Genomic DNA, 41,443 nt, shown 5'->3' with positions numbered 1-41,443 from the left:
GCGGCGGGCCGGGGCGCGGCGCGGGGGCAGGGGTGGCAGGGCGTCGCGCGATTCGGTGTCGTGGTCGGCGGCCAGGGCCGGTTCCCAGGGGAAGCGCGGCAGGGTGCGCACGGCGTTTTCCAGCTTGCGCGACCAGGTGTCGTGGATCTCGGCGTACAGCGGGGTGTCGGCTTCCAGGCGCATGCGCTCGGTCACGCGCAGGTCGTTGCGACGGATCAGCGCCACGTCGATCGGCATGCCCACCGACAGGTTGGAGCGGATCGTCGAGTCCAGCGAGACCAGCGCGGTGCGCGCGGCGTCTTCCAGTTGCATCTCCGAGCGGATGATGCGGTCCAGGATCGGCTTGCCGTACTTGGATTCGCCGATCTGCAGGTAGGGCGTCTCCGGCGAGGTGGCGATGGCGTTGCCGAGCGGATAGATCATGTACAGCCCGGGCCGTTCGCCGGCGATCTGCCCGCCCAGGATCAGCGTCGACTGCACGTTGATGCCGCTGTGCTGCGATTGCTCGGAGAGCTTGATCTGGCTGGACGCCAGCACGTCGCCGACGTACTCGGCGACCTCGAACAGGTGTCGGAAGGTGCGCAGGCTGCGCGGCGCGTCGGGATCGTCGGCGTCGCGCTGCAGGCGCGAAAGGGTCAGCTGCGTGGTCGCCAGGTTGCCGGCCGACATCAGCGCGAACACCGCCTGGCCCGGATACTCGAACACGTGCAGCTTGCGGTGGGCGCGGACGTCGTCCAGCGAGGCGTTGGTACGCGTGTCAGCGGCGAAGACCAGGCCTTCGTCCACTTCGATGCCGACGCAATAAGTCATGGCGATGCCGAAACCGGGTGCATTCGGATTCTATGCGGGGCGGCTCGCGCTTGGCTAGCCGTTGACGCTCGCGGCCGCGGCATGCGCGAATAGCGCATGACCACCGTGCTTCTGAGCCTGGGCAGCAATCTGCGCCCGCATCATCACCTGGCCGCGGCGATCGCGGCGCTGCGCCGGGAGTTCGGCGCGATCGCCGTGTCGCCGACCTATCGCACCGCGGCGGTGGGGTTCGACGGGCCGGCGTTCCTGAACAACGCGGTGGCGCTGCAGACCGACCGGGAGCTGGCGCCGCTGGATGCCTGGCTGCATGCGCTGGAGGACGCGCACGGACGCGACCGCAGCGGCCCACGGTTCAGCGACCGCACCCTGGACATCGACGTGGTGTTCTACGGCGACCGCATCGTCGAAGGGCCTGGCCACCTGCGCATCCCGCGCCCCGAGCTGCGCCACGCCTTCGTGCTCAAGCCGCTGGCCGACATCGCTGCCGATTTCGTCGACCCGGTCAGCGGCCAGCGCCTGGACGCGCTGTGGCAGGCGCATGCGGAGCATGGCAAGGCGTTCGAGGTGGTGGAGTTGGATGAGTAGCGGGGATTGGGGAGTCGGGATTGGGGATTCGCTGTGAAGCAGGGATTCGGGATGCAGGGATTGGGGATTCGCTTCAGGCAGCAGCAACAGCGAGACCTCATCGGGTAAGCGCAACGACATTCAAGCGGGCGCTATCGGGCCGCTGCAATTCGCTTTTGCGAATCCCCAATCCCGACTCCCCAATCCCCGCCTCACATCAGCCCGCGCCCGCCATCCAGCCGCAGGGTCTGACCGGTGACGAAGCCGGCATCGTCGAGCAGCCAGCGCACGGCCTCGGCGATCTCCTCGACCTGGCCGGTGCGCGCCAGCGGGGTGCGTGCCAGCAGGGCCTGCTGCGCGGCGGCGTCCTTGCCGGCGTCGGGCCACAGGATCGCACCAGGAGCGATGGCGTTGACCCGCACCTGCGGTGCCAGTTCCAGTGCCAGCGAGCGGGTCAGCATCGCCAGGGCGGCCTTGGCCGCGCTGTACAGCGGGTGCGCGCGCAGTGGCGTTTCCGCGTGCACGTCGGTGATGTTGACGATTGCGCCGCCGTGCAGGCGCAGGTGTGTGGCCGCGGCCTGCGCCAGGAACAGCGGCGCGCGTGCGTTGACCGCGAACAGGTCGTCCCACTGCGCCGGCGTGGCCTCGTGCAGCGGCGTGGGATAGAAGTTGGAGGCGTTGTTGACCAGCGCATCGAGCCGGCCGAAGCGCGCCACGCACTGCGCCACCAGGTCGGGTAACTGCGCGGTGTCGCGCAGGTCGGCGTGCAGGGTCAGCGTGCTGCCGGCGCGCACGGCGTCCAGTTCCTGCGCCAGCGCGTGCAACTCGGCTTGCGAGGTATGCGCATGCAAGGCGACGTCGTAGCCGGCCGCGTGCAGGCGCCGGGCGATGCCGGCGCCGATGCGCCGCGCGCTGCCGGTGATCAGGGCGACTTTGGTCTGGGTCATGTACGGGTTCCATGCTCGGCTATGCTGTGCATTGTCCACGCAATCGCGCACCGCATGCCCACCGACCTTCCTTTGCCCGATGCCACCGCATTGGCCCACAGCGAGCGCCTGGCCGCGCACGTGCGCGCCGAGATCGCCGCCGCCGGCGGGGCCATTCCGTTCTCGCGCTTCATGGAGCTGGCGCTGTACGCGCCCGGCCTGGGCTACTACAGCGCCGGCAGCAGCAAGTTCGGCGAAGAGGGCGATTTCGTCACCGCGCCGGAACTGGGGCCGCTGTTCGCCGCCACCGTGTCCAATGCGCTGGCGCCGGTGTTGCAACACCTGGGGCCGCAGGCGCGCATGCTGGAAGTGGGCGGCGGCAGCGGCGCCTTCGCCGAGGTCATGCTCAAGCGCCTGCTGGCGCTGGATGCGCTGCCCGAGCGCTATGCGATCCTGGAACCCAGCGCCGATCTGCGCGAACGCCAGCGCGAGCGCCTGGCAAGGACGCTGATCCCGCCGGTATTCGAGTTGGTGGAATGGCTGGACCGGCCGTTCGACGACGACTGGAACGGCGTGCTGTTCGCCAACGAGGTGATCGACGCCTTGCCGACGCCGCGCTTCGCGCTGCGCGACGGCGAGGTGTTCGAAGAGACCGTGACCCTGGACGGCGAGGGCCGTTTCCGTCGCGGCGAACAGCCGGCCGATCCGCTGCTGGCGGCCGCAGTGCGGCACATCGAGCGCTATCTGCAGGCGCCGTTCGCCGATGGCTACCGCTCCGAGTTGCTGCCGCAGTTGCCGTACTGGATCCAGGCGGTGGCCGGCGGCCTGCGCAGTGGTGCGATGCTGTTCGTGGACTACGGCTATCCGCGCCGCGAGTTCTATCTGCCCGAACGCGACGACGGCACCTTGCGCGCGTTCTACCGGCACCGCACGCATGCCGATCCGTATCGCTGGCCGGGCCTGCAGGACCTGACCGCGTCGGTGGATTTCACTGCGCTGGCCGAGGCCGGCACCGGGGCGGGCTTCGACCTGGCCGGTTACTGCAACCAGGCCAGTTTCCTGCTTGGCAACGGCCTGGACGCGCTGTTGGCCGAGGCCGAGGCGCGCAGCGACGCCGCCGCGCAACTGCGCCTGCGCCAGCAGGTGAAGCAACTGACCCTGCCCAGCGAGATGGGCGAGCGCTTCCAGGTGATGGGCTTCGAGCGCGACGTGTCGCTGGCGCCGGCGTTCCTGTCCGGCGACCTGACCTGGCGGCTGTGATGCGGGCAGTGCGCGCCTTCCGTTGGCCCTGGTTGTGGCTGGGGCTGTGGTGGCTGGGTATCGCGGTGCTGATCTACGTGTGCATGATGCCGCACCCGCCGCAGCTGTCGGACCTGCCCGACAGTGACAAGGCCGAGCACTTCATCGCCTACCTGCTGCTGGCCGCCGCCGCGGTGCAGGTCTATGCCGGTCCGCGCGCCTGGACATGGGCCGCGCTGGGCCTGCTGGCGCTGGGCGTGGGCATCGAATTCGCGCAAGGCGCCTGGACCGCCACGCGCTCGGCCGATCCACTGGATGCGCTGGCCGATGCCTTGGGCGTGGCGGCCGGCATGGCCACCGCGGCCACGCCGTGGCGCGATCTGCTGTGGCGGCTGGAGCGCGGCAGACACCGCTGAGCCACGTGACGGCGCGGTCTACGGCGTCGGCCAAGTTGTGGAATTCCCGGCCGCGCGCAAGGCGCGGCGGGCGCACCGCGTCCTAGAGTGCCGGCGCCGGGCAGGCTGCCCGGTCGCCGCGCGGCGATTCCGCGCGCCTGTGCAGGAGAACACGCATGCAAGCACGCCACTCCCCCCGTGCCGCGCGCGGCGCCGGCCTGTTCGCCGCGCTGTGCCTGGCCGCCAGCGCCGCACCCGCCAGCGCCGCCTGGAGCGATGTCTGCAGCGGCACCGCCACCTACACCAGCTCCGGCTATTCCGGTGGCGCGCTGCTGCTGGATCCCATCGACCCGACCGCGACGATCACCGCGTTGAATCCGACGCAGCTCAACGACGGCGGAATCCAGGCGGCGCTGGCCGGCGCCTACCTGCAGGTGCAGGGACCGCGCGGCACGGTCACCGTGTACGTCACCGACCTGTATCCGGACGGCGCCGACTGCGGGCTGGATCTGTCGCCCAACGCCTTCGCCGCGATCGGCGACACCAGTGCCGGGCGCATCCCGATCCGCTGGCAGGTGGTGGCCGCGCCGGTCACCGGCAACGTGGTGTACCGGATCAAGGAGGGCAGCTCGCAATACTGGGCGGCGATCCAGGTGCGCAACCACCGCTATCCGGTGGTGAAGTTCGAATACAAGAAGAACGGCGACTGGGTGAGCCTGCCCAAGACCGCGTACAACCATTTCGTCGGCGAGCAGATGGGCGCGCAACTGCTGGAGATTCGCCTGACCGACATTCGCGGCCAGGTGGTCACCGACACCCTCGGCGCGTTGCCCAGCCAGGGCGACAAGGGCGTGTACTTCGCCGACGGACACGTGCAGTTCCCGAAGTGAGGCGCGTTCGTGCACGCGCCGGCGGTTGGCGCGCCGGCGCTGCCGATGCCCGTGTGCGCGCGCACCTGCACTACGGCGTTGGCTCCGCAGCGCAAGCACGCCGCGCACTCAGAACTTGAAGTGCACCGTCGCCATGTAGCGGCTGCCGTTGTGGTAGCGCCCGGCCGGGTGGTCCTTGTCGCCCAGGTACTGCAGGTATTCCTCGTCCAGCAGGTTCTGCGCATCGATCTGCAGCGACCACTGCGCATTGATCGCGTAGCCCACGCTGGCGCCCAGGTCGGTGTAGTCGTCGACGCTGGCCGGCGCGGCACCGGCGACATAGCCACCGGCCAGGTAGCTGTCGCGCCAGTTCAGGCTGATCCGCGCGTTCCACGGCCCCTTCTCGTAGTACGGGCTGAAGGCGACGCTGTTGCGCGACTGGTAGGGCAGCGGGTTGCCGCTGTTGTTCTCGCCGCTGGCATAGGTGTAGTTGGCCGACAGGCCGAAGCCGCTCTCGCCGAACGGCTGCTGGTAGGCCAGGGTGAAGCCCTTGACCTTGCCGTTGCCGGCGTTGCGCGGGCGCTGGATGCTGTAGTCGCAATAGCCGTCGGCGGTGCAACCGTTGCTGCCGAGCATCTGCGCCCAGGTCTGCGGCGAGGTGTCGCGGATCGCGTTGTACTGGCGCTCGATCGTGGCCGAGGTGTCGATGTAGTTGTCGATCTTCTTGTAGAAGATGGACCACGCCACCACCGCCTGCGGCGCGAAGTAGTACTCGGCCGAGAGATTGAAGTTCCACGATTCGTAGGGCGAGAGCTCGGCATTGCCGCCGCTGCCGGTCAGCGTGGTGTCGTTGAGGAAGGTGTTGTTGACCATCTGGTTGTACGGCGCCCAGGCGATCACCTTGCCGGCGCCGAAGCGGAACACCCAGTCGTTGTCGGTGTCGTAGGCCAGATTCAGTGATGGCAGCAGGAAGTGCTCGGTCTTCGTGCGGGTCTGCCACTTGCTGTCCAGGTCCTGCAGGGTCGGCGTGCCACTGTAGACGAAGCCGCTGCCTTCGGTCTTGGAATCGACGTAGCGCAGACCCAGGTTGCCGCGCAGGCCGGCGTTGGAGAAGTTCAGCTGCACGTAGGCGGCGTTGTTGGTCTGCTGCAGCGCCCAAGTGTTGTTGAGGTAGCTGGACGGGTCCGGATTGGCGTAGTCGACCGGGCTGTTGCGGATCCAGTCGATCACGTTGCCGCGCCCGGCCTGCACGTGCTGTCCGTGGTCGGGATAGAACCCGCGGATGTCGGTCAGGCCGGTGGTGCCGATGTCGGCCAGCGTGCCCGGGGTGACGCCGCCGTACACGTTGAGCGCGAAGTCCTCGTCGTGCTTGCCCTGGCGCACGCCGACCAGCAACTGGTTGAACACGCCGTCGAACTGCAGGTCCAGATCGAGCTGGCCGTAGCGGTCCTTGCTCTGGGTGGAGAACACGCCGTTGTTGCCGATCCAGCCGCCGGCCGAGCCCCAGTTGGCCGGATTGCGCGCGGCGGCCGGATCGTCGAAGCGGATGCCGCGGTCCAGGTCCCAGCGGAAGCCGCCGTTGTAGAACGGCTCGATGAAGTACTGCGCCAGGTGGTCGTTGTCGGACTTGCTCTGGCCGAGCTGGCCGCGCAGGGTCCAGCGTTCGCCGCGGTAGGCGCCGCGCAGATCCAGGCCCTTGGTGGTCACCTGCGACTGGCGCACGTTGTTGTCGTAGATCACCGTGCCGCCGCCGGCACTGGCATTTGCGCTGGAATGGCCGCTGTTGACCACGCCGTTGCGCACGTCGCCCAGCGCGTCGACCGCGGCGACGGTGCCCGGGTTCCAGGTCAGGAAGCTGTACATCGACTGGTTGTAGTTGTCGAAGTCTTCCTTGATGTACAGGCCGCTGAGGTTGAACTCCAGCGCGTCGCTGGGCTTGAGCTGCAGGTTGAGTACCGCGCTGTCGCGCTTGCGGTCCTGCTGGAACCAGGCGGCGTTGATCGAGTTGGGCACGTCGGCATCGGCGGGCACGCCGCTGGCGTTGGCGAAGGTGCCGGCCTTGGCGTAGCCGAACACCTCCAGGCCCTGGCGGTCGACGCGTTCCTCGTAGTGCTGCGCGGACACCGCGACGCCGAAGGTCTCCTGCGGATTCTTCCAGCTGTACAGCAGCGAGGCGTTGGGCTTGCCCTCGCTGGCCTGCTGGCTGTAGCTGTAGCCGACCGAGCCGGCGATCTCGTTGGCCTTCAGGTCCAGCGGCTGGCGGCTGTGCATCAGCACGGTGCCGCCGAGGCTGCCTTCGGTCAGCCGCGCCTCGGTGGACTTGACGATCTCCGCGCGGCCCAGGATCTGCGGCGACAGCAGGGTGTAGTCGAAGCCGCGGTTGGGCTGCTCACCGTACAGCCAGATCGCCTGCGCCACCGGGTGGCCGTCCAGGAACGACAGGTTGAGGCTGGGATCGGTGCCGTCGATGCTGACCCGCTCGCCCTGGCCGAAGCGGCGGTCGATGGTGACGCCGGGAATCTGCGCGAACGCTTCGGCGACGTTGGTGCTGGGGAACTTGCCGATGTCCTCGGCGGTGATCGCCTCGGACACGGTGACGTTGTTGCGCTTGGTGTCCAGCGACTTCTCCAGGCTGGCGCGGATGCCGACCACCTGGACCGCGTCCAGGTCGGTGGCGGCGGAGTCGGCCCGCTGCGCCTGCGCGGCGAAGGCGAGGACGCTGGCGGCAATGGCGGCCGACAGGACGGACGGGCGGTGGCGCATGATGTCTCTCCTCATCATTCATGGATGGGCGCGACCGGCGGAGCCGGTGGCGCGAAGCGGAGTTGCGTGCTGCCTGGCGGCGCGGACCGGTGCCGATCCCCGGGGTCCGCGGACGCCGTGTTTGTGCCGAATTCGTTGCGAAGCGTGCGGAACCTTTACGGTCCGGTGACAACGATGTCAACGCGAGGTCGGCGCCGGGAGGCCCGGTCGCGTGGCAAAACCGCGGCGTCGTGCCCGGCATCGCCCCGCGACGTGTCGCGTCGCGTCCCGGCTTTCACGTCGATGACTTGGGCCGATTTCCCGGGATTTCCTGCGATCCGGGCGATCGCCGGGGCGGTGGTTCAGACCTCTGCCAGGCATCACCGCGATTGGTCTTGTGCCTTGTAGACAAATTCGCGCTCGGTGGTGACAACGATGCGGTTTGCGGCGCTGCACCCAAGCTTGCCGAATGACCGGCCCCGGCACACGAGCCAGCAGTGTCGGCCGTGACGGCGCTTGGGCATGGGCGCCAGTGCAGGCGGGAATTCGCTGCCCGCAGTGCGCAGGGCGTTCCGGAGGGCAGGGGAGCGGGGCGGGCTCGCCGCGGCGAATCCCATGGTGACGCGCCGCTGCGCTCGTGCCGTGGTCGGGCGACGCTGTCGATCCCGGCCTGCCCGGCGTGCTGTGGAGCAACGTGCACGACCCTCTGATTGGTACTATATTGGACATAATGAATCCATGCGGACTGGAGAGCGCGCCATGACCAAGCCCAAGCCGCAGGCCGATCCGCGCCTGCATGCGCTGGCCGTGGACCCGGACGCGCCCACGCCGCTGTACCTGCAACTGGCCAGCAAGCTGGTGGAGGCGATCAAGGGCGGGCAGTGGAAGCCGGGCGAGGCACTGCCGGCCGAACGGCAGCTGTGCGAGTACCTGCAGGTATCGCGGGTGACCCTGCGCCAGGCCGTGGACGCCTTGGTCGAACAAGGCCTGGTGTCGCGCCGGCAGGGCGCCGGCACCTTCGTCACCTCACACATCCAGCACCAGCTCAGCGGCCTGGCCAGCTTCAGCGAGACCCTGCGCATGAAGGGGCTGGAGCCGGGCACGCGCTGGCTGGAGCGGCGCACGCGCCCGGCGCACGGCGAGGAGATCCTGCGCCTGGGCCTGTCGCCGGACACCGTGGTCGCGGCGCTGACTCGACTGCGCAGCGCCGATGGCCGGGTGATGGCCTACGAGAAGGCGGTGCTGCCGCAGCACGTGGTGCCCGATCCGCACGCCATCGCCGATTCGCTCTACACCTATCTGGACGAGCGCGGCACCCCGGTGGTGGGGGCGCTGCAGTACTTCCGCGCCATCAACCTGCCGGCGCGGCTGGCCGGCCACCTGGGCATGAAGGAAGGCGAGGCGATCCTGCACGTGGTGCGGGTCGGCTACACCCGCGACGGCAGCGCGATCGAACTGACCGACACCTATTGCCACAACGACTACTACGACTTCGTCGCCGAGCTGCGACGCTGATCGCCGATCCCCGCGCCCTCCCGGAGCACGCCCGCCCATGACCACCGCACGGCCCGCCAGTCCCTACGCCTCCATCGCCATCGTCGGCCTGTTGTTCTTCATCATGGGGTTCTTCACCTGGATCAACGGGCCGTTGATCCTGTTCGCCAAGGTCGCCTTCAATGTCAGCGACACGTTCGCGTTCCTCATCCCGAGCGCGTTCTATATTTCCTACTTCTGCCTGGCATTGCCTTCGTCGTTCATCCTGAAGCTGACCGGGATGAAAAAAGGCCTGGCGCTGAGCCTGCTGATCATGGCGATCGGCGCTGCGATCTTCGGCCAGTTCACCAATGCCCGTTCCTACGTGGGCGCGGTGAGCGGCATCTTCATCATCGGCGGCGGTTTGGCCTTGCTGCAGACCGCGGTCAATCCGTACATCAGCATTCTCGGGCCGATCGACGGCGCGGCGCGTCGTATTGCGCTGATGGGCATCTGCAACAAGGTGGCCGGAGCGCTGGCCACCTATGGACTGGCGAAAGTGGTCCTGCACGGCATGGAGGATTTTTCGACCCAGATCGAACAGGTGCTGCCGGCGCAGAAGGAACTGCTGTTGCAGGAGTTCGCTGGCCGCATCCACGGCCCCTACATGGCGATCGCCGGCGTCCTGGCCGTGCTGTCCGTGGCCATCCTGTTTTCGCCCTTGCCCGAGATCAGCGCCGAGAAGGCGAACGCGTCGGCCTCCGACGAGCGTAGCCGCGACAGCATCTTTGCGTTTCCGCACGTGTGGCTGGGCGCGCTGTGCATCTTCGTGTACGTCGGCGCCGAGGTGATGGCCGGCGATGCGATCGGCATCTATGGCAATAGCCTCGGCCTCTCGCTCGACTATGCAAAGTATTTCACCATCGGCACGCTGGCCTGCATGCTGGCGGGTTATCTGGTCGGCCTGGTGTTGATCCCGAAGTACATCTCCCAGGAAAAGTACCTGTCCATTTCGGCATGCCTTGGCATCGTCTTTTCGCTGTGTGCGATGTTGACCGGCGGCTATGTCTCGGTGGCATTCGTCGCGGCGCTCGGATTCGCCAACGCCATCATGTGGCCGGCCATCTTCCCCCTGGCCATCAAGGGGCTTGGCAAGTTCACCGAGAAGGGCGCGGCGTTGTTGATCATGGGCATCGTGGGCGGCGCCGCGGTTCCGCAGCTGTTCGCCCATCTGAAGGAGTTCTTCGATTTCCAGCTGGTCTTCGCCGGCTTGATGATCGCTTGCTACCTGTACATCTTGTTCTTCGCGCTGCGCGGTCACCGCGTCGGCCAGGGCGCGCGGTGAGCTGACGCCCTTCTCTCCAACTCGGCAAACCTATCCAATGCGCAGACCCACCATCAAAGACGTCGCCGAACGGGCGCGGGTGTCGCTGAAGACCGTCTCGCGGGTCATCAACAACGAACCGTCGGTGATGCAGGCCACGCGCTCGCGCGTGCTGCATGCCATCGCCGAACTGGACTACGAGCCGGATCCGTCGGCGCGCAACCTGCGCAGCGGCACCCCGTTCGTGATCGGGCTGGTGTACGACAACCCCAACCCGTACCACATCATCGGCGTGCAGAACGGCGTGCTCGCCGCCTGCCGCGAGACCGGCTTCGGCCTGCAGATCCATCCCTGCGATTCCACCGCGCCGATGCTCGCCGAGGAACTGGCCGAGTGGACCCAGCGCTCGCGCCTGGCCGGGCTGGTGCTGACCGCGCCGATGTCCGAGCGCGCCGACCTGGTCGCGGCGCTGGCCGCGCGCGGGATCAAGACCGTGCGCATCATCGCCGCCACCGAGGATCCGCAGGACGGGCCGTGCGTCTACGTCGACGACCGTGATGCCGCCTACGAGATCACCGAGCATCTGATCCAGCTCGGCCACCAGCGCATCGGCTTCCTGTGGGGCGGCACCTCGCACCGCTCCAGCGGCGAGCGCTATGCCGGCTACGAGGCGGCGCTGAAGGACTACGGCATCACCCTGGACAAGCACCTGGTGATCCCCGGCGACTACACCTTCGACGACGGCTTCCGTGGCGCGCGGCGCTTGCTGGCCCTGCGCGAACCGCCGACCGCGATCTTCGGCTCCAACGACGAGATCGCCGCCGGCGTGCTGGCCGCGGCCAAGTCGGCGGGCATGAACGTGCCCTACGACCTGTCCATCGCCGGCTTCGAGGACAGCCCGTTCTCGCGCCAGTCGTGGCCGCCGCTGACCACCGCCAAGCAGGCCACCGAGGACATCGCCCGCCACGCCGCGCGGTTGCTGATCAGCCAGCTGCGCAGCGATGCCTACGAAGACCATCCGGCGCCGGTGCACAACCAGGGCTTCGTGCCGCAACTGGTGGTGCGCGGCTCGACCGCGCCCATGCAGCCGCATTCCCGCCGTTCCTCCTCCTCCTCCTCCGACCCCACATGACCCTGCCCATGGCGCTGCCCTCCGAAACCGAAACCCTGATGTTCCGCGAGGCCGCGGAATCCGCCGCGGTCGTCGCCGCCCAGTTCGAACGCAACCACGCCACGGTGGCCGCACTCGCCGCATCGCTGCGCGCCGATCCGCCGCCGTTCGTGGTGACCTGCGCGCGTGGCAGTTCCGACCACGCCGCCACCTATGCCAAGTACCTGTTCGAGACCCAGCTCGGCGTGGTCACCGCCTCGGCCTCGCCGTCGGTGGGTTCGGTGTACGAGGCGCCGCTGCAGTTGCGCGGGGCGCTGTATCTGGTGATCTCGCAATCGGGCAAGAGCCCGGACCTGCTGCGCAACGCGCAGGCGGCCAAGGACGCCGGCGCGCGCGTGGTGGCCCTGGTCAACGTGGAGGATTCGCCGCTGGCGCACCTGGCCGACACGGTGATCCCGCTCGGCGCCGGCCCGGAGAAGAGCGTGGCCGCGACCAAGAGCTATCTGGCCTCGCTGGCGGCGATCCTGCAACTCGGCGCGCACTGGAAGAACGACCCGGCGCTGCTGGGGGCGCTGCAGGAACTGCCGCAGGCGCTGCGCGCGGCCTGGCAGGCCGACTGGCGCTCGCTCACCGACGGCCTGGTCGAGGCCCACAACCTGTTCGTGCTCGACCGTGGCCTGGGCCTGGCGGCCGCGCAGGAAGCGGCACTGAAGTTCAAGGAAACCTGCGGCCTGCACGCCGAGGCCTACAGCTCGGCGGAAGTGAAGCACGGGCCGATGGCCCTGGTCGGCCCGGGCTTCCCGGTGCTGGCGTTCGACCAGCCGGACGAAGCCGGCGAGGGCACCAGGCGCCTGGCCGAGGAGTTCCGCGGCCGCGGCGCGCAGGTGTGGCTGGCCAGCGCCGGCGGCGACCTGCCGCTGGTCGCCGCGCCGCATCCTGCCTGTGCGCCGTTGCTGGCGATCCAGAGTTTCTACCGCGCGATCAACGCGCTGGCGCTGCGCCGCGGCTACAACCCGGACCTGCCGCCGCATCTGAACAAAGTGACGGAGACCGTCTGATGACCACGGTGGCGCTGCGCAACGCGCGCGTGCTCGGCGAGGACGGGTTTCTCGACGGCGTCAGCGTGCTGCTGGAGGGCGGGCGCATCCTCGCCCTGCTCGACGACGCCGACCCGCGCGTGGCGGCAGCGCCGGTGCAGCACGACCTGGGCGGCGGCAGCCTGCTGCCGGGCTTCATCGACCTGCAGGTCAACGGCGGCGGCGGCGTGCTGTTCAACAACCGCACCGACGTCGAGGCGCTGCGCCGCATCGGCCAGGGTCATCGCCGCTACGGCACCACCGGCTACCTGCCGACGCTGATCAGCGACGACTTGGAGGTGATGCGCGCGGCGATCGCCGCGACCCGCCAGGCCATCGCCGACGGCGTGCCGGGCGTGCTCGGCATCCACCTGGAAGGGCCGTACCTGGCGCCGGCGCGCAAGGGCACCCACAACGCCGACAAGTTCCGCGTGCCCGACGCCGAGGAACTGGCCCTGGCCACCTCGCTGGACAACGGCGTCACCCTGATCACCCTGGCGCCGGAACGCGTGCCGGCGGCCAGCATCCGCACCCTGGCCGCGGCCGGCGCGCGCGTGTTCGCCGGCCACACCGCCGCCAGCTACGAAGAGACCCGCGCCGGGCTGGACGCCGGCATCTGCGGCTTCACCCATCTGTACAACGCCATGACCCCGTTGCAGGGGCGCGATCCCGGCGTGGTCGGCGCGGCGCTGGAAGACCGCAACGCCTGGTGCGGGGTGATCGTCGACGGCGTGCACGTGCATCCGGCCAGCCTGCGCGTGGCGCTGGCGGCCAAGCCGCGCGGCACCGTGTTCCTGGTTACCGACGCGATGCCGATGGTCGGCGCCGACAGCCCTGCCTTCGATCTGTATGGCGAAACCATCACCGCCATCGACGGCGTGGTGCGCAATGCCGCCGGCGCCCTGGCCGGCTCGGCGCTGGACATGGCCAGCGCGGTGCGCAACAGCGTGCAATGGCTGGATGTGCCGCTGGAAGAGGCCGCGCGCATGGCCTCGCTGTACCCGGCGCAGTGCGTGGGCCTGGACCACCGCTACGGCCACATCGCGCCCGGCTACCAGGCCGACCTGGTGTTGCTGGACGACGCATTGCAGGTCCGTCATACCTGGATCGCCGGCGCGATGGAGTAAGCGGTCGCGGGCACCGCCCGGCGGTGCCCTGCACGGGGCGTTGTGTGGCCGGCCATGGTCTGTTCTGCTGTGGCCTGGCGCGCGCATGGGCGATGCGGCGCCCCGCTGCGCGCAGGCGCCGGATCCGCCCCGCCTCCACAAGGAACGTTCGGTGATCTACGAGATTCAACCCTATGCCGCGGTGCGCGGATTCCGTTTCGGCCACAGCCAGGCCCAGATCGCCAAGGCGCACGGCGCGCCGTTCACCACGGTGATCGACAACATCCAGAAGATCGTGACCGAGACGCGCGAAGGTTGCGAACTGGTCTACGAACGCAAGGCGCTGCGCTACGTGACCCTCAATCGGCACGTGACGCCGATGGTCGAAGGCATCGACATCTACGCCCAGGACGCGCTGGCGCGGCTGATGGCGCACGATCCGGATCATGCGATCGGGCCGCGTTATGCGCTGTTTCGCCGCCTCGGCATCTGCGTCGGTGGCCTCGGCGCCAAACGCATTCCCGAGGGCAGGCTGGTCAGTGCCTTCGCCGAGGACAAGCGCGACTTCTTCGAATTTTTTGTCGCAGAGGACTGAGGCGCGCTCGCACGACGAGTGGGCAGCGCGTGGGTCTGCGTATCCACGTTAGTCATTTGCCAGCGTAGTTGGTCTGAGAGGAAATGCCGGCAACGCTGTGCCGAGCCGCTGCGCCATTCCCGCGGGTCATGCCCGTTGAGCAGAAGATTAAAAGTCTTCTGTCTCTCCGCACGCGGTGTTGTCACCCGCATGCATTAGGATCGCGGATGATCGCCACAGGGGGAGATCATCATGCGCATCGTACGGACGGTGCCGCGTTCTTGCGGCAGCGATGAAGGGTGGTTCGCCGGAATGTCGCGCGTCGTCGTGGCTTGCCGCACGCAACGGAATGGCGGCGGCGATGCGCCGCGTCGTGCGACTGAGCGGCCGCTGGTGCTCAGGCCGAAGCTGCTCGGCACTGGCAGCCTGCGTGCAGGGGCGGTCCTGCTGCTGTGGGCCACCGCCTGGCCTGGCTGGGCGGCGACGGCACCGGTCGCGTGCCGGCGGCCGGCATTGCCGGTGGCCTGCGCGGGCCCGACCGCGGTCGGGCGCTTCATCGCCCGCAACGGCGGCCCCTGGCAGCCCTATGCGTTCGCCACGCCACTCGATGTGCCAGCGGGGCAGACCCTGGCCATCGCGATCTGCGGACAGGCCAACCAGGCTGTGCAGGATGCGCAGTGGCAGGCGCAGCCGTCGTTGCTGCCGACCCTGGTCCACCGGGTCGGTGCGGACGCCACGCTGGCGATCCTGGTGCAGGACAGCGCCAACGTGGCGTTGGCCGGGCGCCTGACCCTGGGCGAGGACACGCTTGCCGCCGACGGCACGCTGCATGCACCGACGGCTCCGGTGCAGGCTGCGCTGATCGGCACGCTGGTCGATGGCCCCATCAACGCTGGCGCACGCATCGACCTGCATCTGCGCGACTCGGCCAACGTCAGCCTGCAGACCGCGCAGAGCCATCTGCACCTGGGCGGCGGCAGCCTGAGCGAACGACTGATCGCGCCAGACGATGCCGCGGTCGCGGCCGCCGATGGTGTCTGTCTCGAGGTCGGCGTGGAGCGTAGCGATCGAGTGCGAGGTGCCCAGGGCAGGCTGACGATCGGCGGTGGCCGCCTGCAGGGCGCGCTGATCGCACATCCGCTGCGTGGCAGCCGCGTCGTCGTGCAGGTGGACGAGGTGGCCACTGTGGCGGCGGACGAGGTCCGCCTGTTCGCCGGCCAGTTGCTGAACGAGGTACTGCAAGCCGGGCCGTGGCTCGGTGGCCAGATCGCGATCACGCTGGGCAACACCGCCAATGTCGATGCGCGCGCGCTGGACATCCAGGATGCGGTGCTGGTCGACGAACTGGTCGATGCCGCGCACGTGCAGAACGCAGCGATCGATCTGCACCTGGCCGATACCGGCAACGCCAGCGTCGAGAGCACACTGCGCATTCGCGATGGCGGCCTGATCGACGAGCCGCTGGATGCCGCCGATCTGCTCGCGTCCCATGTCGCGGTGACGCTGCTGCGCAGCGGCAATGCCATCGCGGACGATGCGCGGATCGTGGACGGAGAGTTGATCGACGAAGCCATCGATGTCAGTGCGGTGCAGGATGCGGCCTTGGCGGTGCGCTTCGAGGACGCCGGCAATCTGCATGCGCTGGTGGCACGGATCGAGGAGGGCGAGCTGATCGACGAGGCGATCGATGCCGCCTCCTTCGACGGCGGCACGCTCGACGTCGCATTCGCGGACAGCGGCAACGTCACCGGCGATGCCTTGGCCATCTCGCACGGCGAACTGATCGACGAGGCGGTCGACCTGCGGGGCACGTTCGCGCGTACGCAGCTGCGCCTGGACATGGCCGATGCCGGCAATGCCCGGGTCGAGGCGCTGGACATCGTCGAAGGCGAACTCGTCGATGAACTGCTGGACCTGGTCGATGCGCACGATGCCAGCGCCGAACTGCATGTGCGCCGCAGCGCGAATGCCGGCGGTGCGCTGACGGCATCGGGCCAGCGTGTGTCGATCGTGCATGGCGAATTGATGGATGAGGTGATCGATGCGGCGGGTACGCTGAACGGATTCGCCGGCGTCGTCGAGCTTGGCGATGTCGCCAACGCGCGCGCTGCACGCATCGCATTGCAGGGCGCGCAACTGCTCGACGGCGTGGTGGACGTGGCGGCGCTGCGCGTCAGCGAGCTCGGCGTGCAACTGGCCGACGTGGCCAACGCACGCTATCGGGAGGCCCTGGAGATGCAGGAAAACAGCACGCTGCTGGGAACGCTGGCCGACGTGGACAGCCGCGATGCCGCATCGCAGATCGCCACGGTGGTCTTGGCCAGCGGGGAAGCGATCCAGGTGCCGTAGCGGTCTTGCTGGACGGACGACGATCGTGACGGCAATGCCACCGCCGCCGCGCATGTCAGCGGATGCCTCGATCGTGTGGATGCGCGGTGTCGGGTGCGATGGCGGTGATGGTCCGCGGGGCGCGGCGCAATGGCGCTTCCACTGCGGCAAGCGATTGTGGGAACGGCTTCGGCCGCGACGGGTGTTCCCGGTAAAACCCGGTCGCGGCTGAAGCCGCTCCTACAGCAATCGCAACGCGCGTGGCATCCGAGGAGTCTTCCAATGCCTGTCCCGATCTGCGATCACGCCTGCGGTGCGCGATGCAGCGAAACAGGGCAGTACGCTGACCAGTGCGTGTCAGCCCACGGCGACCCGTGTAGGAGCGGCTTCAGCCGCGACCGGTTTCTACCGGGAACGCCATCGCGGCTGAAGCCGCTCCTGCAGCACCACGGCGTGTCCGCCTCAGGCGCAGCGAAAGCGCGTCATTGGGACGCCTCTGAAGCCGCTCGAGCATCGTGCAGGTGCAAGCCCTGCCTTGCAGCGATCAGCGTGCGTCAGCCGGTAGGTCCCGCCGCGCCGCGGCGATCGCGACGATCCGCGCCTTGGCCAGTGCCTCGCCGATCTGCGGGCCGCTCAGGCCCTGCGCGGCCAGGTCGCGGGCGTTGATCGCCAGGGCCGCCGTATGCAGGTGCTGCAACATGCGGCCCTGCGGATAATCGGCGTCCTCGCTGCCGAGGCGGCCACGCTTGTCGGCCTCGCATACACGCGCCAGCTGCGCGATGCGCTCGGGCTTGCGGAAGCCGTCGCAGCGCTGCAGCAGTTCGTGCACGGTGCGGTCGCGCAACTCGGCCAGGCGATGCACGTTCAGATGTTCGCGGCAGGCGATTTCGGCCAGTTGCCGATGCTCCTGCGGCACCTTCAGGCGTTCGCACAGCGCACGCAGCGGCGCCAGGCCGCGTTGCTCGTGCATCAGGTGGCGTGGCCATTCCTCCGGCGGCGTCAGCGCCTTGCCCAGGTCGTGGGTCAGCGCGGCGAAGCCGATCAGCGCATCGCCCGGCGCCAGCCGCGCGGCCATGTCGCTGACCAGTTCCTGGTGGCGGCCGGTGTCGATCTCGGGGTGGTACTCGGCGCGCTGCGGCACCCCGTACAGCGCGTCCAGCTCCGGCAGGACCCAGCGCAGCGCCTCGGCCTCGCGCAGCGTGCGCAGGAACGCCGACGGCTGCGCCGAGGCCAGGCTGCGCCGCAGCTCCTGCCACACGCGTTCGGGCACCAGCGTTTCCAGTTCGCCACCGGCGGCCATCGCGCGCATCAGGTCCATGGTCTCGGGCGCGACGACGAACCCCAGCGGCGCCAGCCGCGCCATGAACCGCGCCGCACGCAGCACGCGCAGCGGATCCTCGGCGAAGGCCGGGCCGACATGGCGCAGCACGCGCTGTTCGAGATCGCGCACGCCGCCGTAGGGATCGACCAGACGCCCGTCGGCCTCGTCGCGGGCGATGGCGTTGATGGTGAAGTCGCGCCGCTGCAGGTCCTCCTCCAGCGTCACCGACGGGTCGGCCTGCACCACGAAGCCGTGGTAGCCGCGCCCGGCCTTGCGCTCGGTACGCGCCAGGGCGTATTCCTCACCGCTGCGCGGATGCAGGAACACCGGGAAATCACGGCCGACCTGTTTGTAGCCCCGCTCCAGCATCTGCTGCGGAGTGGCGCCGACCACCACCCAGTCGCGGTCGCCGGGCGGCTGCCCGAGCAGGGCGTCGCGGACGGCGCCGCCGACGAGGTAGATGTGCATGGGCTGGGATTCGGGAGTGGGGATTCGGGATTGGAAAGGGCGCTATCTCGCGAACGGATGCCGCCCTGGCCTATTTCGGAATGCTAACTGCATACGGACGCGTGCGCTTTTACCAATCCCCAATCCCTAATCCCGACTCCCCGCCTCACACACAAACTTCTTCCGCGGCGCATCCAGCTTGCCGAGCATGCGCTCGGTGACCGGCAGGGCGTCGCCGTTGAGGCGCCAGTCGTAGATCACGCTGAAGGCCAGGATGCGCGCCACGTACTCGCGGGTTTCCTTGTAGCTGACGGTCTCGATCCAGAAGTCGGCGTCGTGGCCCGGGCGCTGGCTCTGCCAGCGCGCCGCCGGGCCGGGGCCGGCGTTGTAGGCGGCGATGGTCAGGTAGGGCAGGCCGTAGGTGTTGAGCAACTGGCGCAGGTAGGCGGTGCCGATGGCGATGTTGGTGTCCGGGTCGTACAGGCTGGCGGCGCCGCCGTAGCCGGCCAGGCCGAGGTTGCGGGCGACGCTGGCGCCGGTGGCCGGCACCACCTGCATCAGGCCCATCGCATTGGCCGGCGAGCGTGCGTTCGGATTGAACACGCTCTCGGCACGGATTTCGGCGGCGACCCAGGCCGGGTCGATCGCGTTCTTGCCGGCTTCGCGGCGGATGGTCTCGGCGTGGTGCAGCGGGAAGCGCAGCGTGTACAGGCGCTGCTCCTCCGGGCGCTTGCCGAGGCCGAACACCGCGCGGTCGAACCAGCCGTTGTTGCTGGCCACTTCCACCGCCAGGCGCCGCTGGGTGTCGTCGAAGCGGCTCAGCGCATCGTTCCACTCGGCCACGGCCCAGCCGGCGCGGTCGATCTTGAACAGCTCCAGCGCGCGCACAAGCGCCGGATCGCGCGCCACCGCCGCCTGCGCCTGTGCGCTGTCGTTCGGCTCCCACGGGCACAGCGCATACGGCTGCTTGAGCCGGTCGGCGGCCAGGAAGCCGTGGAAGGTGGCGGAGCTGGCCGCCGCGCGGTACAGCCGCTGTGCCTCGCTGGCGTTGCCGGTCTTCTCCGCCAGGCGTGCCTCGAAGTACTGCCAGCGCGAATCGCTGCGCTGTGCCGGCGGCATCTTGCGGATCGCGGCCAGTGCCGCCGGCCAGTCGCCGCGCGCCATCGCCTCGCGCGCGCGCCACTCGTGCAGGCGTTCGTCGTAGGCGGACTCGGGCACGGCGTTGAGCCGGCGCGCCGAATCCGGGCCGTACGAGGCCACCGTCCACAGCGCGATCTGGTACAGCACCGCACCGCGCTGCGCCTCGCTGAACTGCAGCGCCTGGGCGAACTGCGGCAGTTGCCGCTCGGCCGAGTCGGGGTCGGCCTTGGCCAGCTTCTCCAGTCCGTCCACCGCCACCTTGCGGCTGCGCTCGGTCTTGGGCCAGCTCAGCGCACGCGCATGCACTGCGTCCAGGAACGCGGCGTAGTCGTTGGCCAGGGCTAGGTCGGCAGCGGGCAGGCCGCGCGCGGCGGCGCGCATCACTGCCGGTTGCTGTGCGTCCGCGGCCGCTTCCACGCGCGCCCAGCGCAGCGCATCGGTCATGCCGCCGCGCGCCTGCAGCACCGCGAACACCGGATCGCAGGCGTCGGGCAGCGACTTGCCGGCGTTGCGCCACAGCGCCTGCGCTTCGTCCACCCACTGCGCGTCGGCGCGGCCGGTGGCCTGGCGCGCATTGAGCTGGGCGCAGCGCAGGCCGAGGTTCTCGGTGGGTTTCCAGTTCGCCAGCAGCGCCGGCCAGTCCTCGCGGCGCGCCAGCGCCGGCAGCCACAGTGCGCGGAAGCTTTCGGCCACTGGCTGCCCGGCGTAGCGCTTGAGGAAGTCCTGCGCCTGCGCATCGGACACCTTGTCGATGTTGCGGCGCAGGTTGGCGTACTCCAGCCAGCCGTACAGCGGATGCTGCCTGAAGGCGGCTGCGCGGACCGGGTCGAACCGGCCCTGTTCGGCATCGTCGATCGCCGAACGGATCGCCGGGCGTTGCGCATCCAGGGACTGGGCGAGGGCGGAAACGGGGCCGCACAACGCGGCGGCGAACAGCAGGAGGGACGTGCGCAGGATCATGCGCGGGACTATACCGAACGCGGATGAATCGCCGTTTCAACTGGCGATGGCGACGTTGTCGTCGCTTCCGCCAGCGTGGCGGCGACGATGGAAAGCCGCGTCGTCCAGGCAGGCCGGCGAGTGCGCTGGGTGTATCCAGGTCATCGTGGCGACCGGCGGAGCCACGGCACGTCGTGTCAGTGCGATGCCCTACAGCATTTGCAGATTGGCACCGCGCGCCGGGCCGTCCGGTGGCCCCGGCACGGGCGGGTGAGGCCGCGGGTGCAGCTTCGTGCGCTCGAACCCTGCGGGACGCTTCGCGCCGTACCCTCACCCCAACCCCTCTCCCGAGGGGAGAGGGGCTTGGTGTTTCCCTTCTCCCCTCTGGACCATGGCCCCCTTTTCGGGGGAAGGTGTCCCGCAGGGCGGATGAGGGTGCGGGCGAAGCCTTTATCGCCAGATCGGCGGGGGCGCTTCGTGCGCCGTACCCTCACCCCAACCCCTCTCCCAGGGGAGAGGAGCTCGGCTTCTCCCTTCTCCCCTCGGGAGAAGGTGCCCCGCAGGGGCGGATGAGGGTGCGGGCGAAGCCTTGTATCGCCAGATCGGCGTGAGCGCTTTGTGCTCCGTACCCTCACCCCAACCCCTCTCCCGAGGGGAGGGGGGCTTTGGCGTTTCCCTTCTCCCATCGGGACCATGGCTCCCTTTTCGGGGGAAGGTGCCCCGCAGGGGCGGATGAGGGTGTGGGCGAAGCCTTGTATCGCCAGGTCGGCGTGAGCGCTTCGCGCTCCGTACCCTCACCCCAACCCCTCTCCCGAGGGGAGAGGGGCTTAAGCATCACGTCGCCGCTTGGCGACGTCTTGCGCACCTCGTGTCTACCAGATCGACCAGTCGTCGCGATGACCCGCGCTTTGCCCGCCGGACGCTTGCAGCACGTTTACGATTTGTTTACAAAGAATTCCACGCCGTCGCGGTGCAGGGGGTCGCAGCGGCCGGCCCACATCCTTTCTGGAGAGAGAGACGGATGAATTTCCTGCACCGCCATCCTTTGGTTTTCGCGGTATCCCTGGCCCTGCTCGGCGGTGTCCCCGCCATCGCTGGCGCCCAGCAACAGACGTCCCCGGCCGCTCCCGGCACTGCCACCACCCTGGACAGCGTGCAGGTCACCGGCACCCGCATCCGCCGCGCCGAAGTCGAGGGCCAGGTGCCGGTGCAGACCCTGAGCCGCGCCGACATCGAGCGCACCGGCCTGACCTCCATCGGCGATGTGCTGCAGGAACTCACCGCCTCCGGCTCGGCCTTGAACGCCAAGTTCAATTCCTCCGGCAATTTCGGCTTCCCGCCGGACGGCAGCGGCGTCGGCGCCGGCTCGGCGCAGGTGGATCTGCGCCATCTGGGCGCCAAGCGGGTGCTGGTGCTGGTCGATGGCATGCGCTGGGTCAACGAGTCCTCGGCCTCGGGCGTGGGCGCGGCCACCGACCTCAACACCATCCCGCTGGCCATCGTCGAACGCGTCGAAGTGCTGGAGGACGGCGCCTCCTCGCTATACGGTTCGGACGCGATCGCCGGCGTGGTCAACATCATCACCCGGCGCAACTTCGAAGGTGCCCAGGTCACGCTGAACTACGGCGAGTACGACAAGGGCGACGGCGCCAGCAAGGGTGTGGACCTGGCCTGGGGCCACAGCACCGAGCGCACCAGCCTGTTCCTCGGCGCCAGCTACACCAAGCAGGATCCGATCTACGCGCGCGACCGCGCGCAGTCGCTCTACCCGATTCCCGGCACCGGCCTGAGCTTCGGCAGCTCGGCCACGCCGGACGGGCGTTTCATCTTCGTCGACCCCAACACCGGCGCCGAGCAGAACCTGACACCCAACAGTGGCGTGGGCACGCCGCGCTACGACGGCACCGGCGGCTGCACCCGCAGCGACGACTACCACTGCTTCACCACCGCCGATCGCTACAACTTCGCCGCGTCCAACCTGCTGCTGACGCCGTCCGAGCGCAAGGGCGTGTTCGGCCAGTTCCGTTTCTTCTTCAACGACGACGTGCAGTGGTACCTGAAGCTGCTCGGCAACCGCCGCGAATCGACCAACCAGGCCGCGCCGGAGCCGATCTTCCTCGGGCCCGATGCCGGCACCGGCAATCCGCTGGCCGACAACATCGTCATTTCCGCCGCCAATCCGTACAACCCGTTCGGCTTCGCGCTGGATTCGGGCAGCAACCTGATCATGATCGGGCGCCGCCCGGTGGAAGGTGGCGCGCGCGTGTTCGAGCAGCGTGTGGACACCCAGTACGTGGGCACCGGTTTCATCGGCAGCTTCGAGGGCGCCGACCGCACCTGGTTCTGGGACGTCAACGGCGCCTACAGCAAGAACAAGGCCGAGCAGACCAACTACGGCAGCTACAACATCTACAACATCAACCTGGCGCTGGGCGATCCGGCGGCCTGCGCGGCGGTGGCCGGCTGCGTGCCGCTGAACATCTTCGGCGGCGCCGGCAGCATCACCCCGGACATGCTGCGCTGGATCCAGCCGGTGGTGCACGATCGCAGCCAGAACGAGCTGACCCAGTTCACCGCCAACCTCAGCAGCGACCTGTTCCGGCTGCCGGCCGGCGCGGTGTCCTTCGCCACCGGCGTGGAATACCGCAAGTACGAGGGCTTCTACCGCCCGGATCCGCTGACCGTGATCGGCCACTACAACGGCGTGCCGTCGCTGCCGACGCAGGGCAGCTACGACGTCAAGGAGGCCTACCTCGAACTGAGCGTGCCGATCTTCGCCGACTCGCCGCTGGGCGACAAACTGGACCTGAGCCTGGCCGGGCGTTATTCGGACTACTCCACCTTCGGCGGCAAGTTCACCCCGAAGTACGGCCTGCGCTGGCAGGTGGCGCCGGACTTCGTGCTGCGCGCCAGCTATGCCGAAGGCTTCCGCGCGCCCAGCATCGGCGAACTGTACGGCTCGGCCGCGCGCGCCGACCTGACCCTGTCCGACCCGTGCTCGATCGGCCTGGGCGGCACCGCGCCGCGCGGCAGCGCCAGCAACTGCGCCACCCTCGGCGTGCCGGCCGGCTACCAGCAGGCCAACTCGCAGATCTCGGTGACCACCGGCGGCAACCGCGCGCTGGAGCCGGAGAAGGCGCGCAGCTTCAGCGCCGGCTTCGTCTGGAGCCCGTGGTTCGCCAGCAACGTGCCGTGGTCGGACCGCTTCGACGTGGAGGTGACCTTCTACCGCCACGACATCGACGGCGCGATCCAGGCGATCAACGCGCAGACCCAGCTCGACCTGTGCGTGGACACGCTGTCGCCGACCTACTGCGACGGCATCACCCGCGCCTCCACCGGCGGCATCAACGGTTTCAACAACCGGTTGACCAACCTCGGCTCGATCAAGACCGACGGCTGGGACGTGGACCTGTTCTGGAACTCGCCGGAGACCGCCGCCGGCCGCTTCAAGATCGCCTGGCAAAACACCTTCGTCACCCGCTACGTCGCCACCGGCGCGGCCGGCCAGGTGCAGCCGCAGCGCCCGGGCGTGGAAGTGGTGGACAGCTCCATTCCCGAGTGGACCAGCAACCTGAGCCTGGACTGGTCGCGCGGCCGCTGGAATGCGTCGTGGACGCTGCGGCACATCTCCGAGCTGACCGAGCAGTGTGGCGACGCGGTGGCGTTCCCGGTGTGCAGCAATCCGGTCGCCGGTACCAATACGCTGGACGCGATCACCTATCACGACCTGCAAGTCGGCTACCGCTTCGACTGGCTCAAGGGCCTGACCCTCAGCGGCGGCGTCAACAACGTCTTCGACAAGGACCCGCCGATCTGCCTGTCGTGCTCGCTCAACGGCTACGACGCCTCCACCTATGGCATCCCCGGCGGACGTTACCTGTACGTGCGTGCGGATCTGAAGTTCTAGTCGCTGCCGGCACATGTGAAGCCTCGAGGGCGCGCGTGCGCTCCCTCAGGGCGTTGTCGATGCGATGAAGGGGGCAGGCAAGGTGATGTCGTAGGAGCGGCTTCAGCCGCGACGGGCATTCCCGGAAATGCGCGTCGCGGCTGAAGCCGCTCCTGCACGCGCCACGACATTCCCGCGGAGCTGGGGCAAGAACGCGTTAGCAGCGTTGCATGAAGCCGCTACGGGCGTGCACGACAAGCTGCGGCCACTGCCTCAGCGCAACAAATGCTGTGGCACTTCGATCTCGGTGGCCACGGCGAGGTGGTCGGAGAAGGCGGCGGGCACCGCGCGCTGTTCGTTGCAGCGCAGGCCGTCGCTGACCAGGATGTGGTCGATGGCGCGCTGCGGGCGCCAACTCGGGAAGGTCGGCACCACGCAGCCCGGCGGTTGCAGCCGGGTGCGCTGGTAGAGGAACTGCATTTCCGGGCGGTCGGCGACGCAGTTGAAGTCGCCCATCAGCACCGCGTTGGGATGATCGAACAGCAACTCGGCGATGAAGGACAACTGCGCCGCGCGCGAGTTGGCGCCCAGCGACAAATGCGCCACCGCTACCGCCAGGCCTTCGGCGCCGTTGCCGAACTTGGCCAGCAGCACGCCGCGCCCGCCGAGCCGGCCGGGCAGGGCGTGGTCCTGCACTTCCACCGGCTCCAGCCGGCTGAGCAGGCCGTTGGCGCTGGAGGCCACACCGCCCACGCGCCGGTTCGGCTGGTGGCTCCAGTAGTTGAAGCCGGCGCGCTCGGCCAGGTAGTGGGTCTGGTTGGTGAAGCCCGAGCGCAGGCTGCCGGGGTCTGCTTCCTGCAAGCCGACGATGTCGTGGTCGCTGGCCAGCTGCGCGATCGCGTCCAGGCTGCTGCGCTTGCGCCCGGCCGGCAGCGCGTGCGACCAGCTGCGGGTCACGTAGTCGCTGTAGCGGCGCGTGCTGGAGCCGGCCTGGATGTTGGCGGTCAGCACGCGCAGGGTGCGGGTGGCGGGAGCGGTCACGGCGGTGCGGCCCGGGGCGGACGGCTTACTTGGCCATCGCCGCACGCTCGCGCGCGATCAGGTGATCGGCCACACGCAGCATGTCGTCGTAGCTCTTGCCCTTGACCAGGTACTTGCCGTTGATGATCAGCGACGGCGTGCCGGTGATGCCGCTGCGGGTGGCGAACTGCTTGGCGCGGTTGGTCTTGGTGGCCACCGCGAAGCTGCCCATGGTGTCGGCGAACTGCTTCGGGTCCACGCCGTACTTGGCGTAGAAGTTGGCGATGTCCTGCACCGAGTCGCGGCCGCGCTCGCCCTTCAGGGTCTGATCGACGTGGATCGCCTTGTACAGCGCCTCGTGGGTCTTCTCCTGCACGCCCAGCGCCTCGGCGGCGTAGAACGCGCGGGCGTAGTCGTCCCAGGTGCCGCCGAACATCGCCGGCACGTAGACAAAGCGCACGTCCGACGGCAGGCCGGCCTTCCACGGGCCGATCAGCGGCTGGAAGCGCGCACAGGCGGGGCAGACGTAGCCGAAGATCTCCGCCACCTCGATCTTGCCATTGGTTGGCTGGAACGGCTGGCCGCCCGCGATGTCGACATAGTCGGTGCCGGCGACCGGCTCCGGTCCGTTCGGGGTCTTGGCCGTGACCGGCTTGGCCGGGGCAGCGCTGTCGCCTTCGGCGGCGGGCTGCGCGGCGGCATCGGCGCTGGTGGCCGCGGGCGTGGCCGGCGTCTCGGCGGGCGCGGCGGCAGCGTCGTTGCCGGTCGCGGGCGCGGCAGCCGGGGTCGCGGCGGTGCCGGAGGCAGGGGCGACGGCGTCGGCAGTGCCGTCCTGGGCCTTGCATGCCACCAGGATCGGCAACAGAGCCATCAGGGTCAGGGCGAAGCGGGTCTTCATCGGCGACATCTCCAGCAGGATGGGGGACAAATGCCGGACGCGCCGCAAGCGCGGTCCGGCCACCCCGTCATGATGCCATGGCGCGGATGAAGCGCCGTGCGCCGATCACTTGCCGGCGCGCTCGCGGGCGATCAGTGCGTCGGCGATACGCAGCATGTCCTCGAAGTTCTTGCCCTTGACCAGGTACTTGCCGTTGACGATCAGCGCCGGGGTGCCGGCGATGTCGGCACGCACGGCGAAATCGCGCGCGGCCTTCACCTGCGCGGCGACCTGCGGGCTCTGGTAGGCGGCGATGAAGGCCTGCGGCTTGACCCCGAAGCCGGCGTAGAACGTGGCCAGTTCCTCCGGCGCCACGTTCTGCACCGGCACGCTGCGCTTGTCGTGGATGGCCTCGAACATGGCGCGGTGGCTGCGGCTCTGCACGCCCAGCTGCTGCGCGGCATAGAAGGCGGCGGCGAAGCTGTCCCAGTAGCCGCCGAACGCCGCCGGTACCAGGGTCAGGCGCACGTCCTTGGCCTGCTTGCCGGCCCATTCCTCCAGCAACGGCTCGAAGTGCGCGCAATGCGGGCAGGTGTAGCCGAACACTTCCACCACCTCGATCTTGCCGGCCAGCGGCGCGAACGGCTTGGGATTGGCGATCAGCGTGTAGTCCTCCCCTTCCACCGCGGTGGCGGACTTGGGTTGCGCGCAGGCGCTCAACGGCAGCAGGGCGAGCAGGCACAACAGCAGGCGGGGCAGACGGTTCATGCGATCTCCGATGGCAAAAACGAACGCCGGTCGTCGGACCGGCGCGAGGGGGAAACGGGCCGGCGCCGCCGCAGCGGCACCCGGTCAGGATTGTTGCGGTGGCGCCGGCTGCGGTGGCGTTGCCGCGGCCGGCGTCACCTGCGCGGCGGCCGCGTCGTCGGCGCGGTCGTGCAGGCCCTGCAGATAGCTGCCCAGCGCCTTGATCTCCTGGTCGGTCAGCGGCTTGGCCACCTGCGCCATGATCTTGAACATCGTCGGATCGCGCTCCTGGGTGGTGCCGGCCTGGTACTCCTGCAGGCGCCGCGCCACGTAATCGGCGTGCTGGCCGCCCAGATGCGGGTAGGCCGGACCCGGGTTGCCGGCGCCGGCGGGGCCGTGGCAGGCCATGCAGGCGGGGATGCCGCGGGTCGCGTCGCCGCCGCGGTACAGCTGCTGGCCGACCTCGTAGAACTTCATGCCGGCGTACGGACCATCGGCGATCACCGCGTCGTCGGCGATGCCGGCGCCGGCCTTCTGCGTGGCGAAGTAGGCGCCGATGTCGCGCATGTCCTGCGCGCTCAGCGGTTGCACGAACGGCACCATCGCCGCGACCGCGCCACTGGTGCGCTCGCCGTGGGCGATCAGCGCCATCTGCCGCGCGCTGTAGCGCTCCACCTGGCCGGCGATGCGCGGATACATGGCGATGGCGGGGTTGCCGTCCGGGCCATGGCAGGCGGCGCAGGCGGCGGCCTTGGCCTGGCCGGCCTTGGGGTCGCCCCAGGCGGCCTTGCCGATGTCGCCCTCCAGCGGCGTGGTGCGCACCGGGGCGTGGTCGGGAATGGGAACCACCGAGGTCTGCGCGAACGCGACCGCGGCGGCGACGGAAACCGCTAGACCGGCAAAGGCAAGAACGCGAGCGTGGCGCATTGCTGAAGCTCCGTATGACCCGACCCCGCGGCTGCCGGACGGCGACCGCACTCGCGCGATTATCGGCATGCCGCGGCCCGGCGGTCAACGAAGCCCGCCTGGGGCCGCGGACGTGCGATCCTAGCGGGATGTCGCTGATCCTCGAACGTGCCCACTATCTGCTGTCCGCCCACAACGCCCGCCAATTGCCGGAAGACGGCGGTTGGGAAGTGGCCTTCGCCGGCCGTTCCAATGCCGGCAAGTCCAGCGCGCTGAACGCGCTGACCCGGCAGAACGCTCTGGCCCGCGTCTCCAAGACGCCCGGCCGCACCCAGCAACTGGTGTTCTTCCAGGTCCAGCCCGAGCGCTGCCTGGTGGACCTGCCCGGCTACGGCTATGCCAAGGTGCCGCTGGAACTGCAGGCGCACTGGCAGAAGTTCATCGACACGTATTTCCGCACCCGCGAGGCCCTGCGCGGGCTGGTGGTGGTGATGGACATCCGCCATCCGCTCAAGGACTACGACCGGCAGATGCTCGGTTACGCGGTGCAGCGCGGCCTGCCGGCGCATGCGCTGCTGACCAAGGCCGACAAGCTCGGCCGCGGCCAGCAGGCGCAGGCGCTGCAGCAGGTACGCAAGGAACTGGCCAGCGCGTTCGGCGACACGGTCAGCGTGCAGACCTTTTCCGGCGAGAGCCGCCAGGGCGTGGACGAAGCGCGCGGCATCATCGGTCGCTGGCTGGGCCTGGAGACGGAGCCGACCGCCGCGGAGTGAGCGCGGCGCGCCGGACCCTCACCCCAACCCCTCTCCCGGGGGGAGAGGGGCTAGCAGCCGTGCTTTCTTCCAAACGGAGAAGACCAGCCTCAAGGCGCAGCCGGCAACGGCGAGAACTCCGCCGGCACCCAGGCGAACGCCTCGCCCTCGCGGTGCACGTGGCCCAGCCCCGGGAACGGCAGATGCGCGCCGGCCACCCACCAGCCGTGGTCCGCGGCCTGCGCCAGCATGCGCTTGCGTGCGGCGATCGCCGCATCGCGGTCGCTGTCGGCCTCGAACGACGCTTGCGGCTGTGCGAACTGCACCGCGTGGTAGTGCACCAGATCGCCCCACACCAGCAGGTGCTGCCCAGTGCCGCCATCGAAACGGTATGACACGTGTCCGGGCGTGTGTCCGTGGGTATCCAGCGCGACCGCACCGCCGCGCAGCTTGTCGCCGAGGCGGAAACGGCGCAGCCGCTGCGCGGCCTGGTATGGCGCCACTGCCGCACGCGCCAGCGGGAAGGCAAAGCGCAGTGCCTGCGGCGCACCGGCCTCGCTGGCCGGGTCCAGCCAGTACGCCGCGTCGGCGGCGCTCAGCCACACCGTCGCCTTGGGATAGGCGGGCTGGCCCTGTGCGTCCAGCAGGCCGCACAGGTGATCGGGATGAGCGTGGGTGAGCAGCACGTCGTCGACCTGCTCGGGCGCATAGCCGGCCGCGCGCAGGTTGGCCAGCACCTGGCCGAGCCCGGGGCCGAAACAGGTCGCGGTGCCGGTGTCGACCAGGGTCAGGTGCGTGCCGTCCTGTATCAGATAGGCGTTGACCGCGGTCTGCAGGCCCTTGTCGCTTTCCGGTACATAGCGATGGTCGAGCAGGCGCGCGATCGCCTCCGGCGGAATGTTGTGCAATTGCGCGCGCGGCAGCGCCACGGTGCCATCGAACAGGGCGGTGACGCGCAAGCGGCCGATCGCCTGGCGATAGACGCCGGGTACCTGCGTCTGGGCGCTGGCCGGCGCGGCGGCATTGGCGGAGGATGGCAGTGTGAGCGCTACGCTGGCGCTCAGGGCCAGCGCGCACAGCGCGCGCATGGGGAACACGGACATGGGGGACTTCCTGGCAGAGCGGCGGGCGCCGCGGTACCGGCATGCTGCGCCTGCACCGCTGCGCGATTCGCTCATTCCGCTGCGCGCGGCGCTCAGTTGCCGATGCTGGCCGGATCCAGGCCGTAGCGTTGCTGGAAGCGTTGGCTGAAGCTGCGTACCGAGCGGTAGCCGGCATGCGCGGCTACCGTCTTCAACGGCCAGCGCGTGGTGTACAGCAGCTGCATCGCATGCGCCAGGCGCGCATCGGTGAGCACTTCGCGCAACGAGGTGCGTTCGCTGGCCAGGTGCCGGCGCAGGGTCGCGCCGCTGAGACCCAGGCTGTCTTCGATATCGCGCGAACGCCAGTCGCGTTGCGGCTGCGCAGCGATCAGGTCGCGCACCTGCGCGGCCACGCTCGGCGCCGGCGGCAGCAGCAGGCCGCCATGGCCGCGCCGGCACAGCGCCAGCACCAGGGTCGCCAGCGCCAAGCGCGCTTCGGTGTAGTGGCCGTCCTGCAGCGCTTGCCGCCATTGCAGCAGGGTGCTGCCGAATTCCTCGGCGCGCAGGCGCGCCAGCTCCGTGCCCGCGGCAGGCAGCGGTTCGTTCCACAGCACGCGCGCGGCGCTCAGTGCTTCCTCGCACAGCGGCACCAGCACGCTCAGGTACAGGCCGCTGTGCGGATCCGGGATGTTGACCACATCGATGCGGCAGCGCCGCGTCACCAGGAACAGGTCGCCCGGCACGAAGTCCAGGGTCTGTGTCGCGGTGCGCACCTGTTTGCGTCCCTGCAGCAGGATCGCCAGGTGCGGCTGGGGGATCTCCACCGAGCGCGCGCCGTGTTCGCGGCGCGCGGTGATGCAGGCGTAGCCGTCGGCCTGGGTGCAGTCGGCCAGGCTGGCCAGGCGCGCCAGCAGCAGGGCGTCGGGAGAGGTTGTGTCGGCCATGGCCGGTGATGCTATCGCAGCGCGGTACGCGTTAGCTCAGACACGCACGCCGAACACATGCCCGATCGCGCCGCTGGCGAGCATCGCCGCCGCGCCCCAGAACACCACCCGCACCGCGCCGCGCAGGCCCGAGGCGCCGCCGGCGCGCGCAGCCAGTACGCCGGTCAGCGACAGGCCGATCAGGGTCGCCGCGCCGGTCACCCACAGTTGCCGGCCGTCCGGCGCCAGCCACGCGGCCATGATCGGCAGCGCCGCGCCGGTGCAGAACGCCGCCGCCGACGCGGCCGACGCCTGCAGCGGACGCGCGCGCAGGCTCTCGGTGATGCCGAGTTCGTCGCGTGCGTGCGCGCCCAGCGCATCGTGCGCGGTCAACTGCTCGGCCACCTGGCGGGCGAGGGCCGGTTCGAGCCCGCGCTGGCGATAGATCGCGGTGAGTTCGTCCAGCTCGCTCTGCGGATCCTCGTGCAGTTCGCGGCGCTCCAGCGCCAGGTCGGCGCGTTCGATGTCGGCCTGCGATTGCACCGACATGTATTCGCCCGCGGCCATCGACATCGCGCCGGCGACCAGGCCGGCGACGCCGCTGGTCAGCACCGTGGCCGCAGACGCGCCGCTGCTGGCGACGCCGACCACCAGGCCGGCCACGGACAGGATGCCGTCGTTGGCGCCAAGCACAGCCGCGCGCAGCCAGCCGGCGCGGTCGGTGCGATGGCGTTCGGCGTGGGTGGGGCGCATGGCGCTGCCTGCGTCGGAACGGGAGGGAACCCCCAGCCTAGCCGAGACGGCGCCGCGAACGCTTGCTGCGTCTCACTCTCGACGCCGTCAGCGACGCGGCCGTGGAATGCTGCAGTGCCGCCGGTAGCGATACGGGCCTCGCCCTCGCCACGCTATAGTGCGGGCCTTGCGATGGCGGGGCATGGCCCCCACATCGCCTCACCCGCCGTGCGAGTCCTGCCCTTGTCGAGCCCCAGCCACGTTGCCGAGACGCCGATCACCGACCGCGCCGAACTGGTCCAGGTGCTCGCCTCCGGAGAGAAGCCCGAAGCGCAGTGGCGCATCGGCACCGAGCACGAGAAGTTCGGCTTCCGCCTGGACGACCTGCGGCCGCCGACCTTCGACGGCGAGCGCGGTATTGAAGCCCTGTTATTGGGCCTGACCCGCTTCGGCTGGGAGCCGGTGCGCGAAGCCGGGCACACCATCGCCCTGTTGCGCGACGGCGCCTCAGTGACGCTGGAGCCGGCCGGCCAGCTGGAGCTGTCCGGCGCACCGCTGCCGACCATCCACGACACCTGTGTGGAAGTGGGCAGCCACCTCAACGAGGTCAAGCAGGTCGCCGACGAACTGGGCCTGGGCTTCCTCGGCATGGGCTTCCAGCCGAAGTGGCGTCGCGACGAGATGCCGTGGATGCCCAAGGGCCGCTACAAGATCATGCAGGCGTACATGCCCAAGGTCGGTGCGCTCGGCCTGGACATGATGACCCGCACCTGCACCGTGCAGGTCAACCTGGACTACGCCAGCGAAGCGGACATGGTGCGCAAGTTCCGCGTGTCGCTGGCGCTGCAGCCGATCGCCACCGCGCTGTTCGCCGACTCGCCGTTCGCCGAGGGCAAGCCCAACGGCTACCTCAGCTACCGCTCGCACATCTGGACCGACACCGACGCCGACCGCACCGGCATGCTCGACTTCGTGTTCGAGGACGGCTTCGGTTACGAGCGCTACGTCGACTACCTGCTCGACGTGCCGATGTACTTCTCCTACCGCGATGGCACCTACGTGGACGCCAGCGGGCAGAGCTTCCGCGATTTCATGCAGGGCAAGCTGCCGGCCTTGCCGGGTGCGTTGCCGACGCTGCGCGATTGGTCCGACCACATGACCACCGCGTTCCCGGAAGTGCGCTTGAAGAAGTACCTGGAAATGCGCGGCGCCGACGCCGGTCCGTGGGGGCGGTTGTGCGCGCTATCGGCGTTCTGGGTCGGCCTGCTGTATGACGATGCCGCGCTGGATGCGGCCTGGGACCTGGTCAAGGATTTCAGCCTGGTCGAACGCCATGCGCTGCGCGACGGCGTGCCGAAGCAGGCGCTGAAGCTGCCGTTCCGCAACGGCACCGTGCAGGACCTGGCCGCCGAAGCGGTGAAGATCGCCCTGGGCGGCCTGCGCCGCCGCGCGCGTCTGAACCGCGATGGCCAGGACGAATCGCGCTTCCTCGAACCGCTGGTGGAGATCCTGCATGCCGGCGAGACCGCGGCCGAGCGCAAGCTGGCGCTGTACCACGGCGCGTGGCAGGGCGACATCGACCGCGTGTTTCGCGAATTCGCGTACTGAGCGTCGCGCCGCACGCCCGTAGGCGAGCAGGACGATGACCGCGATCGCGGACATGGCGAGCCTGTTCCAGGACGAGCCGGGCAGATGGGGCGGCCGTGGCGATCCGTATCTGTGGCAGGAGATGGCGTCGACCCTCGCCGGCGTGCCGCTGCCGTCGACGGCGGCGCAGTGCGAGGCGCTGCTCGCTGACACCTTCGCGCGCCTGGTCGGCACGGCGCTGGACGACGCGTCTGTCGAGTCGGTCTTCGTGCCGCGCCTCAGCCATGGCGGCATGTCCTCGGGGTACGTCAGCCTGGTGTTCTGGCGGAAGACCGCACTGCCGCTGTTGTTGGCGCGTCATGCGGCGGCCATTGCGCAGCGGAGTTGAGGCGATATCGCAGTGCGGCGGGTGGCGCCGCGTGCGCACAACGCAACCCCGCTAGCGAATTCGGCGACCGACGGATGTATGCAGTTCGTCGGATTCGGCAATCGGATGTCGCTGCAGGTGATGGCGCAGTGGGCGGCCAGGCGTCACTATTGTCGACTCGTCTTCAGGGGGGCGTATGCATCAGGCACCACCGCGGTCCAATTTTGTCACCATCCTGGCCTGGATCTTCATTGCACTCTCCGGTTTCGGCGCGGTGGTCGGCATCATGCAGGTCTTCGTTGTGTTCGCCGTGTTCGATCACATGGAGTTCGCCGATGCGGTGCGGAGGCTTCCGCCAGGGATGCCGCCCACGATTGCCTTCATCTTTTCCAACTTTCGATGGTTGTTTCTTGGGACTGCGCTGTTTTCAATGTGGACCCTGGCGAGTTCGATCGGGCTTCTGCGGCGGCTGAGTTGGGCGCGGTGGTGCTTCATCGCGGCCATGGCGCTGGTGATCGTATGGAATCTGGGCGGCGCGGTCGTGCAGGTGCAGATGATCGCGTTCATGCAGAAGCAGCTCGCCGTTGCGCAGATGCAAGGCGCGCCGGACATGCAGCCGATGCTGTGGGCCATGGCGGCGATCGGCGTGGTCTTTGCTGCGGCCTTCGTCGTCCTGCATGGCTGGATCATCGCGCGCTTGCTTTCGCGATCTGTGGCTGCCGAGTTTCGTCGCCCCTCCTCGACGGATGCCGGTAGCGGTATGCCGCCAATACCGTGAACTGCATTTTTTCGCGTTCCACGACGCGCCGTCGCGAGTCGAGTCCCTCCGCATTGCGCTCGCTTCGTAGCGTTCGCACCGCGTCTGCGCCTGCATGACGGTGGGCAGTGTCTTTGGGCGCCATCGCGGCGGCAGGGCCAGCGTTCTGAGCGTGTTGCTCGGCTGCATGGCATCCGCACATGCGACGAGCCAATGCCCCGCTGAGTTCGGTCCCAAGGATCCGCTTATCGATCTGCTCGGATGGGCGGTGGTCGCCAGCGGCGTGGTGCTGGGCGGCTGGCTGTGCGTGCATGCGGTGCGGCGCTCGCGCGGCCTGCGCCGGTGGCGGCGCGTGGCGGTCGTTCTGGCCGGCGTGCTGACGATGCTGTTGCTGTGGATCGGCGGCCTGGTGCTGGCGATTGCGTCGTTCTTCCTGCGGTGCTAACACTGCCGGCCTCGGCGCGTACGCGCCGGGTCTGCGGTCCGCGGAGCCACGGACCACGCCACCAGGGGACACCGATGACCGATCCGTACAATTCCTCGCCGCCGCGCGCGGCGGCCTCGCCGCTGAACGATGCGATGGTGACCACCGCGCTGGAGCTTCCCGGCTACCGCGTCGTGCGCAATCTGGGTATCGTGCGCGGCATCACCGTGCGCTCGCGCTCCATCGTCGGCAACTTCCTGGGTGGGCTGCAGACCATCTTCGGCGGCAATATCACCATTTATACCCAGCTCTGCGAGCAGGCGCGCCTGGAGACTTACCGGGACATGCTGCAGCATGCGCGGCAGATGGGCGGCAATGCCATCGTCGCGGTGCGCTACGACGCCACCGAGCTGATGGCCGGCCTGACCGAGGTGTTGTGCTACGGCACGGCGGTGGTGGTCGAGCCGAACCAGCGCTGAGCCGATCGGCAGGCGATGGTGCGCTGGCGCGCCTGGCTCAGCCGCCCACCGCCTGGCACGGCAGCCGCACGCTGACCCGCAGGCCGCCCTCGGCACGGTTGTCCAGGGCGATCTGGCCGCCGTGCGCCAGCACGATGCTGTGCGCCACCGACAGGCCCAGGCCGATGCCGCCGGTGTCGCGGTTGCGCGAGTTCTCGCCGCGGAAGAACGGCAGGAACAGCTTCTCGCGCTGCGCGGGATCGATGCCGGGGCCGTCGTCGTCGATCCACAGCACGCACTCGCCGGCCTCGCGGCGCAGCTGCAGGCGCGCGCGCTTGCCGTACTTCAGCGCGTTCTCCACCAGGTTCATCACCATGCGCCGCAGCGACAGCGGATCGCCGTCGAGGGTGATGGCGTCGCCGAGCAGCAGCACCACGTCGGCACCGGTGTCGCTGGCGTCGTCGACCACGCTTTCCACCAGCAGGCGGAAATCCAGCGGCGAGCGGGTACCGCGGCGGCTGTCGTTGTGGATGAAGTCCAGCGCCGCGGAGATCATCGCCTTCATCTCGTCGATGTCGGCCATGGTCTTCTCGCGCAACGGCGGCTGCAGGGTCTCCAGGCGGAACGCCAGCCGCGCCAACGGCGTGCGCAGGTCGTGGGCGATCGCCGCGACCATGTGCGTGCGCTCGTTGATCAGCCGGTTCAGGCGCGCCTGCATCGCGTTGAACGAATCGGCGGCCTGCACGATCTCGCTGGGGCCGCTGCGGCGCAGTGGCTGCGCGTCGGGATTGCGGCCGAGCTGGTCGGCCGCCTCGGCGAAGCGCCGGATCGGCGCCGACAGCGCCCGCGAGAACCACCAGGCCAGCGGCAGCATCGCCAGCATGCCGACCAGGAACAGCATGACCACCTGGGTCTTGAACTCGTTGGAGAACCGACGCGGTGGCGACATCACGCTGCGCCAGTGCCCATCGGGCTGGCGCAGCGCGGCGGTGAAGCCGTCCAGCAGCGGCACCGCCGGGGCGAAGCCGCGTTCGCGCCAACCCACTGCGCGCATGGTCGCGCCGAAGGCGCCATTGCGCGGCGCTTCGCCGGGCGCCGGTGGCGGCTCCAGCGGGGGCGGTTGCTGTGCGGTGGATGGGGGCGCCACCCCGGCGGGTGCAGGGAGGTCGTCGTCGGTGGCGAGCGCACGCGGCGGCGGCGGTGGGCGTTCGCCCAGGCGCAGGCGCAGACGCTCCAGGCGGCCGTCGCTGTTGCGGTAGAAGCGTACCTGGTCCGGCGCCACTTCCAGCCAGTGCGCCATCAGCCGTTCCACATTGCGGTCGCGCACCTGGTCGCGCGCCGGCAGCGGCGCATGCGCCGTGTCCTGCACCTTGAGGGTCTGGGTGCCGGCCGGCATGCGCGTGCTGAGCAGGGCGATCACTTCCGGCGGATGCACCGGCATCTCGTAGACCGGCGTGCGCAGCACCAGGGCGATGCCGATCAACTGCGCGACGAGCAGTGCCACCACCAGCAGCAGGAAGGCGCGGGCGAAGATCGGCACGCCGCGGCGGGCGCGCGTGGGTTCGCTCACAGGCGGGCGACGCTCGGCAGCAGCATGTAGCCCTCGTTGCGCACGGTGCGGATCAGTTCGGTCTGCACGCGCTCGTTGATCTTGCGGCGCAGGCGGCTGATCTGGCTGTCGATGGCGCGGTCGTAGACCTCGGTGTCGCGGCCGCGCGCGTAGTCGAGCAGTTGGTCGCGGCTGAGCACACGCTGCGGGTGCTCGACGAAGGTGCGCAGCAGCGCGAACTCGCCGTCGGAGAGGTTGATGAAGATGCCGGTGGGGTCGCGCAGGTCGCGGCGGATCACGTCCAGCCGCCAGCCGGCGAACTCGTAGACGTTGCCACGGGCTTCCGGTGGCAGCGTCGCCGCCTGGCTGCGCCGCAGCAGGGCGCGCACCCGCGCCAGCAGCTCGCGCGGGTTGCACGGCTTGGCCAGGTAGTCGTCGGCGCCCACCTCCAGGCCGATGATGCGGTCGGTGTCGCTGCCCAGCGCGCTGAGCATGATCACCGCGGGCGCGCCGCGCTCGCTGGCGAGCTGGCGGGCGGCGCTGAGGCCGTCCTCGCCGGGCATCATCACGTCCAGGATCACCAGGTCCGGCTGGCGCTCGGCCATCCGCAGGCGCATCTCCGCCACGGTCTCGGCGGTGTCCACCTGATAACCGTGTTCGCTCAGGAACTCGCTGATGAGTCGGCGCAGATCCGGGTCGTCGTCGACGACCAGAATGAAGGATTTCATGTCCACGATCTTGAGGGGCGGCCACACGGGAGTCGCCCAGTCTAGACGTGGCCGCGGCTGCCTGGAACTGGGGGCGGCCAGGGACGTGGCCGCCGGAGCCGGGGCCCGCGCTTGAACGCCTGGCCATCATAGGCAGTGCCGGCGGCGCGAACATGGCCGGTTCGTGTCCTGTGCTGACATGCGTTGCCATGCGCCGGCACCTGCGCTGGTGCGGTGTCCGGCGGCCGCTGGGGGCGATCTGGTGGAGCGTCGGCGCGGCTCGGGCGTTCCCTTTTGCCGGCCGCAGGCATACTATCCCCCAGTATAGTTCCTGGGGCCATCCCGCATGCCGCATACCCCGCACGAGAAGAAGCGCGTCCTTGCCCGCATCCGCCGCCTGCGCGGCCAGACCGAGGCGCTGGAGCGCGCGCTGGAGGGCGGCGCCGAGTGCGCGGCGGTGCTGCAGCAGATCGCCGCCATCCGCGGTGCGGTCAACGGCCTCATGTCCGAGGTGATGGAAGCCCACGTCCGCGAAGAATTCGGCCAGCCCGCCAGCTCCGACGCGCAGCGCGCCGCGCGCGTGCGCGAGATGGGCATGCTGGTCCGCTCCTATCTCAAGTGATCCACACCCCACACCCCTTTCCTCAGCCAGGAGAAATCGCATGAAATCCCGAGCCGCCGTTGCCTTCGAAGCGGGCCAGCCGCTGCAGATCGTGGAGATCGATGTCGAACCGCCGCGCCAGGGCGAAGTGCTGGTGCGCATCACCCACACCGGCGTGTGCCATACCGACGCGTTCACGCTGTCCGGCGACGACCCGGAAGGCATCTTCCCGGCGGTGCTCGGCCACGAGGGCGGCGGCATCGTCGAGGCGGTGGGCGAGGGCGTGACCAGCGTCAAGGTCGGCGACCACGTGATCCCGCTGTACACGGCCGAGTGCCGCAAGTGCAAGTTCTGCCTGTCCGGCAAGACCAACCTGTGCCAGGCGGTGCGCGCCACCCAGGGCAAGGGCCTGATGCCCGACGGCACCACGCGCTTCTCCTACAACGGCCAGCCGATCTACCACTACATGGGCTGCAGCACCTTCAGCGAGTACACGGTGGTGCCGGAGATCTCGCTGGCCGTGGTCAATCCCGAAGCGCCGCTGGAGAAGGTGTGCCTGCTCGGCTGCGGCGTCACCACCGGCATCGGCGCGGTGCACAACACGGCGAAGGTGAAGGAAGGCGACAGCGTCGCGGTGTTCGGCCTGGGCGGCATCGGCCTGGCGGTGATCCAGGGCGCGGTGCAGGCCAAGGCCGGGCGCATCCTGGCCATCGACACCAATCCGGGCAAGTTCGAGCTGGCGCGCAGCATGGGCGCCACCGACTGCATCAACCCGAAGGATTACAGCAAGCCGATCCAGGAGGTCATCGTCGAGCTGACCGACGGCGGCGTGGACTTCAGTTTCGAGTGCATCGGCAACGTGCACGTGATGCGTTCGGCGCTGGAGTGCTGCCACAAGGGCTGGGGCGAGAGCGTCATCATCGGCGTGGCCGGCGCCGGCCAGGAAATCAGCACGCGTCCGTTCCAGTTGGTCACCGGCCGGGTCTGGCGCGGCAGCGCGTTCGGCGGGGTCAAGGGCCGCACCCAGCTGCCCGGCATGGTGGAGCAGGCGATGCACGGCGAGATCGACCTCGATCCGTTCATCACCCACACCCTGCCGCTGGACGAGATCAACGAAGCCTTCCACCTGATGCACGAGGGCAAGTCGATCCGCACCGTCATCCACTTCTGACCGCAGGTCAGTCCGGCGCGCGGCCGTTTCCGCGCATTGCAGCGACGCAACGAACCCGGGAGGGGGCAAGATGAGTACTGTGACGATTCATCCGTCGGTGGATGCCGGCGTGCGTGCCGGCGCGGAGCAGTTCCAGGGCGGCACCCTGGAATGCCATTGCGCCAGCGACAAGGTGGTGGTGGACGTGGGCGCGCAGACCGCGCACAACCATGCCTGCGGCTGTACCAAGTGCTGGAAGCCGAAGGGCGCGACCTTCTCGGTGGTGGCGGTGGTGGCGCGCGACAAGGTGAAGGTGACCGCGCACGAGGAGAAGCTCAAGGTGGTGGACGAGAGCGCGACGATCCGCCGTCACGCCTGCACCGGGTGTGGCGTGCACATGTACGGCCGCATCGAGAACACCGAGCACCCGTTCTACGGCCTGGATTTCGTGCATACGGAACTGTCGCCGCAGCAGGGATGGTCGGCGCCGGGCTTCGCCGCGTTCGTGTCCTCGATCATCGAGAGCGGCACCCGTCCGGAGGCGATGGATGGAATACGCAATCGCCTGCGCGAACTGCAGCTGGAACCGTACGATTGCCTGTCGCCGCCGCTGATGGACGCGATCTCCACCCACGTGGCGCGCAAGAACGGCGTGCTGCACTGAAGCCCGCTGCCGCGCGCGTCGCCGGTCGACGCGTCGCGGCATCTCCGCCTGCGGCCGCTCGCGGCCGCAGGCCCACAATTCGGAACTCCCCATGGAACGCATCGAACACCACGCCTGCTGCGGCGGCTGGCAGGACGTCTATCGCCACGACTCGGCCGTGCTCGGCTGCGCCATGCAGGTGGCCGTGTACCTGCCGCCGCAGGCCGAGCACGCCAAACTGCCGGTGCTGTACTGGCTCAGCGGCCTCACCTGCACCGAGCAGAACTTCATCACCAAGACCGGCGCGCAGCGCTATGCGGCCGAGCACGGGGTGATCGTGGTCGCGCCCGACACCAGCCCGCGCGGCGAGCAGGTCGCCGACGCCGAGGGCTACGACCTCGGCAAGGGTGCCGGCTTCTACGTCAACGCCACCCAGGCGCCGTGGGCCGCGCACTACCGCATGTACGACTACGTGGTGCAGGAACTGCCGGCGCTGATCGAGGCGCAGTTCCCGCACAACGGCCGGCGCGCGATCAGCGGGCATTCGATGGGCGGCCACGGTGCCCTGGTGATCGCGCTGAAGAACCCCGGCCGCTATCGCAGCGTGTCGGCGTTCTCGCCGATCGTGGCGCCGACCCAGGTGCCGTGGGGCGAGAAGGCCTTCGCCGCGTATCTGGGCGAGGACCGTGCGCAATGGCAGGCATACGACGCCAGCGCGCTGATCGGCAGCGCCAGCGAGCGCCTGCCGTTGCTGATCGACCAGGGCGGTGGCGACGAGTTCCTGGAGAAGCAGTTGCGTCCGCAGTTGCTGCAAGCCGCTGCCGAGGCTGCCGGCTATCCGCTGACCCTGCGCGTGCAGCCCGGCTACGACCACAGCTACTACTTCATCGGCAGCTTCATCGGCGAACACATCGCCTTCCACGCGCGCGCGCTGCAGGACTGAGCGCGCGATCCGCCGGCGGTCCGCGCACCGCGGACCGCCGGGCGGCAGGGCGCCGGGGGATGCGCTGCCGGTGGCGTCGCATGCCCTCCGCGCGGTCGCCCAGGCCGCGCTGCCCGATGGCGGGGCGCCTGCAGGCGAGCGACGCAGGCCGCGCGCCCTTGCCGGCCGCGCACATGACAGGCCGGTGACCACGACGGCCGCCGCATGGTCGGTCTCGTAAACAAACAGGGGCGCCGCAGCGTCCGACATGCGGTTGTGCGATCGCGTTCGCGCCTGCTGAGACGGGGGCTGGCTAGATTGCGCAGTGTTCGCCATCCCCACGTCACTGGACCGGAGCCGCGCCATGTCCTGCCGTCGCACCTTGCTGCTTCCCTGGCAGCGCTGGCGCAGCCCGCTCGGCCCCCTGGCGATGCTCGCCTGCACCCTGTTCGGCGCCTGCGTGGCGCTGGCGATCGGCGCGGCCACGCCGTAGCCGTGCCTGGCGGCCGTCGGCTGTGCCCACACTGCGCGTCGGACGCGTGACGGCGACCCCATAGCACCGCGGCGGCGATCGCCGCGACGCAAGGGTGGCTGCGTGGATCCAGCCGTCCGCTTCCGCTCGGGCGGCTGGCATGTGCTGTTTTGAACAGTCATGCGCTGCGTCCGTCACGCCCTGACGCGCAGAGGGGAGTCTCCGTCTCGAGTCATTCCGATCTCGCTCGTTAGCGGCTTGCTGTTGCGGCGATGCTTGACATCCTTTCATGTGTCAGATATTTCTGACACATGAAGAGGGGAGTGATGACGGGAGACCAATTGCTGGCGATGCTGTCAGCGCTCGACAACCCGCACCGGCTGAGGATCATCGCGGCGCTGCAGACCGGTGGCCGCAATTACATCAGCCGTCTGGCGCGGGACGTCGGCATCAGTCGGCCGCTATTGCATTTGCATCTGAACAAGCTGGAGGCG

General features: G+C 69.3%; 37 protein-coding genes and 1 pseudogene (1 of these 38 running past the window's edge). 24 read left to right on the top strand and 14 right to left on the bottom strand.

The genetic code is table 11. The annotated features are described in order from the left end of the window. On the bottom strand, positions 1-810 hold an 810-nt coding region (locus tag ACP93_RS12150), incomplete at its 3' end, for a proteasome-type protease (protein ID WP_048490942.1). A gap of 96 nt (positions 811-906) precedes the next feature. On the opposite strand from ACP93_RS12150, the gene folK reads away from it, so the two are divergent. Next, entirely contained in the window at positions 907-1,395 is a 489-nt protein-coding gene (folK, locus tag ACP93_RS12145; protein ID WP_048490941.1) for a 2-amino-4-hydroxy-6-hydroxymethyldihydropteridine diphosphokinase, read from the top strand. 191 nt (positions 1,396-1,586) lie between these two features. On the opposite strand, the gene ACP93_RS12140 is transcribed toward folK, so the two are convergent. Beyond that, on the bottom strand, positions 1,587-2,321 hold the full coding sequence (locus tag ACP93_RS12140; protein ID WP_048490940.1) for a pteridine reductase: 735 nt from the start codon (positions 2,319-2,321) through the stop codon (positions 1,587-1,589). Positions 2,322-2,375: 54 nt separating this feature from the next. On the opposite strand from ACP93_RS12140, the gene ACP93_RS12135 reads away from it, so the two are divergent. From ACP93_RS12135 to ACP93_RS12125, 3 genes and pseudogenes are all read left to right on the top strand, one after another. Next, positions 2,376-3,560, top strand: a complete 1,185-nt coding sequence (locus ACP93_RS12135; protein WP_048490950.1) for a class I SAM-dependent methyltransferase — start codon at positions 2,376-2,378, stop codon at positions 3,558-3,560. Continuing rightward, entirely contained in the window at positions 3,560-3,955 is a 396-nt protein-coding gene (locus ACP93_RS12130; RefSeq protein ID WP_048490939.1) for a VanZ family protein, read from the top strand. Before ACP93_RS12135 ends, ACP93_RS12130 begins: the two co-directional genes overlap by 1 nt. A 263-nt stretch (positions 3,956-4,218) precedes the next feature. After that, positions 4,219-4,824, top strand: a pseudogene (locus tag ACP93_RS12125) (expansin EXLX1 family cellulose-binding protein); the annotation flags it as partial. A gap of 108 nt (positions 4,825-4,932) precedes the next feature. Here ACP93_RS12125 and ACP93_RS12120 read toward each other — a convergent pair. After that, entirely contained in the window at positions 4,933-7,566 is a 2,634-nt protein-coding gene (locus tag ACP93_RS12120) for a TonB-dependent receptor (protein WP_048490937.1), read from the bottom strand. A gap of 738 nt (positions 7,567-8,304) precedes the next feature. On the opposite strand from ACP93_RS12120, the gene ACP93_RS12115 reads away from it, so the two are divergent. The 7 genes from ACP93_RS12115 to ACP93_RS12085 all read left to right on the top strand — a co-directional run bounded on the left by ACP93_RS12115 (position 8,305) and on the right by ACP93_RS12085 (position 16,558). Continuing rightward, on the top strand, positions 8,305-9,060 hold the full coding sequence (locus tag ACP93_RS12115; protein ID WP_048490936.1) for a GntR family transcriptional regulator: 756 nt from the start codon (positions 8,305-8,307) through the stop codon (positions 9,058-9,060). Positions 9,061-9,097: 37 nt separating this feature from the next. Beyond that, positions 9,098-10,363: a sugar MFS transporter gene (locus ACP93_RS12110; RefSeq protein WP_048490935.1), complete on the top strand. Its 1,266-nt coding sequence runs from the start codon at positions 9,098-9,100 to the stop codon at positions 10,361-10,363. Between the two features lie 37 nt (positions 10,364-10,400). After that, positions 10,401-11,474, top strand: a complete 1,074-nt coding sequence (locus ACP93_RS12105) for a LacI family DNA-binding transcriptional regulator (protein ID WP_048490934.1) — start codon at positions 10,401-10,403, stop codon at positions 11,472-11,474. 8 nt (positions 11,475-11,482) lie between these two features. After that, the gene (locus ACP93_RS12100; RefSeq protein WP_048490949.1) at positions 11,483-12,511 is read left to right on the top strand and encodes an SIS domain-containing protein; all 1,029 of its coding nucleotides are present in this window, start codon (positions 11,483-11,485) and stop codon (positions 12,509-12,511) included. Beyond that, on the top strand, positions 12,511-13,656 hold the full coding sequence (nagA, locus tag ACP93_RS12095; RefSeq protein WP_048490933.1) for an N-acetylglucosamine-6-phosphate deacetylase: 1,146 nt from the start codon (positions 12,511-12,513) through the stop codon (positions 13,654-13,656). The genes ACP93_RS12100 and nagA overlap by 1 nt, the downstream gene beginning before the upstream one ends. Before the next feature lie 85 nt (positions 13,657-13,741). Further along, the gene (locus ACP93_RS12090; protein WP_048490932.1) at positions 13,742-14,230 is read left to right on the top strand and encodes a hypothetical protein; all 489 of its coding nucleotides are present in this window, start codon (positions 13,742-13,744) and stop codon (positions 14,228-14,230) included. 372 nt (positions 14,231-14,602) lie between these two features. Beyond that, positions 14,603-16,558, top strand: coding sequence for a hypothetical protein (locus ACP93_RS12085; protein ID WP_131721620.1), 1,956 nt, complete (start codon positions 14,603-14,605; stop codon positions 16,556-16,558). A gap of 523 nt (positions 16,559-17,081) precedes the next feature. On the opposite strand, the gene ACP93_RS12080 is transcribed toward ACP93_RS12085, so the two are convergent. Both ACP93_RS12080 and ACP93_RS12075 read right to left on the bottom strand, forming a co-directional pair. Further along, on the bottom strand, positions 17,082-18,326 hold the full coding sequence (locus ACP93_RS12080) for a multifunctional CCA addition/repair protein (RefSeq protein WP_048490930.1): 1,245 nt from the start codon (positions 18,324-18,326) through the stop codon (positions 17,082-17,084). Positions 18,327-18,452: 126 nt separating this feature from the next. Further along, entirely contained in the window at positions 18,453-20,405 is a 1,953-nt protein-coding gene (locus tag ACP93_RS12075) for a transglycosylase SLT domain-containing protein (RefSeq protein ID WP_048490929.1), read from the bottom strand. Positions 20,406-21,405: 1,000 nt separating this feature from the next. Between ACP93_RS12075 and ACP93_RS12070 the strand changes: the two genes are divergently transcribed. Beyond that, on the top strand, positions 21,406-24,294 hold the full coding sequence (locus ACP93_RS12070) for a TonB-dependent receptor (protein ID WP_048490928.1): 2,889 nt from the start codon (positions 21,406-21,408) through the stop codon (positions 24,292-24,294). A 252-nt stretch (positions 24,295-24,546) separates the two neighbouring features. Here the strand turns inward: ACP93_RS12070 and ACP93_RS12065 are convergent, their stop codons facing one another. The 4 genes from ACP93_RS12065 to ACP93_RS12050 form a co-directional block, all read right to left on the bottom strand. Beyond that, positions 24,547-25,314, bottom strand: coding sequence for an endonuclease/exonuclease/phosphatase family protein (locus tag ACP93_RS12065; protein WP_053069740.1), 768 nt, complete (start codon positions 25,312-25,314; stop codon positions 24,547-24,549). A gap of 25 nt (positions 25,315-25,339) precedes the next feature. After that, positions 25,340-26,191 carry a thiol:disulfide interchange protein DsbA/DsbL gene (locus tag ACP93_RS12060; protein ID WP_048490947.1) on the bottom strand — a complete coding sequence of 284 codons (852 nt, stop codon included), beginning with the start codon at positions 26,189-26,191 and terminating at the stop codon, positions 25,340-25,342. Positions 26,192-26,296: 105 nt separating this feature from the next. After that, positions 26,297-26,938: a thiol:disulfide interchange protein DsbA/DsbL gene (locus ACP93_RS12055; protein ID WP_048490927.1), complete on the bottom strand. Its 642-nt coding sequence runs from the start codon at positions 26,936-26,938 to the stop codon at positions 26,297-26,299. A gap of 84 nt (positions 26,939-27,022) precedes the next feature. Next, positions 27,023-27,844, bottom strand: coding sequence for a c-type cytochrome (locus ACP93_RS12050; protein WP_048490926.1), 822 nt, complete (start codon positions 27,842-27,844; stop codon positions 27,023-27,025). A gap of 128 nt (positions 27,845-27,972) precedes the next feature. Here ACP93_RS12050 and yihA point away from each other — a divergent pair, with 128 nt between their 5' ends. Then, the gene (gene yihA, locus ACP93_RS12045; protein ID WP_048490925.1) at positions 27,973-28,596 is read left to right on the top strand and encodes a ribosome biogenesis GTP-binding protein YihA/YsxC; all 624 of its coding nucleotides are present in this window, start codon (positions 27,973-27,975) and stop codon (positions 28,594-28,596) included. Positions 28,597-28,685: 89 nt separating this feature from the next. Here the strand turns inward: yihA and ACP93_RS12040 are convergent, their stop codons facing one another. From ACP93_RS12040 to ACP93_RS12030, 3 genes are all read right to left on the bottom strand, one after another. Then, positions 28,686-29,678, bottom strand: coding sequence for an MBL fold metallo-hydrolase (locus ACP93_RS12040; protein ID WP_048490924.1), 993 nt, complete (start codon positions 29,676-29,678; stop codon positions 28,686-28,688). A 92-nt stretch (positions 29,679-29,770) separates the two neighbouring features. Further along, positions 29,771-30,601, bottom strand: coding sequence for a helix-turn-helix transcriptional regulator (locus ACP93_RS12035; RefSeq protein WP_048490923.1), 831 nt, complete (start codon positions 30,599-30,601; stop codon positions 29,771-29,773). 36 nt (positions 30,602-30,637) lie between these two features. After that, positions 30,638-31,333: a VIT1/CCC1 transporter family protein gene (locus tag ACP93_RS12030; RefSeq protein WP_048490922.1), complete on the bottom strand. Its 696-nt coding sequence runs from the start codon at positions 31,331-31,333 to the stop codon at positions 30,638-30,640. Between the two features lie 222 nt (positions 31,334-31,555). On the opposite strand from ACP93_RS12030, the gene ACP93_RS12025 reads away from it, so the two are divergent. From ACP93_RS12025 to ACP93_RS12005, 5 genes are all read left to right on the top strand, one after another. Further along, positions 31,556-32,920, top strand: a complete 1,365-nt coding sequence (locus tag ACP93_RS12025) for a glutamate--cysteine ligase (protein WP_048490921.1) — start codon at positions 31,556-31,558, stop codon at positions 32,918-32,920. 34 nt (positions 32,921-32,954) lie between these two features. Next, positions 32,955-33,287 (top strand): hypothetical protein, encoded by a 333-nt coding sequence (locus tag ACP93_RS12020; protein WP_048490920.1) that lies wholly within the window; start codon positions 32,955-32,957, stop codon positions 33,285-33,287. Positions 33,288-33,462: 175 nt separating this feature from the next. After that, positions 33,463-34,044, top strand: a complete 582-nt coding sequence (locus tag ACP93_RS12015) for a hypothetical protein (protein ID WP_048490919.1) — start codon at positions 33,463-33,465, stop codon at positions 34,042-34,044. Positions 34,045-34,138: 94 nt separating this feature from the next. After that, positions 34,139-34,468 carry a hypothetical protein gene (locus tag ACP93_RS12010; protein WP_228136023.1) on the top strand — a complete coding sequence of 110 codons (330 nt, stop codon included), beginning with the start codon at positions 34,139-34,141 and terminating at the stop codon, positions 34,466-34,468. A 74-nt stretch (positions 34,469-34,542) separates the two neighbouring features. Then, positions 34,543-34,926 (top strand): YbjQ family protein, encoded by a 384-nt coding sequence (locus ACP93_RS12005; protein ID WP_048490918.1) that lies wholly within the window; start codon positions 34,543-34,545, stop codon positions 34,924-34,926. 37 nt (positions 34,927-34,963) lie between these two features. Here ACP93_RS12005 and ACP93_RS12000 read toward each other — a convergent pair whose 3' ends face one another. Together ACP93_RS12000 and ACP93_RS11995 are read right to left on the bottom strand one after the other, a co-directional pair. Further along, on the bottom strand, positions 34,964-36,475 hold the full coding sequence (locus tag ACP93_RS12000; protein WP_048490917.1) for an ATP-binding protein: 1,512 nt from the start codon (positions 36,473-36,475) through the stop codon (positions 34,964-34,966). Then, positions 36,472-37,188, bottom strand: a complete 717-nt coding sequence (locus ACP93_RS11995; protein ID WP_106407097.1) for a response regulator — start codon at positions 37,186-37,188, stop codon at positions 36,472-36,474. The genes ACP93_RS12000 and ACP93_RS11995 overlap by 4 nt, the downstream gene beginning before the upstream one ends. 319 nt (positions 37,189-37,507) lie before the next feature. Here ACP93_RS11995 and ACP93_RS11990 point away from each other — a divergent pair, with 319 nt between their 5' ends. The 6 genes from ACP93_RS11990 to ACP93_RS11970 all read left to right on the top strand — a co-directional run. Further along, positions 37,508-37,783 (top strand): metal/formaldehyde-sensitive transcriptional repressor, encoded by a 276-nt coding sequence (locus tag ACP93_RS11990; RefSeq protein WP_048490915.1) that lies wholly within the window; start codon positions 37,508-37,510, stop codon positions 37,781-37,783. Positions 37,784-37,823: 40 nt separating this feature from the next. Further along, positions 37,824-38,933 carry an S-(hydroxymethyl)glutathione dehydrogenase/class III alcohol dehydrogenase gene (locus ACP93_RS11985; RefSeq protein WP_048490914.1) on the top strand — a complete coding sequence of 370 codons (1,110 nt, stop codon included), beginning with the start codon at positions 37,824-37,826 and terminating at the stop codon, positions 38,931-38,933. Positions 38,934-39,003: 70 nt separating this feature from the next. After that, on the top strand, positions 39,004-39,576 hold the full coding sequence (gene gfa / locus ACP93_RS11980) for an S-(hydroxymethyl)glutathione synthase (protein WP_048490913.1): 573 nt from the start codon (positions 39,004-39,006) through the stop codon (positions 39,574-39,576). Positions 39,577-39,667: 91 nt separating this feature from the next. Further along, a complete protein-coding gene (gene fghA / locus ACP93_RS11975; RefSeq protein WP_048490912.1) occupies positions 39,668-40,498 on the top strand; it encodes an S-formylglutathione hydrolase in 831 nt (276 codons plus the stop codon). A 343-nt stretch (positions 40,499-40,841) separates the two neighbouring features. Beyond that, positions 40,842-40,970 carry a hypothetical protein gene (locus ACP93_RS22465; RefSeq protein WP_255347936.1) on the top strand — a complete coding sequence of 43 codons (129 nt, stop codon included), beginning with the start codon at positions 40,842-40,844 and terminating at the stop codon, positions 40,968-40,970. 305 nt (positions 40,971-41,275) lie between these two features. Further along, positions 41,276-41,443 carry the 5' portion of an ArsR/SmtB family transcription factor gene (locus tag ACP93_RS11970; RefSeq protein WP_228136021.1) on the top strand. The gene runs 144 nt beyond the window's last position, so the window shows 168 of its 312 coding nt (coding positions 1-168); the start codon lies at positions 41,276-41,278; the stop codon falls past the right edge of the window.

This window comes from Xanthomonas sp. NCPPB 1128 (assembly GCF_001043115.1).
In the GTDB taxonomy this organism is placed as follows: domain Bacteria; phylum Pseudomonadota; class Gammaproteobacteria; order Xanthomonadales; family Xanthomonadaceae; genus Xanthomonas_A.
Note: the sequence above shows the minus strand (reverse complement) of the source record. Positions and strands in the feature narration are given on the sequence as shown.

Coding starts and splice junctions, on each gene's coding strand:
- ACP93_RS12110 (WP_048490935.1), top strand. CDS start 9,098: ATGACCACCGCACGGCCCGCCAGTCCCTACGCCTCCATCGCCATCGTC.
- ACP93_RS12100 (WP_048490949.1), top strand. CDS start 11,483: ATGGCGCTGCCCTCCGAAACCGAAACCCTGATGTTCCGCGAGGCCGCG.
- ACP93_RS12090 (WP_048490932.1), top strand. CDS start 13,742: ATGGGCGATGCGGCGCCCCGCTGCGCGCAGGCGCCGGATCCGCCCCGC.
- ACP93_RS11985 (WP_048490914.1), top strand. CDS start 37,824: ATGAAATCCCGAGCCGCCGTTGCCTTCGAAGCGGGCCAGCCGCTGCAG.
- ACP93_RS12140 (WP_048490940.1), bottom strand. CDS start 2,321: ATGACCCAGACCAAAGTCGCCCTGATCACCGGCAGCGCGCGGCGCATC.
- fghA (WP_048490912.1), top strand. CDS start 39,668: ATGGAACGCATCGAACACCACGCCTGCTGCGGCGGCTGGCAGGACGTC.
- ACP93_RS12050 (WP_048490926.1), bottom strand. CDS start 27,844: ATGCGCCACGCTCGCGTTCTTGCCTTTGCCGGTCTAGCGGTTTCCGTC.
- ACP93_RS12105 (WP_048490934.1), top strand. CDS start 10,401: ATGCGCAGACCCACCATCAAAGACGTCGCCGAACGGGCGCGGGTGTCG.
- ACP93_RS12115 (WP_048490936.1), top strand. CDS start 8,305: ATGACCAAGCCCAAGCCGCAGGCCGATCCGCGCCTGCATGCGCTGGCC.
- ACP93_RS12060 (WP_048490947.1), bottom strand. CDS start 26,191: ATGAAGACCCGCTTCGCCCTGACCCTGATGGCTCTGTTGCCGATCCTG.
- ACP93_RS12135 (WP_048490950.1), top strand. CDS start 2,376: ATGCCCACCGACCTTCCTTTGCCCGATGCCACCGCATTGGCCCACAGC.
- ACP93_RS12035 (WP_048490923.1), bottom strand. CDS start 30,601: ATGGCCGACACAACCTCTCCCGACGCCCTGCTGCTGGCGCGCCTGGCC.
- ACP93_RS11990 (WP_048490915.1), top strand. CDS start 37,508: ATGCCGCATACCCCGCACGAGAAGAAGCGCGTCCTTGCCCGCATCCGC.
- ACP93_RS12130 (WP_048490939.1), top strand. CDS start 3,560: ATGCGGGCAGTGCGCGCCTTCCGTTGGCCCTGGTTGTGGCTGGGGCTG.
- ACP93_RS12040 (WP_048490924.1), bottom strand. CDS start 29,678: ATGTCCGTGTTCCCCATGCGCGCGCTGTGCGCGCTGGCCCTGAGCGCC.
- ACP93_RS12080 (WP_048490930.1), bottom strand. CDS start 18,326: ATGCACATCTACCTCGTCGGCGGCGCCGTCCGCGACGCCCTGCTCGGG.
- ACP93_RS12120 (WP_048490937.1), bottom strand. CDS start 7,566: ATGCGCCACCGCCCGTCCGTCCTGTCGGCCGCCATTGCCGCCAGCGTC.
- ACP93_RS12010 (WP_228136023.1), top strand. CDS start 34,139: ATGACGGTGGGCAGTGTCTTTGGGCGCCATCGCGGCGGCAGGGCCAGC.
- gfa (WP_048490913.1), top strand. CDS start 39,004: ATGAGTACTGTGACGATTCATCCGTCGGTGGATGCCGGCGTGCGTGCC.
- ACP93_RS12030 (WP_048490922.1), bottom strand. CDS start 31,333: ATGCGCCCCACCCACGCCGAACGCCATCGCACCGACCGCGCCGGCTGG.
- yihA (WP_048490925.1), top strand. CDS start 27,973: ATGTCGCTGATCCTCGAACGTGCCCACTATCTGCTGTCCGCCCACAAC.
- ACP93_RS12075 (WP_048490929.1), bottom strand. CDS start 20,405: ATGATCCTGCGCACGTCCCTCCTGCTGTTCGCCGCCGCGTTGTGCGGC.
- nagA (WP_048490933.1), top strand. CDS start 12,511: ATGACCACGGTGGCGCTGCGCAACGCGCGCGTGCTCGGCGAGGACGGG.
- folK (WP_048490941.1), top strand. CDS start 907: ATGACCACCGTGCTTCTGAGCCTGGGCAGCAATCTGCGCCCGCATCAT.
- ACP93_RS22465 (WP_255347936.1), top strand. CDS start 40,842: ATGTCCTGCCGTCGCACCTTGCTGCTTCCCTGGCAGCGCTGGCGCAGC.
- ACP93_RS12005 (WP_048490918.1), top strand. CDS start 34,543: ATGACCGATCCGTACAATTCCTCGCCGCCGCGCGCGGCGGCCTCGCCG.
- ACP93_RS12015 (WP_048490919.1), top strand. CDS start 33,463: ATGCATCAGGCACCACCGCGGTCCAATTTTGTCACCATCCTGGCCTGG.
- ACP93_RS12020 (WP_048490920.1), top strand. CDS start 32,955: ATGACCGCGATCGCGGACATGGCGAGCCTGTTCCAGGACGAGCCGGGC.
- ACP93_RS12055 (WP_048490927.1), bottom strand. CDS start 26,938: ATGAACCGTCTGCCCCGCCTGCTGTTGTGCCTGCTCGCCCTGCTGCCG.
- ACP93_RS12070 (WP_048490928.1), top strand. CDS start 21,406: ATGAATTTCCTGCACCGCCATCCTTTGGTTTTCGCGGTATCCCTGGCC.